This is a genomic window from Pseudomonas sediminis, from assembly GCF_002741105.1.
Taxonomy (GTDB): domain Bacteria; phylum Pseudomonadota; class Gammaproteobacteria; order Pseudomonadales; family Pseudomonadaceae; genus Aquipseudomonas; species Aquipseudomonas sediminis.
In genome coordinates this window covers 338,187-394,097 of record NZ_NIQU01000004.1, presented here as the reverse complement: position 1 = coordinate 394,097, position 55,911 = coordinate 338,187, and the positions used below count along the sequence as shown (strand labels likewise).

Here is a 55,911-nt window from a genome sequence, read left to right as displayed (position 1 = left end):
TCAGCGAGTCGCCGCCATCCAGCGCATCGAGCATCGCCTGCAGCGGGTTGACCCCTTCCTCCTTGCGCTCGCGGTCAACCAGCACACCGTTGAACACCTTGTTGATCAGAAAGCTGCGCACCCCCGGCTTTTGCCAGTAGTCGGCGCCGGCTACCGGCCGGGTGCGCTTGCGCAGCTCCGGTGGCAGTGAGGCCCAGAGCAGGACGAAATCGCCATGGCTGCTGTGGTTGGCGTAGTACAGACGTTGCGTCGCCTGCGCGGTGCTGCCGAGCCACAGGGCTCGTGCGCCGGTCAGCAGACGAGCTGCCGAGGTGATGGCGAAAGCGGTCAATGCAGCGAGCATGGCGACTCCTTAAGCGAAAACGATGAAGAACCCGAGTACGACGATGACGATCTGTAGCAGCAGACACAGCGCCTGTTTGCGCAGCAGGCCGAGTGCGCCCTGAGAGCGAAGGCTCCAGGTGCGACCAGCCTGCTGCGCATTCTGCAGGCCCAGATTCTGTAGGGCCTGATCCAGCGCACGAGTCTGGCTGTCGAGCTGTTCGCCGGCTTCAGCCAGGCGTTGGAACAGCTCGGCATCCAGCGCCACGCGCAGCGCCCAGTATTTTTCGGCCAGGCCGGCGATCAGCAGCGCGGCACAGAGCAGCGCCAGGATCAGGCTTGGCGGGGGGGCCAGCCAAGGCGCCAGGCCAAAGACCACGGCGACCAGACTCAGCGCGCTGGAGCAATGATCGAGGCTGCGCCCACGTCGCAACAGTGCCGCGACCAGCAGCAGATCAGCCTGCATGAGCGACCTCCAGCCCCGGTTGTGCATCGACCATGGATTGCAGCGCGGCCAGATGCTGCGGGCCGAGCACGACCTGTGGCCGAGCCTGGCGAATCAGTTCTACGGCGGCCTCGACGTTTTGGCAGCGGCCACTGTGCAGCAGCCAGGCGGCGACGGCAGTGGCACTGCGCGAATAACCCAGGGCGCAGCACACCAGCAGCGGGCCGTTATGGCGCAGGCGTTCGATGGCCTCGGCGGCGCGTTGGCAGGTCAGCGCATCGGGCGCCACCAGGTCCAGCGACGGCAGGCTGTAATAGGCTGGCGGCGTGCGTTGCAGCGGCAGTTCGGCGCAGAGGTCAACCAGGCTGGCAAACCCTTCGAGATCGTGCGGCGCAGGGAGTCGGCCAAGATGGATGCCCTCGAACACCTGGCTGGGCTTTGGCCGGCGATAGGTCCACAGCCGCGAGTTGATCCAGGCACCGAGCAGATAGGGTGCGAGCAATACTGTGGCGGCCGGACTGAGGCAGCCGTCGGCTTGCTTCTGGAAGCCGACAGCGCCAAATAGCAGGTAGTTGAGCGCGACCATCGCCAGGGCAACCGCCGGCCAGAACAGCCACAGCCAGGCGCCGCCCAGCTTGACGGCCAGCACGGCGCATAGCGTTGCGCCAAGCCCGTAGCGCAGTGCCAGGCGCCAACAGCGCGGATCGCTGGCCAGGCGTATCTGCTTCAGCGGCGTATCGCCCTGGAGCGGTAGCAGCCACAGGCAGAAGAAGCCGGCCAGCGCCCCGGTGGGCACGTCGATGAAGTGGTGTTGCCAGGTGGTCAGCACCGAGATGCCGATCAGCGCCATCCACCCGTGCAGCAGGCTGCGCCAGAACAGCCCGCGGGTGTGATTGGCGAACATCGCCCAGATGATCACCAGCAGGGTGATATGCAGCGAGGGCGCCTGGTTGAAGGGTTTGTCGAAGCCCATCAGCACGTCGAACATCAGGCCGAAAGTGCCATCCAGTGGCGGCCGCTCGAAGGTAAAGCGCAGCGGCCAGAGCAGGAAGCAGGCGACGCAGATGACCTGCGCGGCGAGCAGGCGCAGGGCATGGCGATCCATCTCGCGGCGGCAGGCTGGCAGCAGGAAGGACAGACCGTATAGCAGGTCGATCGACCAGTACGGCACGATGGTCCAGGGCCACAGCGGGATCTGCGGTTCCCAGGTGAAGACCAGGCTGCCGACATCAGCGCGCTGCCCGGTGAACCAGTTGGCGAAGCCGTAGCTGGCGAAGAACAGCGGGCCAAGCACCAGCAGCCAGAGTACGCCGCGCTTCCACAATCCCTGTTCGCGCGCGCTGTCCATCACTTCACCCGTTGCGCCAGGGACACGCTGAAGATGCCCCATTGGTCGATGCGCTGGGCCACCTTGCGAAAGCCTGCGGCCTCGACCAACTGATCCATCTCTGCCTGGCTACGCCGGCGCATGACCCAGGCCTGGCCATCGCGGTGGCTGGTCAGAGCACGGGCGATCAGCTCCAGTTGCGGGTGCCAGGGCTGGCCGGTGTAGACCAGGTAACCGCCCTCCTCGACCGCCGCTGCCAGGCCGGCCAGCGAATCACTGACCATCTGGTTGCTGCCGAACAGTTCATACAGGCCGGAGACCACCGCCAGGGTCGGCTTGGGATCTAGCGCGGCGAGATCGTCACGGTCGAAGGCATCGCCTTTGACGAAGCGGGCGATATCGCCCAGGCCCTTCTGCTGGATCAGCGCATTGCCGTCACGCACGTTGATGTCGCTGTAGTCGCGCAGCAGGATCGCGTCGGGACGCTGTTCCTGGCCTTCCAGCGATTCGAGGATGTAGCGGCCATGGCCGGCGGCAATATCGACGATACGCACCGCCCTGTTCGCTTCACGCAGTTTGCTCATGGCCAGGCGCAGCAGCTCTTCGGCATGCAGTTTGCGCTGACGAATGCCGCGCCAGCCGATGGAGTCCAGGTAGTTCTGGTCGATAAGGCGGCCCAGCGCGCCCTTGCCGGTGGGCTGGTTGCGGTAGACGTAATCGAGGGTGCTGCCGGAATCGAAGCCGGTGTCGAAGCCAAGCTTTACCCCGGCCGACAGCGTGCTGCCCAGGCGCATGCTGGCACGGGTGGCGCGCCAGTAGAGATCGCGCAGCGAGTTATTCGGCAGTGGTGCGGCCAGCTCTTCGGCTTCGGCGCAGGTGGCTCCCAGGCGGTCGGCATCGAGCAGCGAGGGACGAGTGACCGGCTCCTCGAAGTTGCGCAGGATAAAGCGCCGCGCGCGGCTCAGTGCGTGGGCGCGGTCACGTTCACCCAGGGTGTCGTGGAAGAAGCCCGGCAACAGGTGCTTTTCCTTGCGCAGGCTGCCAAGGCGCTCGAAGAAGTCTTCCTGCGGTTTGCGGTGGACTACGAAGTCGGCGCCGGAGATCAGTAGCTGGGTCGGCACCTGGATCGCCTGGGCGTCGGCGACGATGCGATCAGCGGCTTCGTACAGGCCGAGCAGCATGGTCACCGAGATCGGCCGGGCGATCAGCGAGTCGTTCTCGAAGGAGGCGACACGCTCGGGATCGTGGCTGAGGAACCTCGCCTTGACGTAACTGTTGACGAAGAAGTTGCCGCGCCAGGCGTGCATCAGCTTCAAACCGGGGCGTGCGAAGGGCACATAGAGCTTGACCTTGAACGCCGGCGAGGCGAGCACCAGGCAGCGCACCTTGGGTGCGTAGTCGTGGGCCCAGGTGGAGATGATCACCGCGCCGACGCTCTGCGCCACCACCGCCAGATCTTCTTCGGCGATGGCGTGCTGGCTGCCGATGTGCTCGATGAAGGTCTGCACGTCACGCACGCTGGTGGCGAAGCTCGGGCTGTCGCCGCGTGCACCGGGCGACAGGCCATGACCACGGGCATCCCAGGCGAAGAAGTCGCAGTGCGGCAGATCCAGTTCGTCCACCAGGTGGGCCATGCGCCCGCCGTGTTCATGCCCGCGATGAAAAAGCACCACGGCCTGGCGCGGACCATCGGCGAGGGCAGTCGCCGGCCAGTGGCGGTAGCTCAGCTCGACGCCGTCATGGGTACTGAACGTGTGCAGTTGTACGGGGCGCATGGAATCTCCTTATTCCTTAGGACAGCTCAGGCCACTTCGGCCAGGCCATGGCGAACGCGGTTGTAGAGGGTGTAGAGCAGCAGGGCGAGGATCAGGCCCAGCAGCAGATTGATCCACAAGGCTGGCAGCAGGCCCGTGGCGACGCCAGCGCCGATCACGCCGAAGCAGAGGGCGCGGTCGCTCTTGCCCATCGGCCCGTCGTAGCGCCGGGAGGCGCCGACCATGGGCCCGAGTACGCCGGCGTATTCGCTGATCACCGCCAGCAGCACCACAACGATCACCAGCAGTGGCGAGACGCCTGCCAGCAAGGCGAAGGGCAGATACAGGGCACTGTCGGCGACCACGTCACAGAGTTCGTTGAGGTAGGCGCCAAGTTTCGACTGCTGACCGAATTCACGCGCGAGCATGCCGTCGACGGCATTCAAGGCCATGCGCAGCAGCATCCACAGGGGGATCAGGGCGAACAGCCAGGTGATGTGGCTGAATGCAGCGAGCAGGGCGCCGAGCAGTACGGAGACCACGGCCGCGGTCAGGGTTACCTGGTTGGCGGTGACGCCACGAGCATGCAGGCGTTCGACGCCGGGGCGCAGCAGGTTCTGGAAAGCCGGTTTGAGCTGGTAGATCGACGGCATGGCAGCGAATTCCCTTTCTTGTCCCATCTTCGGCCATTGCCGCGGGCGAGACTGTGAACCCGTCGTGGTAGAGGCGGATTTATCGGCGGCATGTAGCCGCCGGAAGGCCAATAGCAGTCAGGCGTGAGCCACAACTTATACCCTGTTACGGGATTTTCCTAGCGCAGTGGATTCGCCAGGAAAATCAGCCAGATGCGAGCGATGGTGGCGCTTTGCTTGCATTTGACGCACAGCTTATCCACAGATCAGACGGTTTCGCCTAGCCGGCTCAGTTGCGGCTCTTCGCCGCGCAGTTCGGTCTGTTGCTGGCGTACCCACTGGAAGGCGCGCTCGTTGAGCTCGGCGATGGCACGCGGGCCTTCGCCCTCGGCGTACATCGGTGCGCCGATGATCACCTGAACCGTTCCCGAGCGCTTGGACCAACCGACCTTGGGCCAGAACTCGCCGGCGTTGTGCGCGATGGGCAGCACCGGCAGGCCGGCATTCACCGCCAGGGCGGTACCGCCGCGGGAGAACTTGCCGATCTGGCCCGGCGGAATCCGCGTGCCTTCGGGGAATACCAGTACCCAGGCGCCCTGCTTGAGGCGCTCATCACCCTGCTTGGCCAACTGCTTGAGCGCGGCCTTGGGGTTGCTGCGGTCGATGGCGATGGGCTTGAGCAGCGCCATGCCCCAGCCGAAGAACGGCACGCGCAGCAGCTCGCGCTTGACCACCTGCGACAGTGGCTCGAAGAAACCGCAGAGGAAGAAGGTTTCCCAGGTGCTCTGGTGGTTGGCGAGGATCACGCAGGGGCGCTCGGGGATGTTCTCCGCGCCGCGCACTTCATAGCGGATACCGACGATCACCTTGGCCAGCCACACGGCGCAGTTGCACCAGGCCTGGACGACGAAGCGGTAGCGCTGGCGGAACGGCAGCAGCGGTGCGACCACCAGGCTGATCAGGCACCAGAAGAACGAGCTGGACGACAGCAGCAGGTAGAAAAGCGTGACTCTGAATGCCTGCACTAGCGCCATGAACCTTCACACCTTATGAGAGCAGTTGATCGGCGACAGCCGCCAGATCATCGAATACCAGGGTTCCTGGCGGCAGAGGCTTGGCCAGGGTTCGCTCGCCCTTGCCGGTTTTCACCAGCACAGGCTGACAATCGACGGCCAGCGCGGCCTGCAGGTCACCGCTGGTATCGCCGACGAACCAGATTCCTGCCAGTTCCGTGGCGTAGTGCGCAGCGATCTGCTCGAGCATGCCCGGTTTCGGTTTGCGACAGTCGCAGCCGTCATCCGGGCCGTGCGGGCAATGCACGATCAGACCGACTTCACCGCCCTGCTCGGCCACCAGCTGGCGCAGGCGCGCGTGCATCGACTCTAGGGTCGCCAGGTCGTAATAGCCACGGGCGATGCCGGACTGGTTGGTGGCCACGGCCACCGTCCAGCCCGCCTTCGACAGGCGTGCGATGGCGGTGATCGACGACGGGATCGGAATCCACTCGTCGAGCGTCTTGATATAGGCGTCGGAGTCTTGGTTGATGACACCGTCGCGGTCGAGGATCAGCAGTTTCATGCAGCCACGCCAGAAGCAGAGGTGGAAACGAACGCTGGCCGCGAAAACCTTCGCGGCCAGCGCCTGGCGTCAGCCCAGTACCGAAATGTCCGCCACGCCGAGGAACAGCCCGCGCAGGCGGGCCAGCAGGGCATAACGGTTGGCGCGCACGCGCGCGTCTTCGGCGTTGACCAGCACCGCCTCGAAGAAGGCGTCCACCGGCTCACGCAGGCTGGCCAGCTTGGCCAGGGCCTCGTTGTACTGGCGGGCAGCGGCCAGCGGCTGTACGGCCTGGTCGGCCTGCTGGATGGCGGCGTGCAGGGCGAACTCGCTGGGGTTGTCGAAGTAGTGCGCTTCGACCTGGGCGGCGACGCCACCTTCGGCCTTGCTCAGCAGGTTCGACACGCGCTTGTTGGCGGCGGCCAGGGCAGCGGCTTGCGGCAGCTTGCGGAAGGCCTGCACGGCCTGCACGCGCTGGTCGAAGTCCAGTGGCGAGGTCGGACCCACCGCACGCACGGCCTGGTACACGGCGACTTCGATGCCTTCGTCTTCATAGCGCGCACGCAGGCGGTCGAAGATGAATTCCAGCACCTGAGCTGCCAGACCGTCGGTTTTGATCTTGCCGGCGTACTGGGCGACGGCGAAGTCGACCGCAGTGGCCAGGTCCAGATCCAGGCCCTTCTCGATCAGGATGCGCAGCACGCCGAGGGCGGCGCGACGCAGAGCGTAGGGGTCCTTCGAGCCGGTCGGCAGCATGCCGATGCCGAAGATGCCGACCAGGGTGTCGAGCTTGTCGGCCACGGCCACGGCCGCACCGGTGAGGGTGCTCGGCAGTTCGGCGCCGGCACCGCGCGGCATGTACTGCTCGTTCAGGGCCAGGGCGACGTCCTGCGGCTCACCGTCGTTGAGCGCATAGTAGTAGCCGGCGATGCCCTGCATCTCGGGGAATTCGCCGACCATCTCGGTGGCCAGGTCGCACTTGCTCAGCAGGCCGGCACGGGCGGCGCGCTGGGCGTCGCCACCGACTTCGCGGGCGATGAAACCGGCGAGCGCCGAGACGCGTTGGGCCTTGTCGAACACCGAACCCAGCTGGGCCTGGAACACCACGTTGGCCAGGCGCTGGTTGAAGCCTTCGAGCTTCTGCTTCTTGTCCTGCTTGAAGAAGAACTCGGCGTCGGTCAGGCGCGGACGCACGACTTTCTCGTTACCGGAGACGATCTGTGCCGGGTCCTTGGACTCGACGTTGGCCACGGTGATGAAGCGCGGCAGCAGCTTGCCGTTCGCATCGAGCAGGCAGAAGTACTTCTGGTTGTCCTGCATGGTGCTGATCAGCGCTTCCTGCGGCACCTCGAGGAAGCGTTCTTCGAACGAGCACACCAGCGGCACCGGCCATTCGACCAGGGCGGTGACTTCATCCAGCAGCGCTGGCGGCACGATGGCGCTGCCGTTCTCGGCGGCAGCCAGTTCGTCGACGCGGCGGCTGATGATCTCGCGGCGTTCGGCGAAGTCGGCCAGCACATAGGCGCTGCGCAGGTCTTCGGCGTAGTTGGCCGGGCTGCTGATGCGCACGTCGCGGTTGGCATGGAAGCGATGGCCGCGGGACACGCGACCAGCCTTCTGCGCGAGGATCTCGCAGTCGACTACGGCGTCACCGAAGAGCATCACCAGCCACTGGGTCGGACGCACGAATTCGTCACGACGGGCGGCCCAACGCATGCGTTTCGGGATCGGCAGGTCGTTCAGCGAGTCCTGCACGATGGTCGGCAACAGGTTCACCGCCGGCTGGCCAGGGATGTGCTGGGCGAAACGCAGTTTGGCGCCACTGCGGTCGATCTCGGCGATGTCCACGCCGCACTTGCGGGCGAAGCCCAGGGCGGCCTGGGTCGGGTTGCCGTCGGCATCGAAGGCGGCCTGGATGGGCGGGCCGTCGAGGTTCATGCTGCGGTCGGCCTGCTGCTCTTCGAGCTGCTCGATCAGCACTGCCAGGCGGCGCGGCGCGGCATACACACGGCTGGCTGTGTAGCCCAGGCCGGCGCCCTTGAGGCCTTTCTCGATACCGGCGAGGAAGGCATCACCGAGGCTCTTCAGGGCTTTCGGTGGCAGCTCTTCGGTGCCCAGTTCGACCAGGAAATCGTGTGCACTCATGCTTGCGCCTCCAGCTTGGCCAGTACTTCATCACGCAGTTCGGGGGTGGCCATGGGGAAGCCGAGCTTGGCGCGCGCTTGCAGGTAGCTTTGCGCCACGGCGCGGGCCAGGGTGCGCACGCGAAGGATGTACTGCTGGCGCGCGGTTACCGAGATGGCGCGGCGGGCGTCGAGCAGGTTGAAGGTGTGCGAGGCCTTGAGCACCATCTCGTAGGTCGGCAGCGGCAGCTCCAACTCGATCAGGCGGTTGGCTTCGCTCTCGTAGAAGTCGAACAGCTCGAACAGCTTCTCGACGTTGGCGTGCTCGAAGTTGTAGGTGGACTGCTCCACTTCGTTCTGGTGGAACACGTCGCCGTAGGTCACGGTGCCGAACGGGCCGTCAGTCCAGATCAGGTCATAGACCGAGTCGACGCCCTGCAGGTACATGGCCAGGCGCTCCAGGCCGTAGGTGATCTCGCCGGTCACCGGATAGCACTCGATGCCACCGACCTGCTGGAAGTAGGTGAACTGGGTGACTTCCATGCCGTTGAGCCAGATTTCCCAGCCCAGACCCCAGGCGCCGAGAGTCGGCGATTCCCAGTTGTCTTCGACGAAGCGGATGTCATGCACTTCCGGGTCGAGGCCGATGGCCTTAAGCGAACCCAGGTACAGCTCCTGGAAGTTCTCTGGGTTGGGCTTCAAGACCACCTGGAACTGGTAGTAGTGCTGCAGGCGGTTGGGGTTTTCGCCATAGCGGCCGTCGGTGGGGCGACGCGAAGGCTGCACGTAGGCGGCGTTCCAGGTCTCCGGGCCGATGGCGCGCAGGAAGGTGGCGGTGTGGAAGGTGCCGGCGCCTACTTCCATGTCGTAGGGTTGCAGCACCACGCAGCCCTGCTCGGCCCAGTAGTTCTGCAGGGCCAGGATCAGGTCCTGGAAGGTGCGCACGGCAGGCTTGGTCTGGCTCACGAAAAAATCACCTGTGGAGGCTTGCGAGGGAAAGCCGGGGAGTATATCGAAACTCGGCGCAGGCCGCAGGGTACGGCACATCGGCATCATTCAAGTCGTATGAAACTGTATTTATATCCAGTTATTTTGCCGCTATAGTCGTCGCTTCGACCCCTAACCGAGGCCTACGATCATGCCGCGCTGCTTCTGGTGTACCGACGATCCGCTGTACCAGGCCTATCACGACGAGGAATGGGGCGTGCCGCAGCGCGATGCCGGCCATCTGTTCGAGATGCTGCTGCTCGAAGGCGCGCAGGCCGGCCTGTCGTGGATCACCGTGTTGAAGAAGCGCGAGCGCTATCGCCAGGTGCTGCACGGCTTCGACCCCGAGCGTCTGGCGCGCTTGAGCGATGAAGAGATCGAAGTGCTGATGCAGGACCCCGGCATCATCCGCAACCGCCTCAAGCTCAAGGCCGTGCGGCAGAACGCTCAGGCCTGGCTGAAGCTGGACGACCCGGTAACGCTGCTCTGGTCTTTCGTGGGCGGTGTGCCGAAGATCAACCACTTCAGCGACCGTAGCCAGATGCTGGCGGTGACGCCCGAGGCCGAAGCGATGAGCAAGGCGTTGAAGAAGCTCGGCTTTACCTTCGTCGGGCCGACCATCTGCTATGCCTTCATGCAGGCCACGGGTATGGTGATGGACCACACCACTGACTGCGATCGCTATGCGCAACTGAGGGCGCCATGACCACTACCATCACCACGCTGGACCAACTGCAGGCGCTGTATGGGGAAAGCCACGAGCGCTCGCGGCGCAAGGAGCTGCCGCGACTGATCGAACCCTACCGCGCATTGATCGAGGCGTCGCCCTTCGTGGTGCTGGCGAGCGTCGGCCTGGATGGCCTGGATTGCTCGCCGCGTGGTGATGCGCCGGGGTTCGTGCACATCCTCGATGACCAGACCCTGCTGCTGCCGGATCGCCCCGGCAACAACCGCATCGACAGCCTGCGCAATATCCTGCTCAACCCGCAGGTGGCGCTGCTGTTCCTGATTCCGGGCGTGGGCGAGAGTCTGCGGGTCAACGGCCGTGCCGAAATATCCCTCGACCCCGAGCTGCTGGAACTGGGCCGTGCCCAGGACAAGCTGCCACGCAGCGTACTGCGCATCCATATCGACAGCTGCTACTTCCAGTGCTCCAAGGCGGCAGTGCGTTCCGGTCTGTGGGATGCATCGCGCCAGGTGGAGCGCGCCAGCCTGCCGAGCGCGGGCGATATCTTCCGCTGCATCTATGAGGAATTCGACGTCGAGGCCTACGAGCGCGATCTGCAACGGCGGCTGCGGACGAGCCTTTACTGACAGAGCTGGTCCTGGCCGTTACGCCTTGTCTTGCCTGCCTCACCAACGTTTTTGAACGTCCTGTTAAACTGGGCGCTTTGCAGAAACGCTTGGAGTCTCTCGTGGAAAAACTCAAGGGCGCCCTGGTGGTCGGGTTCCTGCGTCTGTTCGCACTGCTGCCCTGGCGTGCCGTGCAGGCCGTGGGCAATGCCATCGGCTGGCTGATGTGGAAGCTGCCGAACGGTTCGCGTGACGTGGTGCGCATCAACCTGAGCAAGTGCTTCCCGGAGCTGAATCAGGCCGAACTGGACAAACTGGTCGGGCAAAGCCTCAAGGACATCGGCAAGACCCTGACCGAAAGCGCCTGCGCCTGGATCTGGCCGGCGCAGAAATCGCTCAAGCTGGTGCGCGAAGTCGAGGGCCTGGAGGTGCTGCAACAGGCTCTGGTATCCGGCAAGGGCGTGGTCGGCATCACCAGCCACCTAGGCAACTGGGAAGTGCTCAACCACTTTTACTGCAACCAGTGCAAACCAATCATTTTCTACCGCCCGCCCAAGCTCAAGGCCGTCGATGAGCTGCTCCAGCAGCAGCGCGTGCAGATGGGCAACCGCGTCGCGCCGTCGACCAAGGAAGGCATCCTCAGCGTCATCAAGGAAGTGCGCAAAGGCGGCGCCGTGGGTATTCCGGCCGACCCGGAGCCAAGCCGTTCGTCGGGTGTTTTCGTACCCTTCCTCGGCACCACCGCGCTGACCAGCAAGTTCGTGCCGAGCATGCTCACTGGTGGCAAGGCGGTCGGCGTGTTCCTGCATGCGCTGCGCCTGCCGGATGGCAGCGGCTACAAGGTTATCCTCGAGGCGGCCCCCGAAGGCATGTACAGCGAGAACGTCGAAGAAGGCGTGGCGGCGATGAGCGAAGTGGTATCGCGTTACGTGCGTAACTACCCGAGCCAGTACATGTGGAGCATGAAGCGCTTCAAGAAACGCCCCGAGGGCGAGGCCAAGTGGTACTGACGTACTGCCACTGAGCACGATGATGAACGAAGGCGCCTCGATGGCGCCTTTTTTCTGTCGAGCGTTGGGAATTGCTTCGATTTTGCGTTATTAAAGGCTGCATCGCCCGCCTATCCCCCGGAGCCGTCATGCCGAACCAGCGCCAGCAGGTGCGTACCCCGATGAAGTGCCGGATCAAGATCAGCCACCCCAGCTTCGGCGAGCTGTTGGCGCAGACTCGTGACCTGTCCGATAGCGGTGTTTACGTGAAGCACCCGGACATGGCCAGCTTGTCGGTCGGCACCGAAGTGATCGGCCAGGTGCAGGATTTGCCCTTCCCTGCGCCGGTATTGAAGATGGAAGTGATGCGCGTGGATGCTGAAGGGGCGGGCTTGCGTTTTCTCGGCGAGGCCTGAGCCGCGCCAGCCAATCCGGACTTGCGTCAGGAATGTTTCGAAGCTGCGGAACATTTTGTTACATATACACTCTGATCTAGGCCTCACTCCGAGGTGGCGTCCATCAGAGGCGTTTTCGACATGAGTCGAGCGGTATCCGAACTTCCCGCTGAAAGCGCAGGCGCGCCAGATCTTCCTCCCTCTCCCCAATCCGGCTGGCTGCAACGCAACCGACACCTGATCGGCCTCGGCCTTTCGCTGCTGTTGTTCGGTCTGGCGCTGGTCGCCTGCTGGCACCTGGTGCGCGAGATCAATCCGGATCAGGTGCGCGAATCCCTGGCGGCCGTGCCGCCGCAGGCCTTGCTCGGCGCCTTGCTGGCCACCGTGCTGGGCTTTTTGGTGATGCTCGCCTACGAGTGGTCAGCCAGCCGCTATGCAAACGTCGATCTGCCGCCGCCGACCCTGGCGCTCGGCGGTTTCTGCGCTTTTGCCATCGGCAATGCCGTGGGCCTGTCGGCGTTGTCCGGTGGTTCGGTGCGCTACCGCCTGTACGGGCGCAATGGGCTGAGCGCGGGCGATGTGGCGCGCATGAGCCTGTTCGCCAGCCTGTCGCTCGGTGTCAGCCTGCCGATTCTCGCGGCGCTGGCGGCCCTGTTCGATCTTGAGGATGCCTCGGCCGCGTTGCGCCTGTCCGAGCCTGTGCTGGCAGTGCTGGCTGTTGCGATATTGCTCGTGGCGCTGGTGGTGGGGCTACTGGTCAGCCGTAAACGCCTTGCCGAGCGACCCGCACCCGGTTGCTGGCAGGTGGATCTCGGGCGTTTCAGCCTGCGCTTGCCGGGCCTGCGCATGAGTCTGACGCAACTGTTGATCAGCAGCCTGGATGTGCTGATTGCCGCCAGCGTGCTGTACCTGTTGCTGCCCGAGGCACCACCTTTTTCCTCCTTCGTGCTGATCTACATGCTGGCGCTGGCAGCCGGTGTGCTCAGCCATGTGCCGGGTGGCGTCGGGGTGTTCGAGGCGGTGCTGCTGGCAGCTTTCTCCTCGCGCATCGATCCGGCCGGATTGGTCGCGGCGATGCTGCTCTATCGGCTGCTCTACGTGATTTTGCCGCTGGTGGCGGCTGGGCTCCTGCTGCTGGCCGCCGAGGCGCGTCGTCTGTGGTTCCCGCGGCAGGTGGCGCGCATGGCCAGTGGTATGGCGGTACCCCTGCTGGCGCTGCTGGTGTTCTGCGCCGGTGCGGTGTTGCTGTTCTCCGGGGTGACGCCGACCATGGACGAACGCCTGGAGGCATTGGGTTTCCTCATGCCGCCGCAACTGGTGGCGGCCTCGCACCTGGCGGCCAGCCTGGTCGGCACGCTTTGCCTGCTGCTGGCGCAAGGGTTGCGTCGGCGCCTGTCGGCGGCCTGGGCACTGACCCTGGTGCTGCTCTGCCTGGGCGTGGTGTTGTCGCTGCTCAAGGGCTTCGACTGGCCGGAGGCCCTGGCCCTTGCGGCCATCGCCGGCTTGCTGGCGCTGTTTCGTCGCGAGTTCTACCGACGTAGCCGATTGATGGACGTGCCGGCATCCGGCCTGGCGCTGGCGGCAACGGTCGGAGTGATCGCCGCCTCGGTGTGGCTGCTGCTGTTCGCCTATCAGGATGTCGCCTACAGCCATCAGCTGTGGTGGCAGTTCGAGCTGGATGCCAATGCCCCGCGCGGCCTTCGGGCGGCGCTGGGCAGTGCCCTGGTGCTGCTGGCGGTCAGCCTGACCTGGCTACTGCGCGCCACGCCGCCAAGTATCAGCCTGCCAGACGGGGAGGCGTTGCTGCGCGCCCGTGCCATCGTCCAGGCCTCGCGTCAGCCGGAAGGTGGCCTGGCGCTGAGCGGTGACAAGGCGCTGCTGTTCCATCCAGATAGCGAAGCCTTCCTCATGTACGCCCGTCGCGGGCGCAGCCTGGTGGCACTGTTCGACCCGATCGGTCCGCCGGCTGCGCGTGCCGAGCTGATCTGGCAGTTCCGTGACCTCTGCGACCGCCACCATGCGCGGCCGGTGTTCTATCAGGTGCGCGCGGAGAACCTGCCCGGCTATATCGACATCGGCCTGACTGCGCTGAAGCTCGGTGAAGAGGCACTGGTGGATCTGAAAACCTTCGATCTGGCCAGCAACGGCAAGGAGATGAAAGCCCTGCGCTACACCTGGAATCGTGGTCAACGCGATGGCTTGAGCCTGGAATTCCACGCCCCCGGTCAGGTGCCGATGGAGGAGCTGCAGGCGATTTCCGATGCCTGGTTGCAGGGCAAGAACGTGCGCGAGAAGGGCTTTTCCCTGGGCCGCTTCAGCCCCGAATACCTGGCGCATTTTCGTGTCGTGGTGGTGCGCTTCGAGGGCCGCGCGGTGGCCTTCGCCAACTTGCTGGAATGCGAGACGCGTGCTGTGGCCAGCCTCGATCTGATGCGCGTGCTGCCGGATGCGCCGAAGTCGACCATGGAGTTTCTCATGCTTGGCCTGATCCAGCAGTTTCAGAGCGAGGGCTACGCACGTTTCAGTCTCGGCATGGTGCCGCTGGCCGGCCTGCAGACGCGCAAGGGTGCGCCGCTGCCGCTGCGTCTCGGCGCGATGGTGTTCGACCGTGGCGAGAACTTTTACAACTTCCAGGGCCTGCGCCGCTTCAAGGACAAGTTCCTGCCGCAGTGGGAGCCGCGTTACCTGGCCGTGCCGGCCGGGCTCGACCCCTGGGTGGCATTGGCCGACACCGCCACGTTGATCGCTGGCGGCCTGGGTGGACTGGTGAGGCGTTGAGATGAGCAGGACGACAAGGACGCTGAGTGGCGTGTTGTTGGTGGTTGCCCTGGCTGCAGGGGCGGCGGGTTGGTGGTGGTCGATGCGTGGCACCACGCAGTTCGAGACGCTGCAGATACAGGGCTCCTCGGCGCAATTGCTGAGCCAGGGCGAGGCGCGTCAGCGTGTGCTGCTGCTCGCTCCGGCTGACCAGGCGCTGGATGAAGCTACGCTACGCCGCCTTGCCGAAGTGGGCGATCTGCGCCTGCTGCAACTGCCCTTCGTTGCGGGCGACTGCAAGGCGCAACAGCAGCTGATCAGTCAGGCCAGCGAGGCGCTGGGCGGCGCGCCGACCCTGGTCGCTGGTATCGGCCCGGCAGCAGCCTCTGCCTGGCGCTGGCTGGCGGCGCAAAGCGACGACCAGGCTCAGGCGCTGTCGGTCGGCTTCGACCTGGCCAAACCCGATTGCGCCGAGCCGCTGCCCCAAAGGGCGGGGCACGGTCACTGGCTCGCCCTGTGGAATTACAATCCGGGTGACGACAACGCCCGCTTCCTGCGTGAGCAGGCCAACGGCGAGCCGCGCATCGGTACGTTGGGCACGCCGCTGCCGACCCTGCTGACCGATCAGTTGCAGCATTTGCTCGCCGGCCAGGGCGCGGCGATGCCGGTGATCGAGCATCCCTCGGCGCAACCGGCCGATACCCTGACCCTGTTCTATTCCGGCGATGGTGGCTGGCGCGATCTGGACCGCGCCTCGGCCGAACACATGGCCGCTGCCGGCTATCCGGTGGTGGGCATCGACACCCTGCGTTACTACTGGCAGCACAAGAGCCCGGAACAGAGCGCCGCCGACCTGTCGCGACTGATGCAGCAGTACCGCGACAAGTGGCAGGTAAAGCGCTTCGTGCTCGCCGGCTACTCGTTCGGTGCCGATGTGCTGCCGGCAATCTACAACCGCCTGCCGGCCAGTGATCAGCAGCAGGTCGATACCATGCTGCTGCTGGCTTTCGCCCGCAGCGGCAGCTTCGAGATCGCCGTCAGCGGCTGGCTCGGCAAGGATGGTGCGGAGGCGCCGACCGGCCCCGAACTGCGCAAGGTGCCGGCGGCCAAGGTGTACTGCATCTACGGCAGCGAGGAAGCGGCCGAGAGCGGCTGCACCGAAGCCGGTGCTCCGGGCGAGCAGCTGATGATCAAGGGCGGGCACCACTTCGATGGTGACTACGCCGCGCTGGCGCAGAAGATGCTGGCGGCGATAAAGGCGCGGCAGCCGCGTTAGTTTCGCTGACGCATACCAACGGATTGCCCTGATTCTGTAGGATCGGATTCATCCGCGAGAAATCGCGGCTAAAGCCGCTCCTACGGAAACGGCAGAGAGCTCTGATTGCTCCCCGCCTCCCACAGTGCGCCTCAGTGCGCTTCGTTCACCGCGCTGAGAAACGCCTTCGTCCTTTCCTGCTGCGGGTTGCCGAACAGTTGATCCGGTGTGCCCTGTTCATGGATGCAGCCCTGGTGGAAGAAGCACACGCGGTCAGCGAACTCGCGGGCGAAGCCCATCTGGTGGGTGACCATCAGCATGGTCAGGTTGTGCTCGCTGCCCAGGCGGCGGATGACGTTGAGCACTTCGCCGCATAGCTCGGGATCGAGCGCCGAGGTCACCTCGTCGAACAGCATCACCTTGGGCCGCATCGCCAGCGCACGGGCGATGGCCACGCGTTGCTGCTGACCGCCGGATAGCTGCGATGGGAAATGGCGCAGCTTTTCGCCCAGGCCGACCATCGCCAGCAGATCCTCGGCGCGTTCGGTGGCTTCTTTTCTGCCCATGCCGAGCACCTGCATCGGTGCCTCGATCACGTTCTGCAGCGCGCACATGTGCGGGAACAGGTTGAAGCTCTGGAATACCATACCGATCTTGCCGCGCACCTTGCGCTGGTGGCTGGCGCTGGCCGGCACCAGGCGGCCGTCGCGACCGGGCATGTGAGTCAGCGGCTCGTCATCGACGGCGATTACGCCTTCGTCGATGCTCTCCAGAGTCATCAGCGCGCGCAGCAGGGTCGACTTGCCCGAGCCGCTGGGGCCGATGATCGCCACCTTCTCGCCGGGAGCGACATCCAGATTGAGCTTGTTGAGTACGGTGAGGTTGCCGTAACGCTTAGTCACGTCGGTGAAGCGGACGATGGACTGGTTCATGGAGGAACTCCCTGCGGCGTCTTTAGAGTTTAGAAAAGCAGTCATCGGGCAGTGACCTCCAGGCGATCTTCCACGCGCCGCACGCACCAGGCCAGGGCCAGGCTGAGCAGCAGGAAGAAGAGACCGACCATGGTGATGGGCTCGAGGTAGCGGAAGCTCTCCGAGCCGATGTTCTTGGCTTGTTGCATGATTTCCACCACGGTGATGGCCGACAGCACCGGGGTGTCCTTGAGCATGGCCACCAGATAGTTGCCCAGCGCCGGCAGGATCGGCCGCAGTGCCTGCGGCAGGATGATCTGCCGATAGGCCGACAGCGGCGACATGTTCAGCGCTGTCACCGCCTCCCACTGGCCGCGCGGCACCGCGTCGAGGCCGGCGCGATAGACCTCGGCGGTGTAGCAGGCGTAGTGCAGGGCGATGCCGAGGATGCCTGCCTGCAGCGCGGTGAGGTTCAGTCCGTAGTTGGGGAACACGTAGAACAGGAAGTACACCTGGATCAGCAGCGGCGTGCTGCGGATGAACTCGATCAGTCCGGCCACCGGCCAGGACAGCCACAGGTGCTTGCTGCGTCGGGCGATGGCCAGCAGCAGGCCGAGCACGATGGCAATGGCGAAGCCGGCGAAGGTGATCAGCAGGGTATTGAGCGAGGCCTTGAGCAAATCCGGGAGGATGCTCAGGGCGAAATCCCAGTCGAAGAAATTCATTGCAGGCCTCCGCGCATCCGGCCACGGCTCAGGCGTTTTTCCAGCAGGCGCATACCGAGGTTGATCACCTGGGCCATGAGGAAATACAGGACCAGGGCCAGAGCGAAGATCTCCAGGGTCATGAAGGTCGCCTGATCCAGCTGACGGGCGCGGAAGGCCAGGTCAGACAGGGTAATCAGCGACACCAGCGAGGTGTTCTTCAGCAACTCGATCAGCAGGTTGGTGCCCGGCGGGATCGCTGCCAGCAGTGCCTGCGGCAGGATGATGCGCAGGAAACGCTTCGACGGCCGCATGTTCAGCGCGGTACAGGCCTCGTACTGACCCTTGGCCACCGAGCGGATGGCACCGCGCATCACTTCCGCGCCATAGGCGCCGATATGCAGGCCGAGGCCGACGATGGCCACGGTGAAGGCGCTCATCTCGACGTTGAACGGTGGCATCGGCAGCACGAAGTACAGCCAGAACAGCTGCACCAGCAGCGAGGTGCCACGGAAGATCTCGATGTAGGTGATCGCCAGCCAGCGCAGCGGAGCGATGGGCGACAGCCGGCCGAGGGCGGCGATAACAGCCGAGACGATGGCCAGCAGCGAGCCCCAGAAGGTGACTTGCACGGTGACCCAGGCGCCTTGCAGCAGCAGGGGAAGAAGATCGGTCATGAATGTCTACCGCTCTATGCACGAAAGCGCGCCGCTCACCGGAGTGCGCGGCGTGTCCGTTCATTACTGGCCGCAGAGTTCGGCGGCGGTCTTGTCGGTGATGTTGGACTGGTCGAAACCGAAGGGCTTGACCGTGGCCAGGTGCTCTTCGCTGCCCAGCCACTTTTTCAGCTCGGCATTCACCGCATCGCGCAGGTCCTTGTCTTCCGGGCGGAAGGCCAGGGCACCATAGCCGGTGTGGGCTGGATCGTCCTTGAATTCGGCGATGGCTTCGACGCTGTCGCCGCCCTTGTCGGCCAGACCTTTCATGGTCAGCTGAGTGCCGACTGCAGCGTCGGCGCGACCGGCGCGTACGGCCTGCAGCTGTGCGGTGGTATCCGGCACCTGGAGGATCTGGTCATCGGTGATGCCGGCGCTGCGGGCATAACCGAGGTTCACCGTGCCGGACATGATCGCCACCTTGGCGCCGCTCTTGGCGATGTCCTCGTAGCTGTGCAGGTCCTTCGGGTTGCCGGTTTTCACCAGCAGGGTATCGGGCAACTGGTAGTGCGGGTCGGTGAACAGCACCTGCTTGCAGCGCTCGGGGGTGATGTACATGCCGGCGGCGATCAGGTCGAAGCGGCTGGCGCGCAGGCCGGGGATCAGCGAACCCCACTCGGTGAGCACCGGGTTGATCTTCTCGACGCCCATGCGTTCGAAGATCTTCTTGACGATCTCTGGCGACTCGCCGGTGACGCTGCCGTCGAGGGCGGTATAGGCGAATGGCGTTTCATTGGCGTAGCCGATACGCACGCTGCTGCTGTCCTTGACCTTGTCCAGGGTCGAGGCCTGGGCACCGGCAGCGAGACCGGTGAGCAGGGCGCCGGCCAGTGCGAGGCGGCCGAAGCGGGAGGTGATAACGCTACTCATCTTGGTGTTCTCCTGTTTCTTGTAGTCCGCCAACGGCGGCGTGCTGTGTTAGGAGGCAGGTAAATCAAGAGCGTTGGTGCGCAGTAGGCCTGCGCCGGGTGGTGTTCTTTTGAGTTGCCTGAGGCACTGTTTTCCACCCTTGGGCCGAGCATACAAAGGCTTTTTTGGCTACGGCATTGCACTAGGACAATTGAATCGTAACGCCTCACGCGGGATGCTTGAACGCAGTTGCCGGAGGAGCCATCGATGCACAACTGGAAGAAGGCCCTGGCCAGCGCTCGCCCGGGCGAATCGAAATACAAGCTGCTGGTACAGGCAGTCGCCGCCGATATCGAACAGGGTACCCTGATCGACGGCCAACGGTTGCCGCCGCAACGTCAGGTTTCAGATGCGCTGGGCATCAGCGTGCAGACCGTGACCAACGCCTACAAGGAGTTGGAGCGTCAGGGCCGCGTGCGCTGCGAGGTGGGCCGTGGCAGCTTCGTCTCACGGCGCACCAGCGAGCGCGTGGCCACCAGCATGCTCGATCAAACCGAGCAGGCGCTGATGGACTTCTCCAACGCGCGCATCCTGCATACTGCCGATCACGACCGCTTGTGGCGACAGACCTGCCTGGAGCTGGCGCAGGAGCCGGACCAGCCGTGGATCCATGCCTTCCGCCCGATTGCCGGCATGCAGCATCAGCGCGAGGCCGCGGTGCGCTGGCTGGCGCGCCTGGGCATGGATGTCGGCATCGAGGATGTGCTGCTGACCAGCGGTGCCGCTCATGCCATCTTCCTCGCCCTAGCCACGCTTGCTGGCCCGGATGACGTGGTGCTCTGCGAAGGCCTGACCGATCACGGTGCCATCGGCAGCTCGCAGGTGCTCGGCTTCACCCTCAAGGGCCTGGAGATGGATCGCTACGGCCTGAACCCTGAGCACTTCGAGGACATGTGTGGCAACGAGCGGATCACCGCGCTGGTCTGCACGCCGAACCTGAACAACCCGACCAGCGCACTGATGCCCGACGAGCGCCGCCGGGAGATCGCCGAGATCGCCCGCCGCTATGGCGTGTACATCATCGAGGATGACGTCTACGGCCCGCTGCTGGCCGGCCAGCAGGCCACGCGGCCGCTCAGTCATTACGCGCCGGAGCTGTCGTTCTACTGCACCAGCATGACCAAGTCGGTGCTCACCGGTCTGCGGATCGGCTACCTGGTGATGCCCAAGCGTCTGGCCCTGCGCACCGAGAGCATTCTGCGGGTCAACAGCTGGATGGCGCCGTCGCTGCTCGGTGAGATCGCCACGCGCTGGATCGACTCGGGCGAGGCTGAGGATCTGGTGCAGTTGCAGCGGCAATTGCTGGCCAACCGGCAGGCGCTGGTGGAGCAGGAGCTGGGTGAGCACCTGATCGGCAACCACCCCTATTCGCTCAACAGCTGGCTGCGTGTGCCCGAAGGATGGGAAACCGACGGCCTGCTGCGCGAACTGCGCCGGCGCAACGTCGCGCTGACCTTGCCCGATCCCTTCGTCCCGCCCGGTATGCCACGGCCGCGCGCGGTGCGCCTGTGCGTCGGCGCCGAATGCAGCGAAGCGAAGATGCGCCAGGGCGTGCAGATCGTGCGTGACGTCTTCGAGCAGTACCCTAAGGTGCATGATTTTTAGCGCTGTTGAAGAGCTTCGCGGCTGAAGCGGAATGCCGCCCAGCCGCCCCTACAATTTTGCCCATCATGCCGATCAGCCCCTCCCGCTTGCGGGAGAGGGCTACAAGCTGTTGCGCGCGGCGCACCCTACGGTCGACGGGGCTGTAGGGTGCGCCGTGCGCACCGATTTCCACACGGTACAAACGCCCAGATAAAAAATCGTCCTAGTACATTCAGCCACTCAATTTCCCGCTCATACACTCGGCCGCACACCTTCTCGGAACGTGCGCCATGTCTTCCATCACCGCCGATGATCTACTCAAGGCCCGCCAGCGCATTGCCGGCCTGGTGCGCCAGACGCCGCTGGAACATTCGCCCAGCCTGAGTCGCCTGGCCGGTGTGCCGGTGTGGTTGAAGCTGGAGTCGCAGCAGGCCACCGGCAGTTTCAAGCTGCGCGGCGCGAGCAACGCGGTCGCGCAGCTGGATGCCGAGCAGAAGCGCCTCGGCGTGGTTACGGCCTCCACCGGCAACCATGGCCGTGCGCTTGCCTTCGCCGCCTCGCAGCAGGGCGTGAAGGCCATTGTCTGCCTCTCCGAGCTTGTGCCGCAGAACAAGGTGCGTGCCATTCGCGAGTTGGGCGCCGAGGTGGTTATCAAAGGCCGCAGCCAGGACGATGCCCAGCTCGAAGCCCTGCGTATCGCCCGCGAGCAGGGCGCCGCATTTATCCCACCCTTCGACCACCCGCATGTGATCGCCGGCCAGGGCAGCCTGGGCCTGGAGATTCTCGAACAATGCCCGGACGTCTGCGAAGTGCTGGTACCGCTTTCCGGCGGCGGCTTGTTCGCCGGTGTGGCGCTGGCGATCAAGGCGGCCAGCCCGGCCATTCGGACCCACGGCATCAGCATGCAACTGGGTGCGGCGATGCACGCCAGCCTCGAGGCTGGTGAGCCAGTCGAGGTGGAGGAGCTGCCGACCCTGGCCGACTCGCTCGGCGGCGGCATCGGCCTGGACAACCGCTTCACCTATTCCATCACTCGCGAGCTGTGCGATCAGGTTCACCTGCTCGACGAGGCCTCCATCGCCCGCGGCATCCGCCACGCCTACCGCGAAGAAAGGCTGGTGGTCGAGGGCGCCGCAGCGGTCGGCATCGCCGCTTTGCTCGATGGCCTGATCGAACCGCGTGGCCCGGTGGTGGTGGTGATCAGCGGCCGCAACATCGACATCGACCAGCACCTGCGCGTGCTCAATGGCGCCGACGCCTGAGGAGCCTCCATGGCCAAGACCCTGATTCTCAACCAGGCTGACCTGCGCGACTGCGTCGGCCTCGACACCGACAGCCTCGCGGTGGTGGAAAACGCCTTCCGCCTGCTCGCCACCGCWGCGGTGGCGATGCCGCCGATCCTGCGTCTGGACGTGCCCGAGCACAACGGCGAGGTGGACGTGAAGACCGCCTACCTGCCCGGCGTGGCGCATTTCGCGATCAAGGTCAGTCCCGGTTTCTTCGACAACCCCAAGCTTGGCCTGCCCAGCCTCAATGGCCTGATGATGCTGTTCTCGGCACGGACCGGCCTGGCCGATGCGCTGCTGCTGGATAACGGCTACCTCACCGCCGTGCGCACCGCGGCTGCTGGCGCCATCGCCGCCAAATGGCTGGCCCGCGAAGATGCCAAGGTGGTCGCCATCCTCGGTGCCGGTGAGCAGGCGCGCCTGCAGTTGCAGGCGCTGCGCCTGGTGCGTGAGGTGCGCGAGGTGCGTATCTGGGCGCGTGATCCCGCCAAGGCCCAGGCCATGGCTGCCGAGCTGGACGATGCGCGTGCCGTGGACAGCGTCGACGCGGCGCTCAATGGTGCCGATATCGCCATCACCACCACGCCCAGTCGTGAGCCGCTGATCCAGCCGCAACACCTGCGCTCCGGCCTGCATATCACCGCCATGGGCTCGGATGCCGAGCACAAGAACGAGATCGCCCCGGCGGTGCTGGCGCGGGTCGATGCCTATGTCGCCGACCGCCTGAGTCAGACCCGTGTGCTCGGTGAGCTCAATCACGCCATCGCCGCCGGCCTGGTTGCTGCGGATGCTGATTTCGCCGAGCTCGGCCAGGTGATCGCCGGCCAGCGTCCCGGTCGCACCGCGCCCGAGCAGATCACCCTGTGCGACCTGACCGGCACTGGAGCACAAGACACCGCCATCGCCAGCCTCGCCTACCAGCGCGCTGTCGCGGCCGGCAAAGGCCTCAGTTTCGATTCCTGAAACCTGCGGGCGCGGCACGCCGCGCCTGAATAACCGTTCCATCACGAGGGCAACGCAATGTCCGAAATCGTCGTCAACCTCCCCTTCAGCCGGGAGGAATATGCCCAGCGCCTGGCCAAGACGCGCAGCGCCATGCAGGCCAGGGGCATCGAGCTGCTGATCGTCACCGATCCGTCGAACATGGCCTGGCTCACCGGCTATGACGGTTGGTCGTTCTACGTGCACCAGTGCGTGCTGCTGGCGCTCGATGGCGAGCCGGTCTGGTACGGCCGCGGCCAGGATGCCAACGGCGCCAAGCGCACAGTGTTCATGCAGCCGAGCAATATCGTTGGTTACCCCGATCACTACGTGCAGTCCACCGAGCGCCACCCGATGGACTACCTGTCCAAGGAGGTCATCGCCGCCCGTGGCTGGGACAAGCTGACCATCGGCGTCGAGCTGGACAACTACTACTTCAGCGCTGCCGCCTATGGCTCGCTGCAGCGCAATCTGCCGAATGCGCGCTTCGTCGATTCGACTGCGCTGGTCAACTGGCAACGGGCGATCAAGTCGCCCACCGAGATCGGTTACATGCGCATCGCGGCGAAGATCGTCGAGCAGATGCATGCGGCGATCTTCGACAAGATCGAACCGGGCCTGCGCAAGAACGAGCTGGTGGCCGAGATCTACCGCACCGGCATCCTCGGTGCAGACGGCCATGGCGGCGACTATCCGGCCATCGTCCCGCTGCTGCCCACCGGCGCCGATGCCAGCGCGCCGCACCTGACCTGGGACGACTCGCCGATGATCAGCGGCGCCGGTACCTTCTTCGAGATCGCCGGTTGCTACAAGCGCTATCACTGCCCGCTGTCGCGCACCATCTACCTGGGCAAGCCGCCGCAGCATTTCCTCGACGGCGAGAAGGCCGTGGTCGAAGGCATCGCCGCCGGCCTGGAAGCAGCCAAGCCGGGCAACACCACCGGCGATATCGCCCGCGCCTTCTTCAAGGTGTTGGAGAAGTTCGGCATCCACAAGGACAGCCGCTGCGGCTACCCCATCGGCATCAGTTATCCGCCGGACTGGGGCGAGCGCACCATGAGCCTGCGCCCGAGCGACGAGAGCGTGCTGCAGCCGGGGATGACCTTCCACTTCATGCCTGGCCTGTGGCTGGACGACTGGGGCCTGGAAATCACCGAATCGATCCTGATCACCGACAGCGGCGTGGAAACCTTCTGCGACGTGCCGCGCAAGCTGTTCGTGAAGGACTGACACCATGACCGACGTTCTGCGCGACAACCCCATCAGCCCCACGGTCGACTTCGACCGTGACGGCGTGCAACACGGTTACCTCAAGCTGCCCTACTCCCGCGACGATTCGGCCTGGGGCGCGGTGATGATCCCGCTCACCGTGGTGAAGAACGGCAGCGGCCCCACCGCGCTGCTTACCGGTGGCAACCATGGCGACGAATACGAAGGCCCGTTGGCGTTGAGCAAACTGGCCCAGCGCCTGCGCGCCGAGGACGTCACTGGCCGGGTGATCATCGTGCCGTTCATGAACACCCCGGCGGTGCAGGCCGGCACCCGCACCTCGCCCATCGACAAGGGCAACCTCAACCGCAGCTTTCCCGGCAAGCCGGACGGCACGGTGACGCAGAAGATCGCCGATTACTTCCAGCGCAGCCTGCTGCCCATGGCCGACGTGGTGCTGGACATCCACTCCGGCGGCAAGACCCTGGATTTTTTGCCCTTCGCCGCCTGCCACATGTTGCCGGATGCGGCCCAGGACGCCGCCTGTGCCGCCGGTATGCGCGCCTTCGCCGCGCCCTACTGCATGCGCATGCTGGAGCTGGACGCGGTGGGCATGTACGACACCGCCGCCGAGGAACAGGGCAAGGTATTCGTCACCACCGAACTGGGCGGCGGCGGTAGCAGCACGGCGAAAAGCCTGGCCATCGCCGAGCGTGGCGTGCGCAACCTGCTGATCCATTTCGGCTTGCTGCAAGGCGAGATCGAGGCGGGCGAGTCGGTGATGCTGGACATGCCCGACGGCGACTGCTTCGTCGCCAGCGAAGACGATGGCCTGCTGGAAATGTGCCGCGACCTCGGTGATACCGTGGAGAAGGGCGAGGTGATCGCGCGGGTGCACAGTGCGCGTCGTACTGGCGCACCAGCCACCGAGTACCGTGCCAAACGCAGCGGCCTGCTCGCTGCGCGGCACTTCCCCGGGCTGGTGAAAAGTGGTGATACCCTCGCGGTCATTGCCGAGGTGGTGGACTAGAAGCGGATCGCCATCCGGCTGCATCGTTGTAGGAGCGGCTGGGCGGCATTCCGCTTCAGCCGCGAAGCTGTCGCCTGCCAGCGTCCTAACCAATCAACCGAGGCCCCCGATGCACAAGCTTGACCGCTATGACCTGAAGATTCTGCGCATCCTCTCCGAGGATGGGCGGATCACCAAGTCGGCGCTTGCCGAGGCGATCAACCTCTCGGTGACGCCGGCCTGGGAACGGGTGCGCAAGCTGGAAAGTGCCGGGCTGATCAAGGGCTACCGCGCGCAGATCGACTGGGCAGCGCTATTTCGCAGCCAGCAGGTACTGGTGGAAATCACCCTCGCCCGCCACACCGCGCAGGATATGCGCCGCTTCGAGCAGCGCCTGAGCGAGGCGCCGGAGGTGGGCTTCTGCTACGCCACCGGCGGCGGTGTCGATTACATCGCGATGATCCGCGCTCGCGATATCGATCACTACCAGCGCTTCATCGACCAGTTGCTGCTCGAAGACCTGGGCATCGAGCGCTACTTCACCTACATCGTCACCAAGACCATCAAGGCGGACACGGCGGGTGCGCCTGCCGAGCTGGACGACTAACGCACGCCAACCACCAGATGCCGAACGCCCGTAGGGTGGGTTAGCCGTCGCCGGAGTATTCGAGCATTTCGCCATGTTGGTTGCGGCGTAACCCACCATCGGAGCAACACGTTTTATTGCCTGGTGGGTTACACGACGCGCCACGATGGTGGGCATCGTCGACTGGCGTTCAGCGTCGCTAACCCACCCTACGGGAAGTGGTTCGACCGACACTGGAATACTGTATTAGAGCTTGCCTTTCACCGCCGCCAGCCCTTCACCGCCATCACGGGTTTTCACACCCTCCAGCCAGCCATCGAGCACCTGCGGGTTGGTCTTGATCCAGTTCTTGATCGCCGTGGCGTTGGCTACCTTGCGGTTGAGCACGTCGTCCATGATGGTGTTCTCCATCTCCTGAGTGAACTTCAGGTTGGTCAGCAGCTTGCCCACGTTCGGACACTCTGCCACATAGCCCTTGCGCGCCAGGGTGTTGACCGAGCCAGTGCTGCCGAAGAATTTCTCGCCGCCCTTGAGGTACTGCATGTCGAACTGCACGTTCATCGGGTGCGGCGTCCAGCCGAGGAACACCACGAACTCGTCGCGCTTCACCGCGCGGCCAACCTGAACCAGCATCGCCTGCTCGCTGGATTCCACCAGTTGCCAGTCGCCGAGGCCGAACTCGTTACCGGCGATCATCTGGCGGATGTAGTCGTTGGCCGGCGAGCCCGAGCCGATACCGTAGATCTTCTTGCCGAACTTGTCGGCGAATTTGGCGAGGTCGTTGAAGTCCTTCACCCCGGCTTCATAGGCGTAGGTCGGCACGGCCAGGGTGTATTCGGTGCCGCCAAGGTTCTCCACCACCTTGTCGATCTGCCCGCTGGCCACGTAGCGGTCGTAGTCATGCTGGCCTGCCGGCATCCAGTTGCCGAGAAACACATCGACCTGCCCTTTCTGTAGTCCGGCGAAGATGATCGGCACGGCCAGGGTGCGCGTCTGCGCTTTGTAGCCCAAGCCGTCGAGCAGCAGGCTGGCGATGCCATTGGTCACGGCGATATCGCTCCAACCGGGATCGGCCAGGGTCACCGTGGAACAGCTGGTGTTTTCGGTCTGCGCCTGGGCGCCGTGGGCGAGTGCCAGGAGCGAGGCGCCGAGCAGGAAAGCTTTGAGCGTCATGAGTGAATCCTTTCCGAAGATGAGTCGCTCCGCGACCTTAACGGCCGAGGGTTAGAGGCTCAACCTCCGAGTCGTGATTGGACGCGATTGGTTGGGAATACGAAGGTATCAGCGGTAAACCGTTCGTCGGCTCGTCTCCTTGGAAATGAACCAAAGACTTTTCCTGGCAGTCCGTCTCCGGGATGGGCAGGAGGCTCGTTTCCGATGCAATGCCTTGATTCGGAAGGGCTTCCGCGCAAAGGCCAATCACCAGGGTCACTGGGTTTGAATAAGTTCTTCATGTCACTTTGCCTGGGAGGCGCTCTTTTACTGGGAATTTGTACCCAAGCCTCCGCCACCTTTCGTATCCACACCCTTCCTGCCAGCGCGCCAGCGGTTGCGCCAAAACCGTCCAGCGAAGTGATCGACCGCGCCCTCGGCGCGTTGGGCACGCCTTATCGCTGGGGTGGTACCAGCCTGCGCCACGGTTTCGATTGCAGCGGCCTGGTGCAATACGCCTTCAAGACTCAGGACGACCTCGACCTGCCGCGCACCTCCCGCGCGCTGTCGCGCCTGGACGCACCTTCGGTGAGGCGCAGTGATCTGCAGCCGGGCGATTTGCTGTTCTTCCGCATTCGCAGCCGCTCGGTGGATCACGTGGCCATCTACATCGGTGAGGGCCGCTTCGTCCACGCGCCGCGCCGTGGCACCAACGTGCGTATCGACTTCCTCAACAACTCGTATTGGCAGCGGCATTTCCAGCTGGCCAAGCGGGTGGTGCCGGAAGCCTGAGTCAGCGGCGGCGCGACCTTCCATCCGAGCGGTTTTGTCATCTGCGGGAAAACCTATCCCGCGGGTCAACAACGCGCTAGAATGCGCGCCGCTCGCGGCCATGTCGGCTGCGGCAGTGGGTTCCCTAACCCCACTCCATGAAAAAGGACATCGACATGACCCTGATTCCTGCGTCGGTCAGTCGGCCCGTGCTGGCCGGCCTGATCGCCTTCCATATCCTCATCATCATCGCCAGCAACTACCTGGTGCAGCTGCCGATCACCCTGTTCGGCTGGCATACCACCTGGGGCGCGTTCAGCTTCCCGTTCATCTTCCTGGCCACTGACCTCACCGTGCGCCTGATCGGCAAGCATTCCGCGCGTGTGGTGATCGCCCGCGTGATGCTGCCGGCGCTGGTGGCCTCCTACGTGGTGTCGGTGCTGTTCCATGAAGGGGTATTCGGCGGTCTGGCGACGCTGGGCGAATTCAACCTGTTCGTCTTTCGCATCGCCGTGGCCAGCTTCCTCGCCTACGCCTTCGGCCAGTTGCTCGATATTCAGGTGTTCGACCGCCTGCGCAAGATGCGCCAGTGGTGGGTCGCGCCGACGGCCTCGACCATCTTCGGCAACCTGCTCGATACCTTCCTGTTCTTCTCGGTAGCGTTCTGGCGCAGTGACGACCCGTTCATGGCTGCCAACTGGGTGGAAATCGCTACGGTGGACTACGTGATCAAGCTGGCGATCAGTCTGATCCTCTTCGTGCCGCTGTATGGCATGTTGCTCAGTGCCATCATCCGCGCCCTGCCGCAGCGCACCGCTACGGCCTGAGCTAAATCCGTAGCCCGGATGTAATCCGGGCGTGTTGCGTGTTCTGTCCCGGATTGCTTCCGGGCTAGGGCACCTCAGAAACCGCCCTTTCATCCGCCCGCTTCAGAAAAAACTGCGGTCATGTGGTGCCGGCTTGGAAAAAACGCCAAGCCACCCTTCCCTAGCATGTCTCCCATGCCCATCGGCCCGGAGACATCGCCATGCCCCTCGACCATCCCCTGCTGTTCAAATCGCTGTGCTATGTCGACGGTCACTGGCTGCACAGTGACGACGGCGCCAGCATTGCCGTGCACAACCCTGCCGACCAGAGTGTGATCGGCCATGTGCCGATGCTTGGTGAGCAGCAGCTCGTAGCTGCAGTGGACGCCGCCCAGCGCGCCTTCGCCGGCTGGCGCGAGCAGAGCCTGGAAACCCGCGCCGGCTTGCTGCGGCGCTGGGCCGAGCTGATCCTGCAGCATCAGGAAGACCTCGCGCGCATCCTCAGTCAGGAGCAGGGCAAGCCGCTGGCCGAAGCCCGTGGCGAGATCCGTTACGCCGCCAGCTTCATCCCCTGGTTCGCCGAGGAGGCGCGCCGGCTCTACGGCCAGACAATCCCCAGCCATATCCCTGGTGCCCAGCTCGGTACGGTGAAGGAGCCAGTGGGCGTCTGTGCCCTGCTCACGCCGTGGAATTTCCCCAGCGCGATGATCACCCGCAAGGCCGCCGCGGCGTTGGCCGCCGGTTGTACCGTGGTGGTCAAACCGGCGCACGAGACGCCCTATTCCTCCTTTGCCCTGGCGCAACTGGCCGAGGAGGCCGGCCTGCCAGCCGGTGTGTTCAACGTGGTATTGGGTGAACCGCAGATGGCCATGGAAACCCTGGTCAAAGATGCCCGTGTGCGCTCGGTGAGCTTCACCGGCTCGACTCGCGTGGGCAAACTGGTGCTGCAGGCGGCTGCTGAGGATGTGAAGAAGGTGGCGCTGGAACTGGGCGGCAATGCGCCGCTGATCGTTTGCGCCGATGCCGATCTCGATCACGCCGTGCAGGTGGCGCTGGATGCCAAGTTCCAGACCTCCGGCCAGGACTGCTGCGCCGCCAACCGCATTCTGGTCGAGCGCCCTGTTTATGAAGAATTTCTACAGCGCTTCGCCAAGGCCGTGCGTGGCCTGCGCGTCGGCCCTGGGCATGACGCGCGCAACCAGATCGGTCCGCTGATGCACCAGGCTGCGCTGGATGCCACCGCCGCTCGGGTCGCCGATGCCATCGAACAGGGCGCGCGCCTGCTGGCCGGTGGCGAACCGCATGCTCTGGGCGGCTGGTTCTGGCAGCCGACGCTGCTGGCCGACGTCACCGACGCCATGCGCATCTACCGTGAGGAGAACTTCGCCCCCATCGCCGGTGTACGCGCTTTCGACACCCTGGACCAAGCCGTGACCATGGCCAACGACACCGAATACGGTCTGGCCGCCTATATTTGCTCCAACCGAGTGGATGTCGTCCACCCGCTGATCCGCCGCCTCGACCACGCCATGGTCGCGGTCAACGGCACCAAGTTCACCGGCCACCCGATCCCCTTCGGTGGCATGAAAGCCTCCGGCCTCGGCCGCGAGGGCGGCACGGAAGGCTTCGAGCCCTTCGTCGAAACCAAATACTTCTGCATTCATCATCAGGGCCAGCGCTACTGAGCCCAACCGGAGGATTTTCCATGAGCCATTACGACGAGTTGTTCGCCCAGGACCGTGCCCACTTCATGCACCCGTCCACCCACGCCCATGACCACGCCAGTGGCGCGCTCAAGGGGCGCATCATCAAGAGTGCGTCGGGTATTCGCATCAAGGATCACGAAGGCCGCGAGCTGCTCGACGCCTTTGCCGGCCTGTACTGCGTGAACATCGGTTACGGCCGTACCGAGGTTGCCGAAGCCATCTACAAGCAGGCCAAGGAGCTGGCTTACTACCACACTTACGTGGGCCACTCGACCGAGGCCATCATCGAACTGTCGGCGCGCATCATCGACTGGGCGCCCAAGGGCATGAAGAAGGTCTATTACGGCCTGTCCGGCTCGGACGCCAACGAGACCCAGATCAAGCTGGTGCGTTACTACAACAACGTGCTCGGCCGCCCAGCGAAGAAGAAGATCATCTCCCGCCAGCGCGGCTACCACGGCTCGGGCATCATGACTGGTAGCCTCACCGGCCTGGCCAGCTTCCATCAGCATTTCGACCTGCCTCACGCGGACATCAAACACGCCGCCTGCCCGCACTTCTACAAGGCGCCGGCCGGCATGGACGAAGCGGCCTTCGTGCGCCACTGCGCTGAGGATCTGGAGCGTCTGATCCTCGCCGAAGGCCCGGACACTGTTGCCGCCTTCATCGGTGAGCCGGTGATGGGTACCGGCGGCATCATCGTGCCGCCCACCGGTTACTGGCAGGCGATCCAGGCCGTGCTGGCCAAGTACGACATTCTGCTGATCGCCGACGAGGTGGTCTGCGCCTTCGGCCGTCTGGGCACGCCGATGGGCAGCCAGATGTTCGGCATGCAGCCGGACCTGATCACCACCGCCAAGGGCCTGACCAGTGCCTACGCGCCGCTGTCGGCAGTGATCGTCGGCGAGAAGGTGTGGAACGTGATCGACGAGGCTTCCAGTCGCGATGGCGCAATGGGCCATGGCTGGACCTACTCCGGTCATCCGATCTGCGCCGCGGCTGCGCTGGCCAACCTGGATATTCTCGAAAAGGAAAATATCTCCGCCAACGCCGCCGATGTTGGCGCCTACCTCAACCAGCAACTGCGCCAGACCTTCGAAGGTCATCCCCTGGTGGGCGAAGTGCGCGGTGTCGGCATGCTTGCCGCGCTGGAGTTCATGGCTGACAAGGAGGCGCGCACGCCATTCGATGCCGCGCTCAAGGTCGGCCCGCGGGTCTCTGCTGCCTGCCTGGAGCGCGGTATGATCGCCCGCGCCATGCCGCACGGCGACATTCTCGGCTTCGCCCCGCCGCTGGTACTGACCAAGGCCGAGGCAGACGAGGTGGTGGGCATCGCCAAGGCGGCGGTGGATGCGGTGGCGAGCGAGGTGCTTTGAGCTCGGTAGAGCGATAGGTTGCCATCCTGTGGTAGGGGCTTCAGCTGCTATGGCTTGAGCCCTGATCCAGGATTGGCGACCTCCAGAATGCTCAGAAGCTCGCCGCTGAAGCGCCTCCTACAGTCCGTGGGGGCTTTTCGATCTGCGGGGTAGTACTGAGCTTGTGGGAGGGGCTTTAGCCGCGATTGCTCCCCGGCTTGTCCAGCTTGCGCAAAAACACGGTCATTTCCTTCTCGGCCTGCTTGTCGCCCTTGGCCTGGGCGGCGGCAATGCCCTGCTGCCAGGCCTGGCGCGCGCGGTCGAGGTCGCCTTCGGCCTGCAGCGCCTTGCCCAGCAGCTTCCACGCCGCTGAATAGGCCGGGTCGAATTCCACGCAGCGTTGCAGGTGCTCGGCCGCCTGCACCGCATTGCCGCCATCCAGGTGGGCTTTGCCCAGACCGAACCGCAACAGGGCGTTGTCCATGCCCTTGGCCAACATCTTTTCCAGTGCCTCAGTGCTCATCAAGCTTCTCCGCTGATGTAGCCCGGATGCAATCCGGGTGAGGCCCGGCGCGATTCATCCCCGGATTGCATCCGGGCTACGGTTTTATTCAGAAGAACGTCAGACCGGCCTGGAACAGGCGCTCGACGTCGCGGATGTACTTCTTGTCGACCAGGAACAGGATCACGTGGTCGCCGGACTCGATCACCGTGTCATCGTGGGCGATCAGCACCTGTTCATCGCGGATGATGGCGCCGATGGTGGTACTCGGCGGCAGGGCGATGTCTTCGATGGCGCGGCCGATCACCTTGCTCGATTTGGCATCACCATGGGCGATCACTTCCAGCGCCTCGGCTGCGCCCCGGCGCAGGCTGTGCACGCTTTCGATATCGCCACGGCGCACGTGGGTCAGCAGAGTGCCGATGGTAGCCAATTGCGGGCTGATGGCGATGTCGATCTCGCCGCCTTGCACAAGGTCGACATAGGCCGGGTTGTTGATGATGGTCATCACCTTGCGCGCACCCAGGCGCTTGGCCAGCAGCGACGACATGATATTGGCTTCGTCGTCGTTGGTCAGGGCGAGGAAGATGTCGGCATCGTTGATGTTCTCTTCCACCAGCAGGTCGCGATCCGAGGCGCTGCCCTGCAGCACGATGGTGCTGTCGAGGTTCTCCGACAGGTAGCGGCAGCGCGCCGGGTTCATTTCGATGATCTTCACCTGGTAGCGGCTTTCGATGGCTTCGGCCAGGCGCTCGCCGATGTTGCCGCCACCGGCGATCACCACGCGCTTGTAGCTATCCTCGAGACGGCGCATTTCGCTCATCACTGCACGGATGTGCGCCTTGGCGGCGATGAAGAACACTTCGTCATCGGCCTCGATCACGGTATCGCCCTTGGGCATGATCGGCCGGTTGCGGCGGAAGATCGCCGCGACGCGTGTGTCGACGTTGGGCATGTGCTGGCGCAGCTGGCGCAGTTGCTGACCCACCAGCGGGCCGCCGTAGTAGGCCTTGACCGCCACAAGTTGCGCCTTGCCTTCGGCGAAGTCGATCACCTGCAGGGCGCCCGGATATTCGATCAGGCGCTTGATGTAATTGGTCACCACCTGCTCGGGGCTGATCAGCACGTCGACCGGGATCGCTTCGTTGTCGAACAGCGCCTCGCGGGTCAGGTAGGCCGCCTCGCGCACCCGGGCGATCTTGGTCGGGGTGTGGAACAGGGTATAGGCCACCTGACAGGCCATCATGTTGACTTCGTCGCTGTTGGTCACCGCCACCAGCATGTCGGCATCGTCAGCGCCGGCTTGGCGCAGCACGGTGGGGAAGGAGCCCTTGCCCTGCACGGTGCGGATGTCCAGGCGGTCGCCAAGGTCGCGCAGGCGATCACCATCGGTGTCGACCACGGTGATGTCGTTGGCCTCGCTGGCGAGGTGTTCCGCCAGGGTGCCGCCCACCTGGCCGGCGCCTAGAATGATGATTTTCACTGATCGCTCCGTTAGCTGTGGCTGGTCACAGCGGTCTTTATCAGCTTGGCATAGTAGAAACCGTCGTGGCCGTCCAGCTGTGGCAGCAACTGGCGACCATGGCCAGGCTGCAGGCCGAAGTCGCCAGCGATGGTGACTTCCTGCGCATCGGCGGTGCGGGCCAGAAACGCGGCGATGGTCTCGCTGTTTTCCGTCGGCAGCACCGAGCAGGTGGCGTAAAGCAGGATGCCGCCGGGCGCCAGGGTTGGCCACAGCGCATCGAGCAGCTCACCCTGCAACTGCGCCAGGGCGGGAATGTCCTCAGGCTTGCGGGTCAGCTTGATATCCGGATGACGGCGGATCACGCCGGTGGCCGAGCAAGGCGCATCGAGCAGGATGCGCTGGAATGGCTGGCCGTCCCACCAGGTACCGGTGTCCCGGCCGTCGGCGGCGATCAGTGTGGCCTTCAGCTGCAGGCGCTCAAGGTTCTCGCGTACGCGCGTCAGGCGCTTGGCTTCCAGATCCACGGCGACCACTTCGCTCAAGCCTGGTTCGACTTCCAGCAGGTGGCAGGTCTTGCCGCCCGGCGCGGCGCAGGCGTCCAGCACACGTTGGCCAGGCGCCAGTTCGAGCAGGCTGGCAGCCAGTTGCGCGGCTTCGTCCTGGACACTGACGCGGCCGTCCTTGAAGCCGGGCAGGGTGGTTACGTCGCAGGGTTGTAGCAGGCGCACGCCGTCACGGCTGAAAGCGCATGGCTCGGCATCGATGCCGGCGTCGCGCAGTTCGGTGAGGTACGCGTCGCGGCTGCCGTGACGGCGATTGACCCGCAGGATCAGTGGCGGATGCGCGTTGTTGGCGGCGCAGATGGCTTGCCAGTGCTCGGGCCAGAAGGCCTTGAGCTGTTTTTGCAGCCAGCGCGGGTGCGCGGTGTGTAGCACCGGGTCGCGATCCAGTTCAGCGAAAATCGCTTCATGCTCGCGTTGGGCGCGGCGCAGCACGGCGTTGAGCAAGCCCTTGGCCCAAGGCTTTTTCAGCGCACCGGCGCAGCCGACCGTCTCGCCGATGGCGGCATGCTCGGGGATGCGGCTGTGCAGCAACTGGTAGAGGCCGATCAGCAGCAGCGCTTCCACGTCCTTGTCGGCGGCCTTGAACGGCTTTTCCAGCAGTTTCTCGGCCAGCAGTTGCAGGCGCGGCTGCCAGCGTGCGGCGCCGAAGGCCAAGTCCTGTGCCAGGGCACGGTCGTGGTGCTCGACCTTGTCCAGCTGCGGCGGCAGGCTGCTACCCAGAGAAGCCTTGCCGGAGAGCACTGCAGTCAGGGCGCGGGCGGCGGCCAGGCGCGGGTTCATTGGCCGAGCACCAGGCCGGCGGCGAATTGATCGCGGCGGCTGTTATAGAGGTCGGCGAAGGCCAGCGGCTTGCCGCCCGGCAGCTGCAGGCGAGTCAGACGCAGCGCGCCTTCGCCACAGGCCACGGTCAGGCCATGCTTGTCGGCGGCGAGGATGGTGCCGGGAGCGCCCTTGCCTTCGCCGAGCTCGGCGGCATGCACTTTCAAGGCGTCGCCGCCGAGTGTGGTGTGGCAGATCGGCCAGGGGTGGAAGGCGCGCACCAGGCGCTCCAGCTCCACGGCCGGGCGACTGAAGTCCAGCAGCGCTTCTTCCTTGTTCAGCTTGTGCGCGTAGTTGGCCAGGGCGTCGTCCTGTACTTCACCTTTCAGCGTGCCCGCGGCCAGGCCGTCGATAGCCTGTAGCACTGCCTGTGGGCCGAGCTGGGCGAGGCGATCATGCAGCGAGCCGCCGGTGTCGCTGGCGCTGATCGGCGTGGTCACCTTGAGCAGCATCGGCCCGGTGTCGAGGCCGGCTTCCATCTGCATCACGGTGACGCCGCTTTCGGCATCGCCGGCCTGCACCGCGCGTTGGATCGGCGCGGCACCCCGCCAGCGCGGCAGCAAGGAGGCGTGGCTGTTGATGCAGCCCAGACGCGGGGTGTCGAGCACCACCTGCGGCAGGATCAGGCCATAGGCGACCACCACCATCAGATCCGGCTGCAATGCCGCCACCTCGGCCTGCGCCTCTTCATTACGCAAGCTGGCCGGTTGGTAGACCGGGATGCCGTGCTCGACGGCGAGTTGCTTGACCGGGCTCGGCATCAGCTTCTGGCCGCGACCTGCCGGGCGATCCGGCTGGGTGTAGACGGCAATGATCTGGTGCGGGCTGGCCAGCAGGGCCTTGAGGTGTTCGGCGGCGAATTCCGGGGTGCCGGCAAAGACGATACGCAATGAGTCAGGCATGGAGGCTCGCTAAAAGAAAAGGCTTGCCGTAGCAAGCCTTCAGGATGGGGCGTCAGGCGCGCTGGCGATGCTGTTTTTCCAGTTTCTTCTTGATGCGGTCGCGCTTGAGGTTGGACAGGTAATCGACGAACAGCTTGCCGTTGAGGTGATCGCACTCGTGCTGGATGCACACGGCAAGTAAGCCTTCGGCGATCAGCTCGTAGGGCTGGCCATCGCGATCCAGCGCCTTGATCTTGACCTTCTGTGGGCGGTCGACGTTCTCGTAGAAGCCGGGCACCGACAGGCAGCCTTCCTGGTACTGGTCCATTTCATCGGTCAGCGACTCGAACTCGGGGTTGATGAACACCCGCGGTTCGGACTTGTCCTCGGACAGGTCCATGACCACCACGCGCTTGTGCACGTTGACCTGCGTCGCCGCCAGGCCGATACCGGGTGCGTCATACATGGTCTCGAACATGTCGTCGACCAGTTGACGGATGGAGTCATCCACGACGTCCACCGGTTTGGCGATGGTACGCAGGCGTGGATCAGGAAATTCGAGGATATTCAGGATCGCCATATGCGTTTGTGATGCACTTGTGGAATAAAGTCAAAATCCGCTGCTAAGATGATGAACAGCATTGAAAAACGGCTTCACGCCGCGTATTCAGCGGGTTTGGCACGCGGCGCTAGGGCGCTTCACGTGAAGGCACATAATAAAGGGATTCACCGTATGAGGAAATCACTACTCGCCCTGCTCTTTGCAGCGGGCGGACTGGCCCTGACCAGCTTGGCTCAGGCCGAAGTGCAACTCAAGGACGGTCACCCGGACCGCTACACAGTGGTCAAGGGCGATACCCTCTGGGACATTTCCGGCAAGTTCCTGCGCCAGCCGTGGAAATGGCCGGAGATCTGGCACGCCAACCCGCAGGTGGCGAACCCGCACCTGATCTATCCCGGCGATACCCTCAATCTGGTCTACGTGGACGGTCAGCCGCGCCTGATGCTCAACCGCGGCGAGTCCCGCGGCACCATCAAACTGTCGCCGCAAGTACGTAGCACGCCGATGGCCGAAGCGATCCCGACCATCCCGCTGGAGGCGATCAACAGCTTCCTGCTGAGCAACCGTATCGTCGACACTCCGGAAGAATTCAACGGCAAGCCTTATGTCGTCGCCGGCAACGCCGAGCGCGTGGTCAGCGGCGCTGGTGATCGCGTTTACGCCCGCGGCCAGTTCGACGAAGAGCAGCCGATCTACGGCATCTTCCGCCAAGGCAAGACCTACTTGGATCCGGAAACCAAGGAATTCCTTGGCATCAACGCCGATGACGTCGGCACCGGTGAGATCGTCGCAGAAGAAGGGGATGTGGGTACGCTGCTGCTCAAGCGCTCGACTCAGGAAGTACGCCTGGGAGATCGCCTGTTCCCCACCGAGGAGCGTGCGATCAACTCCACCTTCATGCCTAGCGAGCCGATCACCGACATCGATGGTTTGATTCTCGATGTACCGCGTGGCGTCAGTCAGATTGGTCAGTTCGATGTTGTCACCCTGAACAAGGGGATACGCGACGGCCTGGAGATCGGAAACGTGCTGGCGGTCTACAAGACCGGCGAGACCGTACGTGACCGTGTTACCGGAGAGAGCGTGAAAATCCCGGACGAGCGTTCCGGCCTGCTGATGGTGTTCCGCACCTATGACAAGCTCAGCTATGGCCTGGTACTGCAGGCCAGCCGCCAGCTGGCGGTGATGGACAAGGTCCGCAACCCGTAATGCCCAACGAGCCCCGCACTAGCGGGGCTCGTGCTTTCAGGCCGCCAGGATGGCGGTGCAACTGCTCAGGGACGAATCGCCATGCCTGCATCCTCCTCGCTTTCCCCCGCTATCTCTCCTGCCGAACTCGAAGCCCGCTTGCGTCTGCATCTGTTGCCGGAACTGGGACCGCGGCGTTTTCGCAAGCTCCTGAGTGCTTTCGACAGCGCCTCGGCTGCGCTCAGTGCGCCGGCCAGCGCCTGGCGCGCGTTAGGGTTGCCGGCGGCGTGCGCCGAGCCACGGCGTGATGCGGACATTCGCGAGCGAGCGGCTGCCGCCCTGCAATGGCTGGATGAGCCTGGTCAACATGTGCTGATGTGGGACGATCCAGGCTACCCGGCTCTGCTCGGCGAGTTGGCGGATGCGCCGCCGCTGTTGTTCGTAGCGGGCGAGCCGGGCGTGCTGGAGGCGCCGCAACTGGCCATGGTCGGCAGTCGGCGGGCCTCGCAGCCCGGGCTTGATAACGCGCGTGCTTTTGCCCGTAGCCTGGCGGGCGGCGGTTTCGTCATCACCAGTGGTCTGGCCTTGGGGATCGATGGTGCTGCACATCAGGGGGCGCTGGAAAGCGGCGGCAAAACGGTGGCCGTGCTGGGCACCGGTTTGCAGTGTCTGTATCCACGACGGCATGTGAGGCTGGCGGCGCAGATCAGCGAGCAAGGCGGTGCGCTGGTCTCCGAGCTGCCGCTGGACTGTCCGCCGCAGGCGAGCAACTTCCCGCGGCGCAACAGGATCATCAGCGGTCTTTCATTGGGTGTGCTGGTGGTCGAGGCCAGCCCGTCCAGTGGTTCGCTGATCACCGCACGCCTGGCTGCCGAACAGGGGCGTGAGGTCTATGCCATCCCCGGATCGATCCATCACCCTGGCGCGCGTGGCTGCCATCAGCTGATTCGTGATGGCGCCACCCTGGTGGAAAGCATCGAGCATATCCTCGAAGCCCTGCGTGGCTGGCAGGCGCCAGCCGTTCAGCCCACATCGGCGCCGCTCGCTGACATCGAGCATCCATTGCTGGCCTTGCTGCATGCCGCGCCGCACAGCACCGAGGCGCTTATGCAGGCCAGCGGTTGGCCGCTGGCTGAGGTGCTGGGAGCCTTGACCGAGCTAGAGCTCGATGGCCTGGTGTGCAACGAGTCTGGCCGTTGGATGGCGCGCAGTCGTTAACAGTCTGTTAAGGCCCGTGGCAGGTCGCGATTGGCTTGGATAGACTGCCGCCCATTGATTCAGCGGGAGACAGGCGATGGCCAGCAACTGGCAGATACAGCAAACGGCGCGAGTGGTACGTGAGGGCGGCGTGATCGCCTACCCGACCGAGGCAGTCTGGGGCCTGGGCTGCGATCCTTGGAACGAAGAGGCGGTGTATCGTCTTTTGGCGCTCAAGGAGCGGCCGATGCGCAAGGGGCTGATTCTGGTTGCCGATGACATCGAACAGTTCGACTTTCTTCTCGATGATCTGCCCGAGGTCTGGCAGGAGCGCCTGGCCGGCAGCTGGCCAGGGCCGAATACTTGGCTGGTGCCGCATCAGAATCGTCTACCCGAGTGGGTCACGGGCGAGCACGACAGCGTTGCCCTGCGCGTCAGTGATCATCCGTTGGTAGGTGCGTTGTGCCGCTACACCGGGCCGCTGATTTCTACCTCGGCCAACCCGGCTGGGCGCCCTTCGGCGCGTTCGCGCCTGCGCGTCGAGCAGTACTTCCCCGGTGAGCTGGACAAGGTGCTCGGCGGCGCTCTGGGCGGGCGCAAGAACCCCAGCCTGATTCGTGACCTGCGCACGGGCGATGTGATTCGCCCGTCCTGACTGGCCAATGCTCGCGGCTAAAGCCCCTCCCACGATTGTGGCAGCTGTGGGAGGGGGTTTAGCCGCGACTGTTTTTACGGCAGCAAAATGGTCGAGCCAGTGGTCTGCCGTGAACTCAGTGCGTCTTGCGCGGCGGCAGCGTCCTTCAGTGCGTAGCGGTTGCTGATTTCCACCTGCAGCTTGCCGCTGGCGATCATGCCGAACAGATCATCGGCCATGGCCTGCAGACGCTGTGCGCTGGTGGCGTAGCCGGCCAGGGTCGGACGAGTGACGTAGAGCGAGCCCTTCTGCGCCAGAATGCCCAGGTTCACCCCGGTTACCGCGCCAGATGCATTGCCGAAGCTGACCAGCAGGCCGCGTGGCGCCACGCAGTCCAGCGAAGTTTCCCAGGTGTCCTTGCCGACGCCGTCGTAGACCACCGGGCACTTGGCTCCCTCGGTCAGCTCCAGGACCCGCTGCACGACGTTCTCATGGCTGTAATCGATGGTCGCCCAGGCGCCCTGCTCCTTGGCCCGCGCGGCCTTCTCCGCCGAGCTGACGGTGCCGATCAGATTCACGCCCAGCGCCTTTGCCCATTGGCAGGCGAAGGAGCCGACGCCACCAGCAGCGGCATGGAAGAGGATGGTTTCGCCACCCTTGAGCTCGTAGGTCTGACGCAGCAGGTACTGCACGGTCAGGCCCTTGAGCATTACCGCCGCGGCCTGCTCGAAGCTAATGCTATCCGGCAGTTTCACCAGCTTGTCGGCGGGCAGTACATGCAGCTCGCTGTAGGCACCCAGCGGGCCGGTGGCGTAGGCGACGCGATCGCCGACTTTGAAGCCTTCGACCTCGCTGCCGACAGCTTCGACCACGCCGGCACCTTCGGTACCCAGGCTCGACGGCAACGCCGGTGGTTGATACAGGCCGCTGCGGAAATAGGTGTCGATGAAGTTCAGGCCGATGGCCTGGTTGGCGACCCGTACTTCGCGCGTGCCTGGCGCTGCCGGCTGATAGTCACGGTATTGCAGCACGTCGCTGCCGCCGTGCTGGCTGAACTCAATACGTTTGGCCATCTCGGATTCCTTGTCTGCTCGAGCCGCTGCTAACGGCGAAAGGGTCTATCCAATCGTCTCGTTTGACCGACGTCAACTGCGGATGTGCCTGGGTGAATGCTATGCTGCCCGCCGATTTCGACCTGCTCTCTGTTCAAGGTGCCGCCGTGACTGACCGTACCGAGGCCGTGAAGGCCTACCTGCTCGACCTGCAAGACCGCATCTGCTCCGCCCTGCAAGCCGAAGACGGCCAGGCTGTGTTCGCCGAGGACGCCTGGCAGCGTCCGGCCGGTGGTGGCGGTCGCACGCGGGTGATCGAGAACGGCGCGCTGATCGAAAAAGGCGGAGTGAATTTCTCCCACGTGTTCGGCGACAGCCTGCCGCCCTCGGCCAGCGCCCATCGTCCCGAGCTCGCAGGGCGCGGCTTTCAGGCACTCGGTGTGTCGCTGGTGATCCACCCGGAAAACCCCTACGTGCCGACCTCGCACGCCAACGTGCGTTTCTTCAGCGCCGAGAAGGAAGGCGAAGAGCCGGTGTGGTGGTTCGGCGGTGGTTTCGACCTCACGCCCTACTACGCCAATGAAGAAGACTGCGTGCACTGGCACCAGGTCGCGCACGATGCCTGCGCGCCGTTCGGTGCCGAGGTCTATCCCAAGTTCAAGGCCTGGTGCGATCGCTACTTCCACCTCAAGCATCGTGGCGAGCCGCGCGGCATCGGTGGTCTGTTCTTCGACGACCTCAACGAGTGGGATTTCGATACCAGCTTCGCCTTCATGCGTGCCATTGGCGATGCCTATATCCAGGCCTACCTGCCCATCGTCCAGCGCCGCAAGCTGACGTCGTTCGGTGAGCGCGAGCGCGAGTTCCAGGCCTTCCGCCGTGGCCGCTACGTCGAGTTCAACCTGGTGTTCGACCGTGGCACGCTATTCGGCCTGCAGTCCGGCGGGCGTACCGAGTCGATCCTCATGTCGCTGCCACCACATGTGCGCTGGGGCTATGACTGGAAGCCCGAGCCGGGCAGCGAGGAAGCTCGCCTGACCGAGTATTTCCTGACTGATCGTGATTGGCTGGCATAAGCTTTTTCGCGTAGCCCGGATGCAATCCGGGGCACTTATCGACCGCTCCCGGATTTCATCCGGGCTACGAACTGGCGCCATTTCCCCGTAGCAGCCCGCTTGCGGGCGATCTGGCCTCAGAGCGAATCGCCAGCAAGCTGGCTCCTACACAAACAGGATTTTCCATGGACCGCTACTGCGTCTTCGGCAACCCCATCGGCCACAGCAAATCACCGCTGATCCACCGCCTGTTCGCCGAGCAGACTGGCCAGGTGCTCGACTACCAGGCACGCCTGGCTCCGCTGGACGATTTCACTGGCAATGCCCGCGCCTTCTTCGCCGACGGTCTGGGCGGCAACGTCACCGTGCCGTTCAAGGAGGAGGCTTTCCGCCTCTGCGACGCACTCACCGAGCGTGCGCGCCGCGCCGGTGCGGTGAACACGCTGAAGAAACTCGAGGACGGTCGCCTGCTGGGTGACAACACCGATGGTGCCGGCCTGACCCGCGACCTGCAGGACAACGCTAGCTTCAGCCTGGCGGGCAAGCGCGTGTTGCTGCTCGGTGCCGGGGGCGCTGTGCGTGGCGTGCTCGAGCCCTTCCTGGCGCAGAAGCCGGCGGTGCTGGTGATCGCCAACCGTACCGTGGCCAAGGCCGAGCAACTGGTGCGTGAATTCGCTGATCTCGGCCCGCTGGTCGCCGCTGGCTTCGACTGGATCGATGCGCCGGTGGACCTGATCGTCAACGGCACTTCCGCCAGTCTCGGTGGTGAGTTGCCGCCGATTGCGCCGAGCCTGATCCAGTCCGGTCATACCCTCTGCTACGACATGATGTACGCCAAGGAACCGACCGCCTTCAACCGTTGGGCCGCCGAGCAGGGCGCGGTGCGCTGCCTGGATGGCCTGGGCATGCTGGTCGAGCAGGCCGCCGAGGCATTCGAGTTGTGGCGCGGCGTACGCCCGGACACTGCGCCGGTGCTGGCCGAGCTGCGTCGCCAACTGGCCGGCTGAGTCTTCCATCGCTCGTGATGAGCGCCACCCTACGGCTGTGGCGCCGGTCACTCAATCCTCGAACAACACCGGGCAGCGCTCGGCGCCTTCCAGTTTGAGGATTTCTTCCACCACCTGCGGCCGTGCCTGACGCAGCACCAGGCTGCGTTTTAGCGCCTGCAGGCGGCGCGCCTCCTGGTGCAGCATCTCCACGCCTGCGTAGTCGATGAAGTTGATGTGCCGCGCGTCGATTACCAGGCGCTGTCCGCGGCTGCGCTGCAGCAATTGCTGGATGTACTGGCAGGCGCCGAAGAAGATCGAGCCGTCGATGCGCAGCACCTCGTCGTCGCCGTCGTGCCACAGGCGTACGCGCGGCTGCGAGGTGCGCTTGAGGTAGAAGAACAGTGAGGCCAGCACGCCGGCGTAGATCGCCGTCTGCAGCTCCAGCACCAGGGTGGCGACGAAGGTCAGCAGCATCACCACGAACTCGGCGCGACTGACCTTGCGCAGCGCCCGAATCGCCGGCAGATCCACCAGGCCCCAGCAGATCAGCAGGATACCGGCGGCCATCACCGGCAACGGGATATGCGTCAGCAGTGCCGTACCGAACACCGCGAACAGCGCCACCAGCAGCGCCGAGAACACCCCAGCTAGCGGCGTGCGTGCGCCGGCCTGCAGGTTCAGCGCCGAGCGGGTGAAGGAGCCGGCCGACAGCGACGCGGAAAACCACGGCCCGAGCATGTTCGACAGCCCCTGGGCGCGCACTTCCTGGTTGGCATCCAGGAACTGGTGCGATTTCACCGCGAGCGCGCGGGCGATGGACAGGCTGGTGACCAGCCCGAGCATGCCGCAGGCTACCGCTGCCGGTAGCAGGCGCAACACGTCGTCGAGGTCGAAGCTCAGCAGGGTCAAAGGCGGCAGGCCACCTTCGAACGGCGCCACCAGGGCGATGTCAGCGGTGACGCGCGCGGGCAGCAACCAGGCCAGCAGGCTGCCACAGACCAGGCCTATCAGCAGTGCAGGCGCTTTTGGCCAGAACTTGCGCACGGCCACGCTGAGCAGCAGGGTGAAGGCCGCCAGTGCCACGCTGGGCCAGTGCGCCTGCGGCAGGTGCTGGCCGATCTGCAGCAGGCTGGTCAGCGCCGTGGGTTGGCTGGCGACTTCGACGCCGAGCAGATTGGGCATCTGCCCGATGGCAATCACCAGGGCCGCGCCGAGGGTAAAACCGAGCACCACTGACTGCGAGACGAAGTTCACCAGCGCGCCAAAGCGCAGCAGGCCGAGCAGCCACTGGAACAGCCCGGCGAGAAAGGTCAGCAGCAGGATCAGGGCGATGAATTCGTCGCTGCCGATGCGCGCCATGGGGCTGACGCTGGTGAACAGGACGATGGAGATGGCTGCGGTCGGCCCGCAGATCAGGTGCCAGGACGAGCCCCACAGGCAGGCGATGATCACAGGCACGATGGCCGCGTACAGGCCGTATTCGGCCGGCAATCCGGCGATCAGCGCGTAGGCCAGCGACTGCGGCAGGGCCAGGATGGCGCCGGTCAGGCCCACCAGCAGGTCATTGCCGAGGGTCTTGCGGCTGGTGCCAGGCAACCAGCGGAGAAACGGCAGCAGGGTCTGTCGGTCAGGTAGGCGCATGGTTCGGGTCGAGGGTGGGCCGCGGGCGACTCCACCCTACTCACTTGCCGCGGTTAATTCAAAGTCGCGCCTTCACGGCGGCCAGGCCGTCGCCACCGTCGCGGGTGGTCACGCCGTCCAGCCAGCCATCGAGCACCTGCGGGTTGGCCTGCAGCCAGGCCTTGATCGCAGCGTCGTTGCTGGCCTGGTTGCTCAGAACCTGATCCATGATGCTGTTTTCCATCTCCTGGGTGAAGGCGAGGTTGCTCAGCAGCTTGCCGACGTTGGGACACTGTGCGGCGTAGCCCTTGCGCGCCAGGGTGTTGACCTCGCCGCTATCGCCGAAATATTTCTCGCCGCCTTTCAGGTACTTCATGTCGTACTGCACGTTCATCGGGTGCGGGGTCCAGCCGAGGAAGACCACGAACTGATCGCGTTTCACCGCGCGGCCGACCTGCACCAGCATCGCCTGTTCGCTGGACTCCACCAGCTTCCAGTCACCCAGGCCGAACTCGTCGGCGGCGATCATCTGCTTGATCGACTCGTTGGCCGGTGAGCCGGAGGCGATACCGTAGAGTTTCTTGCCGAACTTGTCGGCGTGCTTGTCCAGATCGGCGAAGGTCTTCACCCCTGCCTCATAGGCATAGGTCGGGACCGCCAGGGTGTACTCGGTGCCTGCGAGGTTCTGCGCCAGCTTGTCCACTTCGCCGCTGGCGACGAACTTGTCGTAGTTGCTCTGCTGCGCCGGCATCCAGTTGCCGAGGAAGACGTCGACTTGGCCCTTCTGCAGGCCGGCAAAGATGATCGGCACGGCCAGGGTCTGGCTTTCCGCCTTGTAGCCCAGGCCGTCGAGCAGGAAGCTGGCGATGCCGTTGGTCACGGCGATGTCGCTCCAGCCCGGGTCACCCAGCTTGACCGTGGCGCAGGCGGCGTCCTCGGCCCAGACGTTGCCGGCACTGGTGAGCGCTGCGGTGAGTAGTAGCACGCTGAATCGGTTCATGGCGTCTCTCCTTTTTTCTTCTGTTTTGGGGGCGGCAGTAGGCAAAGGTTCATACCTGGGGAAAACGGGCGCGACGCTCCAGGTCATCGAGATCGATATGGTTGCGCATGTACTGCTGGCTGGCGTCGACCATTGGCTGGTGATCCCAACTGGTCAATTTGCCCTGGCTCAGGGCCTCAGCCACAAATCGGCGGCGGCGCTGGCTGGCCAGGGTGGCGGCGTGGATCGCCGGGATGTCCCAGCGTTCGCGGGCCTCGGCCAGGAAGCCGGCGAGGATGCCTTTGTGCTCGCTGCAGTTGGTGAGGTTGCGGCGCTCCTGCGGGTCGCTGTCGAGATTGAACAGCAACAGCGGGTCCTGCTCGGAATAGACGAATTTCCAGGGACCACGGCGGATCATCATCAGCGGGCTGACGGTGCCTTCGGCCATGTACTCGCCGAGCACTTCGTCATGGCCGCCCTTGCCCTGCAGGTGCGGCAGCAGCGAGTGGCCCTCCAGCTCTAGCCCCTGCTCGACCTGGCCGCCGGCCAGTTCAACCAGCGTCGGCAAGAGATCGAGGGTCGAAACCGACTGGCTGACCCGATGCGCGGCGAAGCGCTTCGGCGCATGCACCAACAGCGGCACGCGGGCGGACATCTCGAACCAGTGCATCTTGTACCAGAGGCCGCGCTCGCCAAGCATGTCGCCGTGGTCGCCGGAGAAGACGATCAGGGTGTCTTCGGCCAGGCCGCATTCCTCGAGGGTCTTCAGCAGTTTGCCGATGTTGTCGTCGATGTAGCTGCAAGCGCCGAAATAGGCGCGGCGGGCGTCGCGAATCTTGTCCTCGGGCAGTGGCTTGTCCCACAGGTCGATGACCTTGAGGATGCGCTGCGAGTGCGGGTCCTGCTCGGCCTGCTCGAGGTGTTGGCGCGGCAGGGGGATGTCCACGCCCTCGTAGCGATCCCAGTACTCACGCGGGATGGTGTAGGGGTCATGCGGGTGGGTCATCGACACGGTCAGGCAGAACGGCTGCTCCGGGGTCATGCGCACATGGTCGTAGAGGTACTGACGGGCCTTGAACACCACCTCTTCGTCGAAATCCAGCTGGTTGCTGCGCACGCAGGGGCCGGCCTGCAGTACCGAGGACATGTTGTGGTACCAACTGGCGCGTACCTCCGGCTCGTCCCAGTTCACCGCCCAGCCGTAGTCGGCCGGGTAGATGTCGCTGGTCAGGCGTTCTTCGTAGCCGTGCAACTGGTCGGGGCCGCAGAAGTGCATCTTGCCCGACAGCGCCGTGCGATAGCCGAGGCGGCGCAGGTAGTGGGCGTAGGTCGGTACGTCGGCGGGGAAGTCGGCGGCATTGTCATAGGCGCCGATCTTCGAGGGCAGCCGCCCGCTGACCAGGGTGAAGCGCGACGGCGCGCAGAGCGGGCTGTTGCAGTAGGCCGAGTCGAACACCACGGCCTGCTCGGCCAGTTTCATCAGGTTGGGCATCTGCACCGGCGAGGCGGCATCGTGCAGTGGCAGGATCGGCGCGGCCATCTGGTCGGCCATGATGAAGAGGATGTTCGGGCGCTTCATGGTGGCGGGTATTCCATACTGTTGGTTTATGCGACAGTGCTTGCTCCATGATTCCGGTATAAAGATAGTAGGGTAAACCCAGCTGCGACACATGCCTTGGATAAGCAGAGCTTATGTTTAAAGCCATCGATGGACTGTCGCTCGACGCGTTGCGGGTGTTCGAGTCGGCCGCGCGCCAGCTCAGTTTCACCGCCGCCGCCAGTGAATTGGGCAGCAGCCAGCCGGCTATCAGTCAGCAGATCAAGCGCCTGGAGCAGCAACTGGCCACGCGGCTGTTCGACCGCGTCTATCGCGGCATCGTGCTGACCGAAGCCGGTGAGCTGTTGCTGGCTCATGTGCAGGAGGGACTGGCCAGCCTCGATGCCGGGCTCGTCGCCGTCACTGCACGGCAGCAGCATGAGGTGCTGCAGGTGGCCACCGACTTCGCCTTCGCCGCTTACTGGTTGATGCCACGCCTGCAGCGCTTCAATCGCCTGTACCCGGAGGTGGACGTCAGCCTGATCACCAGCGAGCGTGACCCGGCCACGGTGCCCAGCGACATCGACGTGGCGATCCGCTTCGGTGACGGCCGTTTCAAGCACGGCGAGGCACACTTGCTGTTTCGCGAGGAGGTGTTCCCGGTGTGCAGCCCGCGGCTGCTCGGCGAGCGCCAGCCGCCGCTGCCGATCTCAGCGCTGGTCGACCTGCCGTTGCTGCACCTGCGGCCCGAGCACCGTTCGCGCTGGTTCGACTGGGATGGTCTGTTTCGCGCGCTGGGTATCGCCAGCCTGCCTACACCCGGCGCGCTGCGCTTCGACAACTACACCCTGTTGATCCAGGCGGCGATTGCCGGGCAAGGGGTGGCCATCGGCTGGCGCCATCTGGTGGATGAACTTCTGGCTCAGGGGCTGCTCTGTCGTCTGGGTGATGCCGAGGCGCATTCGGCACTTGGCTATTACCTGGTACTACCCGAGCGCAAGCGTCGTCAGCGCCTGACCGCGCGTTTCGTCGACTGGTTGCAGGCCGAGCTGGATTCGCCAGCAGTAACCGTTTGATCGGGCCATACTGCAATAGCCAAGCGTGAGTCTCTATACTGGTCGCCGCCGCTCTAACCGGTCGTTTTCCACGTCTGCCAGCGGCCCCCACACTCCAACCGGTGAAGTGAACCGTGAAACTCCGTCATTCGATTTTGGGCTTGCTGCTGTGCGGCAGCCTTGTTGTTTCGAACCTCCAGGCCGCGCCGGCCCAGCCCAAGCAGGAGCTGGCCGCTGGTAGCGCATTGCTGATCGACCTGAAGACTGGCCAGGAGCTCTATTCCAGTAATCCGGATCTGCGCCTGCCGGTCGCCTCGGTCACCAAGCTGATGACCGCCATGGTGGTGCTCGATGCCAAGCTGCCGCTGGACGAGGTGCTGCCAATCACCATCCGCGACACCCATGAGATGCAGGGCGTGTTCTCCCGCGTGCGTATCGGCAGCGAGATCACCCGCCGCGAGATGCTGCACCTGGCGTTGATGTCCTCGGAGAACCGTGCCGCCGCCAGCCTTGCGCACCATTATCCGGGCGGCCATGGCGCCTTCGTTGCGGCGATGAACGCCAAGGCCAAGGCACTGGGCATGCACAACAGCCATTTCGTCGAGCCCACCGGCCTCTCCGAGCAGAATGTCGCCACCGCGCGCGACCTGGCGCTGATGGTCAAGGCGGCCAACCAGTATGCGTTGATTCACCAGTTCAGCACCGACTCCGAAGCCACCGTGGCCTTCCGCAAGCCCAACTACACGCTGGGCTTTCGCAACACCAACGCACTGGTGCGCAAGGCGGACTGGAACATCAACCTGAGCAAGACCGGCTTCACCAATGCTGCCGGCCGTTGCCTGGTGATGGCCACCACCATCGCTAACCGCCCGGTTGCGTTCGTGGTGCTCGGTGCCTTCGGCAAGTACACCCACATGGCCGACGCCAACCGCCTAAAGCGCTGGATGGAGACTGGCAAGGTCACTCCGGTGCCGGCTGCGGCGCTCAGCTACAAGCAGCAGAAGCTGGCCGAGTGGAGCCTGCAGGCTGCACAGTGACCTCAGGCTGATGATGCAAAAAGGGCGACTCAAAGAGTCGCCCTTTTTCGTTGTGTCTCAGGTTGGGCTGCCCAGTCGCTCGCTGAGAAAATCGAGAAAGCAGGTGATGCGCGACGCCAGCGCGGTGTTGCGGTAGTACACCGCGTTGATCGGCTGGCGCACCTCCACGCGCTGCTCGGCCAGTACTTCCACCAGCGCGCCGCTGGCGCGGGTGGCATCGGTCATGAAGTCCGACAGACACACCAGGCCTTCGCCGGCCAGGGCCAGTTCGAGGATCGTGTCGCCACTGGAGGCCCGCAGGCTCGGGGTGATGCGCCAGCGCTCGCCGAGGGCATGGCGCAGCGGCCATTCGTTGAGGCTGTCCGGTTCGGTGAAGCCGATCAGGCTGTGTCCGGCCAGGTCTTCGGTGCGTATCGGGTTGCCGTGCCGGCGAAGGTAATCGGGGCTGGCCAGTACGCGGCGGCGGCTGTGGTAAAGCGGTCGGGCGTGCAGGCTGGAGTCTGGCAGGTTGCCGATGCGAATGGCCAGGTCGGTGCGGCGTTCCAGCAGGTCGATGATGCGGTCGTCGCTGTTCAACTCCAGTTCGATCTGTGGATAGAGCGCACGGAAATCGCCAATCAGCGGCACGATCACGTGCAGCATGAAGGGCGAGGCGGTGTTGATGCGCAAGCGCCCGGACGGTGCCTGGCGGCGCAGGGTCATCTGCTCCTCGGCTTCCTCGACGCTGGCCAGGATGCGCCGCGCCTGGGCCAGGAACACTTCGCCCTCCTCGGTCAGCTCCAGGCGCCGGGTGGTGCGGCGTAGCAAGGTGACGGCGAGTTTTTCCTCAAGCCGGCTGAGGGCACGGCTGACACCGGACGCGGTTTGTTCGAGCTGCTCGGCGGCGGCGCTGATCGAGCCACAGTCGACCACGCTGACGAAGGCGAGCATTTCTTCCAGGCTGGTCTTCATTGTTGCTCTTCAGTCAAAGGTGTTTGCTGGCTTGGTAGATTTTTCCGCATGAGTCTGGCGCGGATACTGCTCCCCAGCAAGCCTGTCTGCTGCTCGCCCTTTATCTCGGGCCTGCAACTTTTACCCGTTGAGTCAGGCCGAATCATTCAGTCCCTGCCGGTCTGCTGATCGGCCATCCATTCACGACCTGTGAGGATCTTCGTCATGAAATTCATTCCCCCCTTCGGCCTCGGTACCTTCCGCCTCAAGGATCAGATCGCTATCGACTCGGTGCGTACGGGTTTGGAACTGGGTTACCGGCATATCGACACGGCACAGATCTACGGCAACGAGGCCGAGGTCGGCCAGTCCATCGCCGCCAGCAACGTGGCGCGGGATGAGTTGTTCGTCACCACCAAGATCTGGACCGAGAACCTCGGCAACGGCCGAGTGGTTCCCAGTCTGCAGGAGAGCCTGCAGCGTCTGGGCCTGGAGCGGGTCGATCTGACGTTGATCCACTGGCCGTCGCCGAACGATGAGCTTCCCGTCGCGCAATACCTGGGTGAGCTGCTGGAGGCCAAGCGCCAGGGGCTGACGGCAGCGATTGGCGTGTCCAACTTCACCATCGTTCATTTGCGCGAGGCCATCGATGCGGTGGGTGTGGAGGAGATCGCCACCAACCAGGTGGAAATCCATCCGCTGCTGCAGAACCGCAAGTTGGTGGAGTTCGCCCGGCAGCAGGGCATCCACCTCACCGCCTACATGCCGCTGGCCTACGGCAAGGTGTTGGCCGAGCCGGTGATCCAGCGTATCGCCGCTGCCCACGGCGCTAGCCCAGCGCAGGTGGCCCTGGCCTGGTCGCTGCAGCAGGGCTATGCGGTGATTCCGTCCTCGACCAAGCGTGAGAATCTGGCGGCCAATCTGGCCGCTGCCGAATTGCGTTTGAGCGAAGAGGATATGGCCGCCATCACCACTCTGGAGCGTGGCGAGCGCGTCGCCAACCCGGGCTTCGCGCCGCGCTGGGATTGAGCACTCGTACATTCGTACGGATTGCCAGCGGTGCGCAGGCCGCACCTGCCTGGCGCCGGACACCTAGGGTGCGCCGTGCGCACCGGGTATGCAGGGATAGTGGCTGTGCCTCAACGCCCGCCGGCGATATCGATCAGCGCGCCGGTGGTGTAGCTGGCTTTGTCACCGAGTAGCCAGACGATGGCTTCGGCGACTTCCTCGGCGCGGCCGGCGCGGCCCAGCGGTGTCGCCTTGCCCAGGCGTTCGGCGCGATCCGGCTGGCCGCCGCTGGCGTGAATCTCGGTATCGATCAGCCCCGGGCGCACGGCGTTGACCCGTACACCCTCGCCGCCCAACTCCTTGGCCAGGCCGCGGGTCAGGACATCCATGGCACCTTTGGCGCCGGCATAGTCGACGTATTCGAAGGGTGAGCCAAGGCTGGCGGCTACCGATGACACCAACACCATCGATCCCCCGTCCCCACCGCGGCTGCGGGCCATGCGTCGGGCGCCCTCGCGTGCGGTGAGGTAGCTGCCCAGTACGTTGACCTCGAACATACGGCGCAACCGCTCGCTGCTCATGTCCAGCAGCGGCATGGGCGGGGCGACGATGCCGGCATTGACCACCAGGCCGTGCAGCGGACCGAATTGATCCATGGCCTTGAACAGGCGCAGCACGTCCTCTTCATTGGCGACGTCGCCAGGCAGCGCGACGGCCTTGCCGCCCATGGCCTCGATCTGCGCCACCACCTCATCGGCGGCGGCACGGTCATTGCGGTAGTTCACGCCGACTGCCCAGCCGTCAGCGGCAGCCAGCAGGGCAGCTGCGCGACCAATGCCTCGGCTGGCGCCAGTGATTAGCAGGTTCTTGCTCATGGCTGGACTCCTTTCTTGTGCTTGTATCCAGGTTGCCGGATATCCGCCGGGCCCGCCATGGCATGAGTCTTCCGATGAATGGCGTGCGTGGCAGCAGCGCGTCTAAGACGGCCGCTGCAGTCATCCAGTCAATACTTTGCACAACACTGCCTGAATGAATAGCCGAGTGAAAAAATTGGAGAGTTGAAAGCGTGATATAAGACTCGCTTCTTATTCTTTAAAGAAATATATGGCCGCGGCGCAGGTGCAGTGGCAGGCAAACTCGATTCAGCAGGAGGTGCGATGGAGCACAACATATCCCTCATCACCATGTTGGCCGGTGGCTTCGGCCTGGCTCTGATCTTTGGCTTTATCGCAGAAAAGCTGAAGCTGCCGGCGTTGGTGGGTTATCTGTTGGCGGGTATCGCGCTGGGTCCGGCGACCCCTGGTGTCGTTGCGGACATGGAACTGGCCCCGCAGTTGCTCGAGATCGGTGTGATGCTGCTGATGTTCGGCGTCGGTTTGCATTTCTCCCTGAAAGACCTGTTGGCGGTGAAGAAGATCGCACTGCCGGGCGCGGTCGTGCAGATGAGCATGGCCTCCGTGCTCGGTCTTGGTGTCGCCAGTTGGTGGGGTTGGACTTTCGGCGAGAGCCTGTTGCTCGGGCTGTCGCTGTCCTGCGCCAGCACCGTGGTGCTGCTCAAGGCATTGGAAACGCGCGGCATCACCGATTCGATGAATGGCCGCATCGCCGTAGGCTGGCTGGTGGTGGAAGACCTGGCCACCGTACTGGTATTGGTACTGCTGCCGCCACTGGCTGGCATGCTCGGCGGCAAGGTAGTCGGTGCCGATATCGGCACGCCGCTGTGGCAGGTGCTGGGCATGACGCTGCTGCAGGTGGCTATTTTCATCGCACTGATGCTGGTGGTCGGGCGCCGCGTGCTGCCCTGGTTGCTACTGCAGATTGCCAAGACCGGCTCGCGCGAGCTGTTCACACTGTCCGTGGTTGCCGCCGCCATTGGCATCGCCTATGGCGCAGCGGTGCTGTTTCATGTGTCTTTCGCGCTTGGCGCCTTCTTCGCGGGTACGGTGATGCGCGAGTCGGATCTCTCGCACCGTGCGGCTGAAGAGTCGCTGCCGCTGCGTGATGCTTTCTCGGTGCTGTTCTTCGTCTCGGTTGGCATGTTGTTCGAGCCGGCCGTGCTGATCGAAGAGCCGCTGCGTGTTCTGGCCGTGGTGGCCATCATCATCGTCGGCAAGGGCCTGGCAGCTGCGCTACTGGTTCTGGCTTTCCGTTATCCCCTGAGCACCGCCCTGACCGTGGCGGCGAGTCTGGCGCAGATCGGCGAGTTCTCCTTCATCCTCGCTGGGCTGGGCAAGGACCTGGGCCTGCTGTCGGCTGAGGGCATGAGCCTGGTGCTGGCTGGCGCGCTGATCTCGATTGCCCTCAATCCGCTGGTGTTTGCCTGCATCAAACCGATCAAAGAGCTGGCTCTGCGACGTTCAGCTCTGGCTCGACGCCTTGAGTTCCGTGAAGACCCGCTGGCGGTGCTGCCGGCCAGCACCGAGCGCAAGTACCTCGAGGGGCAAGTGGTGGTGGTTGGCTACGGCCGAGTCGGCCGACGTATTACCAAGGCCTTGCTGGAGCGCGGCATTCCTTTCGTCGTGGTCGAGCAGAATCGCGAGCGGGTCGAGCAGATCCGTGGTCAGGGCATCGCCGCGGTCAGCGGTGACTCGGCCGAGCCGGGTACGCTGATCCAGGCGCACATCGCCAAGGCATCGATGCTGGTGATCGCCACGCCCGATCCGCTGAACGTGCAGCGCATGGTCGAAACTGCGCGGGCGCTGAACCCGCAGGTAGAAGTCGTGATCCGTACGCACAGCGCCGATGCGGTGGAAATCTTCCGCCGCGAAGGTTTCGGCGAGGTGTTCTTCGATGAGGAAGAACTGGCACGCGGGATGAAGGACCACGTCCTTTCCAAGTTCGCCCCGGCTCAGTCGCACGCAGAGCAAAGCCCGGCGCACGGTCACTGACAGGCGATGATAAAGCCGCTGGAGGACGACCCTTCAGCGGCTTTTTCGTGGCGATTGTCCGGTGATCGACGAGGTGGCATCTGCGTCATCCGTGCCCACAAAGCACCTGAAAGTCAGTAGCATCTGCGCCGCTCGTTCGCTGTGAGCGTGCTCCATTACCTGATAAGGAAATCCCATGAGCAAACTGCTATTCGTCTCCCTGCTTGCCGTTGCCTCGAGCGCGAACGCCTTGGCCAACGCCGCCAAGGTCGATAGCCAGGAGCAACTGCTCGGCATCTGGGCCATGACACCGCTGAACAATGGCATCGCCAACGTGGTGGAGTTCAAGGCCGATGGCAAGAGCGACCTGCATCCGTTCAATTGCGCAGAGCCGGGCGATCGGGAGGTGGAAGTCTCTGACTATCGCCTCAGCGAGGATGGCCAGACGATCCACATCACCTCGCCCTACCAGAGCTTCGATCTGCAGGTACTGGCGTTCAATGCCAAGACCATGGAGCTGGGCATGGAGATCGAAGGCCACAAACTGAGCTTCTCCTACGTCAAAGGCGACAAGATCGAGCCGCTGTGCGCCTTGTATCGCTGATTCTGGCCTGATCGGCCGTCTGCCGCGCAAGGCCAGCCCTTGCGCGGCAGAACTCAGCGCAGGTGCATGACGGCGGTGGGCTCGGGCGTTACCATGCGCGCCCCTTCTCCATCCGCTTACCTCGCCATGAAACCCGCCTCCCTACGCGCTGACCTGCTGGCCGGCCTGACTTCGTCCTTCGCCCTGGTGCCCGAGTGCATCGCCTTTGCCCTGGTAGCCCAGGTCAACCCGCTGATGGGCCTGTACGGCGCCTTCATCATCTGCAGCCTCACCGCCCTGTTCGGTGGCCGGCCGGGGATGATTTCCGGCGCCGCCGGCTCGATGGCGGTGGTGATCGTCGCCCTGGTGGTGCAGCACGGCGTGCAGTACCTGCTGGCCACAGTGCTGCTCGGTGGCCTGATCATGCTGGCGTTCGGCTTGCTGCGCCTGGGCAAGCTGATCCGCATGGTGCCGCATCCGGTGATGCTGGGTTTCGTCAACGGCCTGGCGATCATCATCGCCCTGGCCCAGTTCGAGCACTTCCAGCATGACGGCCACTGGCTACAGGGCAACGCGTTGTACCTGATGCTCGGTCTGGTGGCGCTGACCATGCTCATCGTCTACCTGCTGCCGCGCCTGACCCGCGCCGTACCGCCGGCGCTGGTGGCGATCCTCGGCATCGGTGCGCTGGTCTATCTGCTGGATCTGCCCACGCACACCCTGGGCGACATGGCGCAGATCGCCGGCGGACTGCCGAGCCTGGTGCTGCCGGACATTCCCTGGACGCTGGACACCCTGATCATTATCGCCCCCTACGCCGTGTTGATGGCCCTGGTCGGCCTGCTGGAGACCCTGCTGACCCTGAACCTCACCGACGAAATCACTGCCACGCGCGGCCACCCGGATCGCGAATGTGTCGCCCTCGGCGCGGCCAACATGGTTTCCGGCGCATTCGGCGGCATGGGTGGCTGCGCGATGATCGGTCAGACCGTGATCAACCTTGGCTCCGGCGGCCGCGGGCGACTGTCCGGCGTGGTCGCCGGGGTGATGATCCTGCTCTTCGTGCTGTTCCTCTCGCCGCTGATCGAGCGCATCCCGCTGGCGGCGCTGGTCGGCGTGATGTTCGTGGTGGCGCAGCAGACCTTCGCCTGGGGCTCGCTGCGCGTCGCCGGCAAGGTGCCGGCGAACGATGTGCTGGTGATCGTCGCGGTGACCGCCATCACCGTCGCCACCGACCTGGCTACCGCCGTGCTCTGCGGTATCGTCATCGCCGCGCTCAACTTCGCCTGGCAGCACGCCCGTGAACTGTATGCCGACAGCGATATGCAGGCCGACGGCAGCAAGCTCTACCGCGCCCACGGCACCCTGTTCTTCGCCTCCTGCACCACCTTCCTGGCGCAATTCGAGCCGGCTGATGACCCGCAGCAGGTAACCCTAGACTGCCGCCACCTGAGCTTCGTCGACTACTCCGCCATCGCTGCGCTGAAGACACTGCGCGAGCGCTACGAGCGTGCGGGCAAACATCTTCGTGTGGTGCACTTGTCCGAGCGCTGCAAGCAGTTGCTCAAGCGTGGCGGCTCGGAGCACTGAGTCGCTGAACGACCGACCGGGCGTGGCCGCAGAATCGACGCCTGGCGGCAATTGCTGCCAACTGTGATCGCTATCACCTCACCCTGTGGAGTGGTGGCAATGCGCCTGTTAAGATCCGCCGCCCAACGCAAAATCGGTCGACAGGACGCGCCCGTACGGCCACACACGCAAGGACTCAGCATGAACAAGATCACCCTGGCCATTGCCATTCCCCTCGCCATCGTCGGCGCCTCCGTTGCCGGCGCCTGGTACACCGGCACGCTGGTCGAACAGCAACT

53 protein-coding genes (2 of these 53 running past the window's edge) are annotated in these 55,911 nt (G+C 64.5%); 28 read left to right on the top strand and 25 right to left on the bottom strand.

Annotated elements, in window-relative coordinates; translation table 11 throughout:
• From CDO35_RS12455 to glyQ, 9 genes are all read right to left on the bottom strand, one after another.
• Positions 1-343, bottom strand: the 5' portion of a protein-coding gene (locus tag CDO35_RS12455) for a lysophospholipid acyltransferase family protein (RefSeq protein WP_074938679.1). The gene continues 281 nt to the left of window position 1, outside the view; the window shows 343 of its 624 coding nt (coding positions 1-343); the start codon lies at positions 341-343; its stop codon lies beyond the left edge, outside the window.
• A gap of 9 nt (positions 344-352) precedes the next feature.
• Positions 353-787 (bottom strand): hypothetical protein, encoded by a 435-nt coding sequence (locus tag CDO35_RS12450; protein ID WP_099525040.1) that lies wholly within the window; start codon positions 785-787, stop codon positions 353-355.
• The gene (locus tag CDO35_RS12445) at positions 777-2,114 is read right to left on the bottom strand and encodes a phosphatase PAP2/dual specificity phosphatase family protein (protein WP_208019958.1); all 1,338 of its coding nucleotides are present in this window, start codon (positions 2,112-2,114) and stop codon (positions 777-779) included. The genes CDO35_RS12450 and CDO35_RS12445 overlap by 11 nt, the downstream gene beginning before the upstream one ends.
• Positions 2,114-3,868 carry a bifunctional alpha/beta hydrolase/class I SAM-dependent methyltransferase gene (locus CDO35_RS12440; RefSeq protein ID WP_099525039.1) on the bottom strand — a complete coding sequence of 585 codons (1,755 nt, stop codon included), beginning with the start codon at positions 3,866-3,868 and terminating at the stop codon, positions 2,114-2,116. The genes CDO35_RS12445 and CDO35_RS12440 overlap by 1 nt, the downstream gene beginning before the upstream one ends.
• Positions 3,869-3,894: 26 nt before the next feature.
• Entirely contained in the window at positions 3,895-4,500 is a 606-nt protein-coding gene (locus CDO35_RS12435) for a CDP-alcohol phosphatidyltransferase family protein (protein WP_099525038.1), read from the bottom strand.
• A 245-nt stretch (positions 4,501-4,745) separates the two neighbouring features.
• Positions 4,746-5,513, bottom strand: coding sequence for a lysophospholipid acyltransferase family protein (locus CDO35_RS12430; RefSeq protein ID WP_099525037.1), 768 nt, complete (start codon positions 5,511-5,513; stop codon positions 4,746-4,748).
• A gap of 13 nt (positions 5,514-5,526) precedes the next feature.
• Positions 5,527-6,057, bottom strand: coding sequence for a D-glycero-beta-D-manno-heptose 1,7-bisphosphate 7-phosphatase (gene gmhB / locus CDO35_RS12425; RefSeq protein WP_099525036.1), 531 nt, complete (start codon positions 6,055-6,057; stop codon positions 5,527-5,529).
• Positions 6,058-6,126: 69 nt separating this feature from the next.
• Positions 6,127-8,181, bottom strand: a complete 2,055-nt coding sequence (glyS, locus tag CDO35_RS12420) for a glycine--tRNA ligase subunit beta (RefSeq protein ID WP_099525035.1) — start codon at positions 8,179-8,181, stop codon at positions 6,127-6,129.
• On the bottom strand, positions 8,178-9,125 hold the full coding sequence (glyQ, locus tag CDO35_RS12415) for a glycine--tRNA ligase subunit alpha (RefSeq protein ID WP_059391132.1): 948 nt from the start codon (positions 9,123-9,125) through the stop codon (positions 8,178-8,180). Before glyQ ends, glyS begins: the two co-directional genes overlap by 4 nt.
• 172 nt (positions 9,126-9,297) lie before the next feature.
• On the opposite strand from glyQ, the gene CDO35_RS12410 reads away from it, so the two are divergent.
• From CDO35_RS12410 to CDO35_RS12385, 6 genes are all read left to right on the top strand, one after another.
• On the top strand, positions 9,298-9,852 hold the full coding sequence (locus tag CDO35_RS12410; protein WP_079785066.1) for a DNA-3-methyladenine glycosylase I: 555 nt from the start codon (positions 9,298-9,300) through the stop codon (positions 9,850-9,852).
• Entirely contained in the window at positions 9,849-10,460 is a 612-nt protein-coding gene (locus CDO35_RS12405; protein WP_099525034.1) for a pyridoxamine 5'-phosphate oxidase family protein, read from the top strand. Before CDO35_RS12410 ends, CDO35_RS12405 begins: the two co-directional genes overlap by 4 nt.
• Positions 10,461-10,561: 101 nt before the next feature.
• Positions 10,562-11,449: a lysophospholipid acyltransferase gene (locus CDO35_RS12400; protein WP_099525033.1), complete on the top strand. Its 888-nt coding sequence runs from the start codon at positions 10,562-10,564 to the stop codon at positions 11,447-11,449.
• A 128-nt stretch (positions 11,450-11,577) separates the two neighbouring features.
• The gene (locus tag CDO35_RS12395; RefSeq protein ID WP_017676293.1) at positions 11,578-11,844 is read left to right on the top strand and encodes a PilZ domain-containing protein; all 267 of its coding nucleotides are present in this window, start codon (positions 11,578-11,580) and stop codon (positions 11,842-11,844) included.
• A gap of 120 nt (positions 11,845-11,964) precedes the next feature.
• Positions 11,965-14,601: a bifunctional lysylphosphatidylglycerol flippase/synthetase MprF gene (gene mprF, locus CDO35_RS12390; RefSeq protein ID WP_099525032.1), complete on the top strand. Its 2,637-nt coding sequence runs from the start codon at positions 11,965-11,967 to the stop codon at positions 14,599-14,601.
• 1 nt (position 14,602) lies between these two features.
• Positions 14,603-15,856 (top strand): virulence factor family protein, encoded by a 1,254-nt coding sequence (locus tag CDO35_RS12385; RefSeq protein ID WP_279432784.1) that lies wholly within the window; start codon positions 14,603-14,605, stop codon positions 15,854-15,856.
• A gap of 131 nt (positions 15,857-15,987) precedes the next feature.
• On the opposite strand, the gene ehuA is transcribed toward CDO35_RS12385, so the two are convergent.
• The 4 genes from ehuA to ehuB form a co-directional block, all read right to left on the bottom strand.
• Positions 15,988-16,767, bottom strand: a complete 780-nt coding sequence (ehuA, locus tag CDO35_RS12380; protein ID WP_099525030.1) for an ectoine/hydroxyectoine ABC transporter ATP-binding protein EhuA — start codon at positions 16,765-16,767, stop codon at positions 15,988-15,990.
• Positions 16,768-16,808: 41 nt separating this feature from the next.
• Positions 16,809-17,471, bottom strand: a complete 663-nt coding sequence (gene ehuD, locus CDO35_RS12375) for an ectoine/hydroxyectoine ABC transporter permease subunit EhuD (RefSeq protein ID WP_017676297.1) — start codon at positions 17,469-17,471, stop codon at positions 16,809-16,811.
• The gene (ehuC, locus tag CDO35_RS12370) at positions 17,468-18,127 is read right to left on the bottom strand and encodes an ectoine/hydroxyectoine ABC transporter permease subunit EhuC (RefSeq protein WP_099525029.1); all 660 of its coding nucleotides are present in this window, start codon (positions 18,125-18,127) and stop codon (positions 17,468-17,470) included. Before ehuC ends, ehuD begins: the two co-directional genes overlap by 4 nt.
• Before the next feature lie 63 nt (positions 18,128-18,190).
• Positions 18,191-19,036, bottom strand: coding sequence for an ectoine/hydroxyectoine ABC transporter substrate-binding protein EhuB (gene ehuB, locus CDO35_RS12365; protein WP_099525028.1), 846 nt, complete (start codon positions 19,034-19,036; stop codon positions 18,191-18,193).
• Between the two features lie 246 nt (positions 19,037-19,282).
• Here ehuB and ehuR point away from each other — a divergent pair, with 246 nt between their 5' ends.
• From ehuR to CDO35_RS12335, 6 genes are all read left to right on the top strand, one after another.
• Complete coding sequence (gene ehuR / locus CDO35_RS12360) at positions 19,283-20,680, top strand: MocR-like ectoine utilization transcription factor EhuR (RefSeq protein WP_099525027.1); 1,398 nt, start codon at positions 19,283-19,285, stop codon at positions 20,678-20,680.
• A 269-nt stretch (positions 20,681-20,949) separates the two neighbouring features.
• Entirely contained in the window at positions 20,950-21,921 is a 972-nt protein-coding gene (gene eutB, locus CDO35_RS12355; protein ID WP_099525026.1) for a hydroxyectoine utilization dehydratase EutB, read from the top strand.
• A gap of 9 nt (positions 21,922-21,930) precedes the next feature.
• Complete coding sequence (eutC, locus tag CDO35_RS12350) at positions 21,931-22,908, top strand: ectoine utilization protein EutC (protein ID WP_099525025.1); 978 nt, start codon at positions 21,931-21,933, stop codon at positions 22,906-22,908.
• A gap of 57 nt (positions 22,909-22,965) precedes the next feature.
• Positions 22,966-24,156 carry an ectoine hydrolase DoeA gene (gene doeA, locus CDO35_RS12345; protein WP_099525024.1) on the top strand — a complete coding sequence of 397 codons (1,191 nt, stop codon included), beginning with the start codon at positions 22,966-22,968 and terminating at the stop codon, positions 24,154-24,156.
• Positions 24,157-24,160: 4 nt separating this feature from the next.
• Positions 24,161-25,165 carry a N(2)-acetyl-L-2,4-diaminobutanoate deacetylase DoeB gene (gene doeB / locus CDO35_RS12340; protein ID WP_099525023.1) on the top strand — a complete coding sequence of 335 codons (1,005 nt, stop codon included), beginning with the start codon at positions 24,161-24,163 and terminating at the stop codon, positions 25,163-25,165.
• A gap of 109 nt (positions 25,166-25,274) precedes the next feature.
• Positions 25,275-25,751: an Lrp/AsnC family transcriptional regulator gene (locus CDO35_RS12335; RefSeq protein WP_075744671.1), complete on the top strand. Its 477-nt coding sequence runs from the start codon at positions 25,275-25,277 to the stop codon at positions 25,749-25,751.
• A 225-nt stretch (positions 25,752-25,976) separates the two neighbouring features.
• Here the strand turns inward: CDO35_RS12335 and choX (CDO35_RS12330) are convergent, their stop codons facing one another.
• On the bottom strand, positions 25,977-26,903 hold the full coding sequence (gene choX / locus CDO35_RS12330) for a choline ABC transporter substrate-binding protein (RefSeq protein WP_099525022.1): 927 nt from the start codon (positions 26,901-26,903) through the stop codon (positions 25,977-25,979).
• Positions 26,904-27,302: 399 nt separating this feature from the next.
• On the opposite strand from choX (CDO35_RS12330), the gene CDO35_RS12325 reads away from it, so the two are divergent.
• The 4 genes from CDO35_RS12325 to CDO35_RS12310 all read left to right on the top strand — a co-directional run bounded on the left by CDO35_RS12325 (position 27,303) and on the right by CDO35_RS12310 (position 31,541).
• Complete coding sequence (locus CDO35_RS12325) at positions 27,303-27,674, top strand: C40 family peptidase (RefSeq protein ID WP_425048538.1); 372 nt, start codon at positions 27,303-27,305, stop codon at positions 27,672-27,674.
• Between the two features lie 155 nt (positions 27,675-27,829).
• Entirely contained in the window at positions 27,830-28,480 is a 651-nt protein-coding gene (locus tag CDO35_RS12320; protein ID WP_099525020.1) for a 7-cyano-7-deazaguanine/7-aminomethyl-7-deazaguanine transporter, read from the top strand.
• Positions 28,481-28,680: 200 nt separating this feature from the next.
• Entirely contained in the window at positions 28,681-30,144 is a 1,464-nt protein-coding gene (locus tag CDO35_RS12315) for an NAD-dependent succinate-semialdehyde dehydrogenase (protein WP_099525019.1), read from the top strand.
• Between the two features lie 20 nt (positions 30,145-30,164).
• Positions 30,165-31,541, top strand: coding sequence for an aspartate aminotransferase family protein (locus tag CDO35_RS12310; RefSeq protein ID WP_099525018.1), 1,377 nt, complete (start codon positions 30,165-30,167; stop codon positions 31,539-31,541).
• A gap of 175 nt (positions 31,542-31,716) precedes the next feature.
• Here CDO35_RS12310 and CDO35_RS12305 read toward each other — a convergent pair whose 3' ends face one another.
• The 5 genes from CDO35_RS12305 to def form a co-directional block, all read right to left on the bottom strand.
• Positions 31,717-32,043, bottom strand: a complete 327-nt coding sequence (locus CDO35_RS12305) for a tetratricopeptide repeat protein (RefSeq protein ID WP_099525017.1) — start codon at positions 32,041-32,043, stop codon at positions 31,717-31,719.
• Positions 32,044-32,131: 88 nt separating this feature from the next.
• On the bottom strand, positions 32,132-33,505 hold the full coding sequence (trkA, locus tag CDO35_RS12300; RefSeq protein ID WP_017676312.1) for a Trk system potassium transporter TrkA: 1,374 nt from the start codon (positions 33,503-33,505) through the stop codon (positions 32,132-32,134).
• A gap of 11 nt (positions 33,506-33,516) precedes the next feature.
• A complete protein-coding gene (rsmB, locus tag CDO35_RS12295; protein ID WP_099525016.1) occupies positions 33,517-34,830 on the bottom strand; it encodes a 16S rRNA (cytosine(967)-C(5))-methyltransferase RsmB in 1,314 nt (437 codons plus the stop codon).
• Positions 34,827-35,771 (bottom strand): methionyl-tRNA formyltransferase, encoded by a 945-nt coding sequence (fmt, locus tag CDO35_RS12290; RefSeq protein ID WP_099525015.1) that lies wholly within the window; start codon positions 35,769-35,771, stop codon positions 34,827-34,829. The genes rsmB and fmt overlap by 4 nt, the downstream gene beginning before the upstream one ends.
• Before the next feature lie 52 nt (positions 35,772-35,823).
• Complete coding sequence (gene def, locus CDO35_RS12285; RefSeq protein WP_013713230.1) at positions 35,824-36,330, bottom strand: peptide deformylase; 507 nt, start codon at positions 36,328-36,330, stop codon at positions 35,824-35,826.
• A gap of 153 nt (positions 36,331-36,483) precedes the next feature.
• On the opposite strand from def, the gene CDO35_RS12280 reads away from it, so the two are divergent.
• The 3 genes from CDO35_RS12280 (at position 36,484) to tsaC (ending at position 39,352) form a co-directional block, all read left to right on the top strand.
• On the top strand, positions 36,484-37,521 hold the full coding sequence (locus tag CDO35_RS12280) for a LysM peptidoglycan-binding domain-containing protein (RefSeq protein WP_099525014.1): 1,038 nt from the start codon (positions 36,484-36,486) through the stop codon (positions 37,519-37,521).
• An 81-nt stretch (positions 37,522-37,602) separates the two neighbouring features.
• Positions 37,603-38,718, top strand: coding sequence for a DNA-processing protein DprA (gene dprA / locus CDO35_RS12275; RefSeq protein WP_099525013.1), 1,116 nt, complete (start codon positions 37,603-37,605; stop codon positions 38,716-38,718).
• 76 nt (positions 38,719-38,794) lie between these two features.
• Positions 38,795-39,352 (top strand): L-threonylcarbamoyladenylate synthase type 1 TsaC, encoded by a 558-nt coding sequence (gene tsaC, locus CDO35_RS12270; protein ID WP_099525012.1) that lies wholly within the window; start codon positions 38,795-38,797, stop codon positions 39,350-39,352.
• Between the two features lie 74 nt (positions 39,353-39,426).
• Here the strand turns inward: tsaC and CDO35_RS12265 are convergent, their stop codons facing one another.
• Entirely contained in the window at positions 39,427-40,404 is a 978-nt protein-coding gene (locus CDO35_RS12265; RefSeq protein WP_099525011.1) for an NADPH:quinone reductase, read from the bottom strand.
• A 146-nt stretch (positions 40,405-40,550) separates the two neighbouring features.
• On the opposite strand from CDO35_RS12265, the gene hemF reads away from it, so the two are divergent.
• Both hemF and aroE read left to right on the top strand, forming a co-directional pair.
• Positions 40,551-41,459 carry an oxygen-dependent coproporphyrinogen oxidase gene (gene hemF, locus CDO35_RS12260; RefSeq protein WP_099525170.1) on the top strand — a complete coding sequence of 303 codons (909 nt, stop codon included), beginning with the start codon at positions 40,551-40,553 and terminating at the stop codon, positions 41,457-41,459.
• A gap of 164 nt (positions 41,460-41,623) precedes the next feature.
• Complete coding sequence (aroE, locus tag CDO35_RS12255) at positions 41,624-42,445, top strand: shikimate dehydrogenase (RefSeq protein ID WP_099525010.1); 822 nt, start codon at positions 41,624-41,626, stop codon at positions 42,443-42,445.
• 51 nt (positions 42,446-42,496) lie between these two features.
• Here aroE and CDO35_RS12250 read toward each other — a convergent pair whose 3' ends face one another.
• The 3 genes from CDO35_RS12250 to betC are packed head-to-tail and all read right to left on the bottom strand — an operon-like array spanning position 42,497 to position 46,605.
• Positions 42,497-44,068, bottom strand: coding sequence for a SulP family inorganic anion transporter (locus CDO35_RS12250; protein ID WP_099525009.1), 1,572 nt, complete (start codon positions 44,066-44,068; stop codon positions 42,497-42,499).
• Positions 44,069-44,126: 58 nt separating this feature from the next.
• Entirely contained in the window at positions 44,127-45,047 is a 921-nt protein-coding gene (choX, locus tag CDO35_RS12245) for a choline ABC transporter substrate-binding protein (protein ID WP_099525008.1), read from the bottom strand.
• Between the two features lie 49 nt (positions 45,048-45,096).
• Entirely contained in the window at positions 45,097-46,605 is a 1,509-nt protein-coding gene (betC, locus tag CDO35_RS12240; protein WP_099525007.1) for a choline-sulfatase, read from the bottom strand.
• Between the two features lie 113 nt (positions 46,606-46,718).
• Between betC and CDO35_RS12235 the strand changes: the two genes are divergently transcribed.
• Positions 46,719-47,639 carry a choline sulfate utilization transcriptional regulator gene (locus tag CDO35_RS12235; RefSeq protein WP_099525006.1) on the top strand — a complete coding sequence of 307 codons (921 nt, stop codon included), beginning with the start codon at positions 46,719-46,721 and terminating at the stop codon, positions 47,637-47,639.
• Positions 47,640-47,752: 113 nt separating this feature from the next.
• Positions 47,753-48,655, top strand: a complete 903-nt coding sequence (pbpG, locus tag CDO35_RS12230; protein WP_099525005.1) for a D-alanyl-D-alanine endopeptidase — start codon at positions 47,753-47,755, stop codon at positions 48,653-48,655.
• A gap of 57 nt (positions 48,656-48,712) precedes the next feature.
• Here pbpG and CDO35_RS12225 read toward each other — a convergent pair whose 3' ends face one another.
• Positions 48,713-49,606, bottom strand: a complete 894-nt coding sequence (locus CDO35_RS12225) for a LysR family transcriptional regulator (RefSeq protein ID WP_099525004.1) — start codon at positions 49,604-49,606, stop codon at positions 48,713-48,715.
• Positions 49,607-49,810: 204 nt separating this feature from the next.
• On the opposite strand from CDO35_RS12225, the gene dkgB reads away from it, so the two are divergent.
• Positions 49,811-50,614, top strand: coding sequence for a 2,5-didehydrogluconate reductase DkgB (gene dkgB, locus CDO35_RS12220; RefSeq protein WP_099525003.1), 804 nt, complete (start codon positions 49,811-49,813; stop codon positions 50,612-50,614).
• A 110-nt stretch (positions 50,615-50,724) separates the two neighbouring features.
• Here dkgB and CDO35_RS12215 read toward each other — a convergent pair whose 3' ends face one another.
• Positions 50,725-51,468: an SDR family oxidoreductase gene (locus CDO35_RS12215; RefSeq protein ID WP_099525002.1), complete on the bottom strand. Its 744-nt coding sequence runs from the start codon at positions 51,466-51,468 to the stop codon at positions 50,725-50,727.
• A 282-nt stretch (positions 51,469-51,750) separates the two neighbouring features.
• On the opposite strand from CDO35_RS12215, the gene CDO35_RS12210 reads away from it, so the two are divergent.
• The 4 genes from CDO35_RS12210 to CDO35_RS12195 form a co-directional block, all read left to right on the top strand.
• Positions 51,751-53,481 carry a cation:proton antiporter domain-containing protein gene (locus CDO35_RS12210; RefSeq protein WP_099525001.1) on the top strand — a complete coding sequence of 577 codons (1,731 nt, stop codon included), beginning with the start codon at positions 51,751-51,753 and terminating at the stop codon, positions 53,479-53,481.
• 175 nt (positions 53,482-53,656) lie between these two features.
• A complete protein-coding gene (locus CDO35_RS12205) occupies positions 53,657-54,064 on the top strand; it encodes a hypothetical protein (protein ID WP_099525000.1) in 408 nt (135 codons plus the stop codon).
• A 126-nt stretch (positions 54,065-54,190) separates the two neighbouring features.
• Entirely contained in the window at positions 54,191-55,633 is a 1,443-nt protein-coding gene (locus CDO35_RS12200) for a SulP family inorganic anion transporter (RefSeq protein WP_099524999.1), read from the top strand.
• A 180-nt stretch (positions 55,634-55,813) separates the two neighbouring features.
• A protein-coding gene (locus CDO35_RS12195; RefSeq protein ID WP_099524998.1) for a YdgA family protein crosses the window boundary here: on the top strand, positions 55,814-55,911 show its beginning. The gene runs 1,402 nt beyond the window's last position; 98 of the gene's 1,500 nt are visible here — the first part of the coding sequence; it begins with the start codon at positions 55,814-55,816; its stop codon lies beyond the right edge, outside the window.

Coding starts and splice junctions, on each gene's coding strand:
- CDO35_RS12450 (WP_099525040.1), bottom strand. CDS start 787: ATGCAGGCTGATCTGCTGCTGGTCGCGGCACTGTTGCGACGTGGGCGC.
- CDO35_RS12445 (WP_208019958.1), bottom strand. CDS start 2,114: ATGGACAGCGCGCGCGAACAGGGATTGTGGAAGCGCGGCGTACTCTGG.
- CDO35_RS12440 (WP_099525039.1), bottom strand. CDS start 3,868: ATGCGCCCCGTACAACTGCACACGTTCAGTACCCATGACGGCGTCGAG.
- CDO35_RS12435 (WP_099525038.1), bottom strand. CDS start 4,500: ATGCCGTCGATCTACCAGCTCAAACCGGCTTTCCAGAACCTGCTGCGC.
- CDO35_RS12430 (WP_099525037.1), bottom strand. CDS start 5,513: ATGGCGCTAGTGCAGGCATTCAGAGTCACGCTTTTCTACCTGCTGCTG.
- gmhB (WP_099525036.1), bottom strand. CDS start 6,057: ATGAAACTGCTGATCCTCGACCGCGACGGTGTCATCAACCAAGACTCC.
- glyS (WP_099525035.1), bottom strand. CDS start 8,181: ATGAGTGCACACGATTTCCTGGTCGAACTGGGCACCGAAGAGCTGCCA.
- CDO35_RS12410 (WP_079785066.1), top strand. CDS start 9,298: ATGCCGCGCTGCTTCTGGTGTACCGACGATCCGCTGTACCAGGCCTAT.
- CDO35_RS12405 (WP_099525034.1), top strand. CDS start 9,849: ATGACCACTACCATCACCACGCTGGACCAACTGCAGGCGCTGTATGGG.
- CDO35_RS12395 (WP_017676293.1), top strand. CDS start 11,578: ATGCCGAACCAGCGCCAGCAGGTGCGTACCCCGATGAAGTGCCGGATC.
- mprF (WP_099525032.1), top strand. CDS start 11,965: ATGAGTCGAGCGGTATCCGAACTTCCCGCTGAAAGCGCAGGCGCGCCA.
- CDO35_RS12385 (WP_279432784.1), top strand. CDS start 14,603: ATGAGCAGGACGACAAGGACGCTGAGTGGCGTGTTGTTGGTGGTTGCC.
- ehuA (WP_099525030.1), bottom strand. CDS start 16,767: ATGAACCAGTCCATCGTCCGCTTCACCGACGTGACTAAGCGTTACGGC.
- ehuD (WP_017676297.1), bottom strand. CDS start 17,471: ATGAATTTCTTCGACTGGGATTTCGCCCTGAGCATCCTCCCGGATTTG.
- ehuC (WP_099525029.1), bottom strand. CDS start 18,127: ATGACCGATCTTCTTCCCCTGCTGCTGCAAGGCGCCTGGGTCACCGTG.
- ehuB (WP_099525028.1), bottom strand. CDS start 19,036: ATGAGTAGCGTTATCACCTCCCGCTTCGGCCGCCTCGCACTGGCCGGC.
- ehuR (WP_099525027.1), top strand. CDS start 19,283: ATGCACAACTGGAAGAAGGCCCTGGCCAGCGCTCGCCCGGGCGAATCG.
- eutB (WP_099525026.1), top strand. CDS start 20,950: ATGTCTTCCATCACCGCCGATGATCTACTCAAGGCCCGCCAGCGCATT.
- doeA (WP_099525024.1), top strand. CDS start 22,966: ATGTCCGAAATCGTCGTCAACCTCCCCTTCAGCCGGGAGGAATATGCC.
- doeB (WP_099525023.1), top strand. CDS start 24,161: ATGACCGACGTTCTGCGCGACAACCCCATCAGCCCCACGGTCGACTTC.
- CDO35_RS12335 (WP_075744671.1), top strand. CDS start 25,275: ATGCACAAGCTTGACCGCTATGACCTGAAGATTCTGCGCATCCTCTCC.
- choX (WP_099525022.1), bottom strand. CDS start 26,903: ATGACGCTCAAAGCTTTCCTGCTCGGCGCCTCGCTCCTGGCACTCGCC.
- CDO35_RS12320 (WP_099525020.1), top strand. CDS start 27,830: ATGACCCTGATTCCTGCGTCGGTCAGTCGGCCCGTGCTGGCCGGCCTG.
- CDO35_RS12315 (WP_099525019.1), top strand. CDS start 28,681: ATGCCCCTCGACCATCCCCTGCTGTTCAAATCGCTGTGCTATGTCGAC.
- CDO35_RS12310 (WP_099525018.1), top strand. CDS start 30,165: ATGAGCCATTACGACGAGTTGTTCGCCCAGGACCGTGCCCACTTCATG.
- CDO35_RS12305 (WP_099525017.1), bottom strand. CDS start 32,043: ATGAGCACTGAGGCACTGGAAAAGATGTTGGCCAAGGGCATGGACAAC.
- rsmB (WP_099525016.1), bottom strand. CDS start 34,830: ATGAACCCGCGCCTGGCCGCCGCCCGCGCCCTGACTGCAGTGCTCTCC.
- fmt (WP_099525015.1), bottom strand. CDS start 35,771: ATGCCTGACTCATTGCGTATCGTCTTTGCCGGCACCCCGGAATTCGCC.
- def (WP_013713230.1), bottom strand. CDS start 36,330: ATGGCGATCCTGAATATCCTCGAATTTCCTGATCCACGCCTGCGTACC.
- CDO35_RS12280 (WP_099525014.1), top strand. CDS start 36,484: ATGAGGAAATCACTACTCGCCCTGCTCTTTGCAGCGGGCGGACTGGCC.
- dprA (WP_099525013.1), top strand. CDS start 37,603: ATGCCTGCATCCTCCTCGCTTTCCCCCGCTATCTCTCCTGCCGAACTC.
- tsaC (WP_099525012.1), top strand. CDS start 38,795: ATGGCCAGCAACTGGCAGATACAGCAAACGGCGCGAGTGGTACGTGAG.
- CDO35_RS12265 (WP_099525011.1), bottom strand. CDS start 40,404: ATGGCCAAACGTATTGAGTTCAGCCAGCACGGCGGCAGCGACGTGCTG.
- aroE (WP_099525010.1), top strand. CDS start 41,624: ATGGACCGCTACTGCGTCTTCGGCAACCCCATCGGCCACAGCAAATCA.
- CDO35_RS12250 (WP_099525009.1), bottom strand. CDS start 44,068: ATGCGCCTACCTGACCGACAGACCCTGCTGCCGTTTCTCCGCTGGTTG.
- choX (WP_099525008.1), bottom strand. CDS start 45,047: ATGAACCGATTCAGCGTGCTACTACTCACCGCAGCGCTCACCAGTGCC.
- betC (WP_099525007.1), bottom strand. CDS start 46,605: ATGAAGCGCCCGAACATCCTCTTCATCATGGCCGACCAGATGGCCGCG.
- CDO35_RS12235 (WP_099525006.1), top strand. CDS start 46,719: ATGTTTAAAGCCATCGATGGACTGTCGCTCGACGCGTTGCGGGTGTTC.
- CDO35_RS12225 (WP_099525004.1), bottom strand. CDS start 49,606: ATGAAGACCAGCCTGGAAGAAATGCTCGCCTTCGTCAGCGTGGTCGAC.
- dkgB (WP_099525003.1), top strand. CDS start 49,811: ATGAAATTCATTCCCCCCTTCGGCCTCGGTACCTTCCGCCTCAAGGAT.
- CDO35_RS12215 (WP_099525002.1), bottom strand. CDS start 51,468: ATGAGCAAGAACCTGCTAATCACTGGCGCCAGCCGAGGCATTGGTCGC.
- CDO35_RS12210 (WP_099525001.1), top strand. CDS start 51,751: ATGGAGCACAACATATCCCTCATCACCATGTTGGCCGGTGGCTTCGGC.
- CDO35_RS12205 (WP_099525000.1), top strand. CDS start 53,657: ATGAGCAAACTGCTATTCGTCTCCCTGCTTGCCGTTGCCTCGAGCGCG.
- CDO35_RS12200 (WP_099524999.1), top strand. CDS start 54,191: ATGAAACCCGCCTCCCTACGCGCTGACCTGCTGGCCGGCCTGACTTCG.